This window comes from Neptunomonas sp. (assembly GCF_016744175.1).
GTDB lineage: Bacteria > Pseudomonadota > Gammaproteobacteria > Pseudomonadales > Balneatricaceae > Neptunomonas.
Window position 1 is genome coordinate 1 of sequence record NZ_JADGEV010000031.1, and the last position, 47,233, is coordinate 47,233.

The following is a 47,233-nucleotide window of genomic DNA, read 5'->3' on the forward strand; positions in this document are numbered from 1 at the left end:
TGCGGTAGATGTCGATCTCTCTAAATTCTTTGATCGGGTTAATCACGATCTTCTCATGACGCTACTCGGCCGTAAGGTTAAGGATAAGCGTTTACTCAGGTTGATTAGCCGATACCTTCTAGCTGGGTTTATCGATAACCAGCTCTTTAGTGAGAGTCGAGAAGGCGTTCCTCAGGGAGGTCCATTATCTCCACTGTTAGCTAACATTATTCTCGACCCACTCGACAAGGCGCTTGAAAAACGCGGACATAAGTTCGCCCGCTATGCAGATGATTTTACGATCTTAGTGAAAAGTCATCGAGCTGGTGAACGCGTGCTCCACAGCATCAGCAACTACCTGCAAGACCGCTTAAAACTAGTCGTTAACTCGACCAAAAGTCGTGTCGTTAAAATCACTGAAAGCAAATTCCTAGGATTTACCTTCCGGGCAGGACGCATTCAATGGCACCCGAAAACGCTGCAGAAGTTCAAACAACAAGTTCGGCGCTTAACCAACCGTAACTGGGGTGTATCGATGAAATATCAGCTCTTTAAAACCAGTCCGTTTATTCGAGGCTGGATTTATTACTTTGGTATCGCTAATTGCTATCAACTCTGCGTTGATCTGGATAACTGGATCAGGCGCAGAGTCAGAATGGCTTATTGGCGGCAGTGGCGAAAGCCGCGCACCAAAGTCAGGAACCTGATGAAACTCGGGGTTCACGTTCAAGCGGCGGTAGGTTGCGGCTTAACCAGCAAAGGACCATGGCGCAGCTCGAAAACTCCAGGAATACAGCAGGCATTATCAAATGCTTATCTGAAATCTCAGGGGCTCTATGCTTTACGTGATGGTTGGATCAAGCTTCACTATCCTAAGTGAAACGCCCTGTGCGGTCCCGCATGCAGGGTGTTGTGGGGACTGAGGTTTAGAGACCCTCGGCTACCCGATTACAACTCAACTTCTCAGCCTACAAATAAATTTATAAATTCCGCTTGCTCCGAGTGCTAAATACAGACCCAGAGAAAATTGTATTGCAGTAAATATAAAATGAATATACGTTTCTGATATTTGAGGAGTATCACTATACCCCAAGCTATTTTGTTGATACAAATATAAAATATTGTACGCTAAATCAGGTATAGCAATTGTTAACAAATATATTCCGAGAAGTATTAGGCCAGATATTGTGATAGCACTTTGGTTGAAATCAATATCTTCAGTTTTAGCCGATGTTTTTTGGAGGAATTTCTTTGCGCAAAGGATCGGAAACTTTATAAAAAATATCCCGACAGCATAAATAAATATAAGGGGTAGCCATACTGTTATTTTGTAGATGATGGGATTTACGCCTAAATCAATATTACTGTATTGATAAATAAAACTGATACCCTCACCCGTTTTGCCAATGGCGAAAATAATGCAAGCAATCCCTAAAAGCCTTAACCCAACACCCAATAGTTCTATATCTTTCACGATTCTTCCTTTGATTTGTAACGCTTTTGTAATGGGCCGCGTTGCTGCGAAGCAGCGCATTTAGCGGTCCAGCCCGAAGGGCGAATATTAACAAACTTGTTAGAGTTCGGCTTCATGATGAAGCTTGAGTAATTGGCCAAATTTTCAGACCTAGACACACTAAGCCTCCAACCATTATTCCCTGTAAACAGGCTATTACTGGCACTAGAGGAATCGCTATCCAAATATTTGATGGTACCTGTGGTGAGAATAGTGCTATCAGAATCAGCAAAGGAGTAAATAAAACTGTTACTCCGACAGACCACCCTTTCCATACAGCTTTGAACATTACATATTCCTTTGAATGCTATTGAACTCTAACGCTCAAAGCAGAGGCGCGCTTTAGCGCGTCCACTTCTGACTTTGCTTGTTATGTGTTTTGTTCAATTGATGTCCAAGGTTCAAAGGTTGTACCACATTCTAGACATAATTTTGCACGCCAAGTCTTTAATTGATTATCGCATTTTAGGCAATTTCTTTTTGCTTCATTGCAAGTTCTGTATAAGCCATGCTCCGCCCAAGATATTGCTACTTCTTTTGGAATGCCCTTGTTCGTAACTAAAGAGTCTATGAAAGAATGCATATCGCTAGTTTTAACCTGCCTTAGATCTTCTAGTGATAGATCTCGCTTATAAACACTTTGCCCGCATCTGTCGCAGATTATCTTGGGCATTTCATCGGTCATGGTCATGGTCATACCAACGCCCCGCTAAGGGGAAATTTATAGTTTGCTAAAATGTTGAACGGAGTGAAAACAGCAAACTGTAAATTTTCCCTCTTGAGCGCCTTGTTATGTACCTAATGCACCCAGACACCTTTTACTGCTGAATTAACAAAGACAGAGACAGGTAAAGGAGTAAACTTGTCCGGTTTACTGTTAAAACCATCAGCAAATGCCTTTATTGCGTGAAATAGAATTGTAAATGGATTAAATCCTTCGGAGCCAAAATAAACACACTCTATATTTGATATATCTACATCAAACTTTTCAGAAAATTCTAGCAATAAATCTGCTCCGTCATCACCGTCGACGCCAAGCTCATCGTTAACCAAAGTATCTAAAGAGATTTTATCTAAGCTCACACCGGTAAACTCCGATATAAATGCGAACACTTGACTTTTCATAGGTACATAACGCCCAACATAAAGGGCCGGAGCGCAGCGACGGTCCAAGCCCGAAGGGCTATCTTTGATGTTTTTGTTAAGTTTATTCATCGAATTCAAAACCACAGCCCAAGCAAGAATTGCTTACCCAGGATTTGATTATGATAGGGACCCTGCCAATTTCAATTATCGAAAAGAGGCCTTGTCCGCATTTAGGGCATCTAGGAGTAAACGTTGTTAGGTATATCCACCAGAAAGCTAGACCTCCAACACCGATAATTGGTTTTAACGGGATTTCATAAAAATAAGATGGGACTATGTTGAACAGTATTACCCATACCGTGCCAATACCAAATAGTCCGGAATAGACAACTATATATGCCCAAGATTTTGATACTGAGTGTTCCTTACTCAACTCATTCTCCGATATATAGTGAAACTTAACGCCGCGCTCTGCGGCAAATTTGGAGCGCAGCGGAAAATTTTTCCGACAGCAGCGCCTTGTTATAACTCTCTTGACACATCGTGTAATGGTACTTATAGTGTCCTTCATTTGCAAGGTAACTCTACATGCGCCAAATAGAATTCTCCGTTAACTCTTCCGTTGATTATTACGAAAGCTTTCGAAAACTATATTACCACCTCTATTCAAATAGCTCTGCAAGTAGAGCTGAAAGAATTATTAGTGATATTTCAAAGTTACTACTTGTAACTTTGGGGGCAAGCAGCCCATCAGATAAAAAAGTAATTTCCGACTTTCTAGCAGGTAGCAATACCGCTAATGAATCATTATTGCCTCTCATTAGGAAAAAATATGATGATGTTTTTGATGAAAACGATCGATTTGGAGTAGATGACACTTCACTTAGAATGGGACTTGAGTCCATAAATGAGCTTGACTTGAAAAATGCACCTTCTCATTTGTTAGGTGATGCATTTCAGGCATTAATTGGCCCAAACCTAAGGGGTGACAAAGGCCAATTCTTTACCCCAAAAAGCGTTGTACGGTGCATGATTGAAATACTTGCTCCAGAATCTAAGTCAACGGTAGTTGACCCTGCTTGTGGTACAGGTGGCTTTTTAACCGAAGTGGCTGCATATTGGGATAAAAATAAGAGTGAGCATGGAAAGGTAATTGCGATTGATAAAGACAAAGATCTTTTCATACTTACATCGGCATTATTGAAGATATCTAATCCTAAAAAGGCACGTGCAGTTAACCAAAATTCTTTAGATATATCCTTATTAAAATGCCTTCCAAAATCATCTTCTCCGTTTAATGCCGACTATGTAATAACTAACCCTCCATTTGGCTCTAAGATACCTGTAAAAAATCAAGAGATTCTTACTCAATACGAGCTTGGGTATGTTTGGGAGTTTTCTAAAGAAGAACAGTACTGGGTTAAAACTAGCACGATTCGAACTACACAGGACCCACAAACTCTTTTCATAGAACTGTGTGTGGAATTGCTCAGTGATGGCGGAAAAATGGGTATAGTGTTGCCTGAGGGAATATTCGGAAATAAGACATGTGGATATATCTGGGACTACCTTAGAGCAAAGGGAAATATCATTGGCTTGATTGATTGCCCTAGAACCACCTTTCAACCAGGTACCGATACCAAAACTAATATTTTATTTTTTGAAAAATCTACAAAAATAAATAATGAACAAACAAAAATCGCAGTTGCTATTAACTGTGGCCATGATAGAAGAGGAAGAAACATTACAAGCGAGGGCATCGCGCATGCTGATGATTTTCAAAATATCGCTAGTGATTGGTTTTCTAAAAAGCATGAATTTTGTTTTGATGCGAGTATAACCAACCCTTACTACCTTGTTCCTCGTTACTATGATGAAAAGACTAACTACCTTTTAGAAGATGATGCCAATAGGCTGGGCGCTACAGTAATTTCATTTGGTGAAATGATAGATAAGGGCTGGTTAACCATTAAAAAAGGTCATGAAGTTGGTTCTGATGCATATGGTACTGGCGAAGTACCTTTTGTTAGAACTTCGGATATTAGTAATTTTGAAATATCAATCGACCCAACTAAAGCAGTTAGCGAGGAAATATATAAGAAGTTTTCAAAAGACCAAAACCTTAAGGCAGGAAATATTCTCATGGTTGTAGATGGTCGGTATAGAATTGGTCGATCCGCAATCCTTCATAGCTATAACGCAAAGTGTATAGCGCAAAGTCATTTAAAAATAATTTCCGTGAATGAAGAGCTTTCACCTATAAGCTCCTTTGAGTTGTTATATCTTCTTACTATGAAAAGTGTTCAAAGAGACATTAGAAGCTTGGTGTTCATCCAGTCAACATTAGGTTCTATTGGATCAAGAATCAAAGAAATTAAGATACCAGTTCCTAAAAAGAAAGATAAAGCTTTCAAGGATAAGGTAGATAATTTTCGTATCTCATTGGAGCAAAGAGCTAAGCTTTTAAGCTCTTTGCTTGAGCTTGAGAGCCAGAATGTAGAGCTTTAGTTGTTAGAGTCATTGACTCTAACCAAAATCCCTTCTATCCATTCATAGAACTCTTCAAGAGTTTTATTGCCTTGGGCAATATTGCAATCCCTGTGTGCAAACCCAACGTTCTCATCTGAGTGAGTTCTTGGGTTACTATGCGCAGTTTCGATCTCCGCCTTACCGCGTTGAGCCACCTCAAAGAGCGAAAAGCTTAACGGCTCTCTGCATACAATGCATGTTGTGCTATTTTCAGTAAATGCCCCAAACCTTTCCTCTAAATAGTTTTTTATTTCATCAGGGCAAGCAGGCGCATCAGGCATTTGATAGACCAGTGATGCCAATTTTCCTGCAACTAACATACATTCTTGATAATTTGCAGATTTCTCTCTTAACTTGGCAACCACTCCGGGCTTCATTAAGCTCATATCCAAACCGAATTGCAGCAACTCTTCATCACTCAATAACATAACCCAGCGAAGTATTCGGTTAGGGCCAGCATCTTTGCTTTTCCATGCTGCGCCAGTAGTCATAGTAGAGTCGCGGACAACTTTGTCCGCAACTCTTTTGTGTGTTGCTTTTAGGTGCGTAAGATACGGGTATTCAGAGCAGCGCCCAGTGTGATTTAGCTCACGATGACAATATTTTTCAGATACACCCTTATATTTTGAGGTGTTAGAAATTTCTTTTTTGCATAACTCCATTACATTTACATCCTATCTAAGCATAGTAATAATTCACTTGAGCTACACTTTAAGGCTTTAGCAATGGTTGAAATATTTTGAAGGGATACGTTACGTTCACCGCGCTCAATGCTTCCGATATAAGTACGGTGAAGATCGCAAAGATAAGCTAACTCCTCCTGCGATAAACCTAGGTTTGTTCTTCTGAGTCTAATTTCGTTGCCGAATGCTTCAAGGATATCCATTAAAATGGCCTAAATGTGTTTAAGCCAAAATATTGGGTTGATGACTTTAAGTCTACAGACTATAAGTAGCGCAACGTTTGAGGAGAGTTATAACGCTTTTGTAATGGGCCGCGTTGCTGCGAAGCAGCGTATTTAGCGGTCCAGCCCGAAGGGCGATTATTAACAAACTTGTTATAAGCCATTTTTAGAACCGTGCGTAAACAGTAAAAGCTTTGGGGCATATCCCGTAATTGTTACATGACCAGAGATATAGCCCATTGAAAAAATAACTGCCGTGAAAACCCAAATAAAATGGTCATACGGCTCTGTAAAAGCAATAAAGATGATCATTGGGACAAGCAAAAGTGACAATACAAAAATAAAGCCTGATAGCACTCTGAATGGAGTTCTAACTTTAGCTAATTGTTCCCTCGATATATTCATACTTTCCTTGGCATATAACGCTTGTGGCACGGGCGACCGCGCAGCGGTTGTCCTAGCCAGCTTTGCTGGCGGATGTGCCCACCCTTGTTATAGGGCAGTATCAAAGACAAAAGTCGTTTGCACATGAAACAATAAACCCCACATAAAATAAGATGATAAACATTACTGGCAAGTAAATAACCACCCACAATAAGCTGCCTCGATTAAGTGATCTTGCGAAGAGATAGGAGCCTAGTGCCAGCGATAAAAATAAAACCCCATAGTCATACATGGCAGTTGGCCTAAGGCCTTCAAACAAAAAGGGTATTTCAAACGCTACTCCAACAAGCAAGATTGGGAGCAAATAAGAAATCAACATCCTGTTGGTTTGGCTTAATTCCATGCTATTCAAGTGACCTATAACGCCTTTATAACCGGCCGCAGTGTAGGCGCGAAGCGCCGTAACGGAGGTCCAGCCCTTTAGGGCGATGGTTGATAAACTGGTTATACTTTGAGGTCCTGTTCGTACTCAGCTATGTAATGTTCAATTTCATAAGCAGTACCAGTTTCAGTAATTTGTCCTGTATTTCTGTTTACTATGTAAGGAGCATTACCACCAAGCATAAATCTAAAATCACCAGTTTCTACATACTCTTTGGTTTGGTAGAAAAACACCCAACCCCAACTTTTTTCAATGGTTTCATCTTCTAAAATCATTAAGTTCAGAGATTCATCTTTACTTAGTTCTTTGAGCACCAATGATTTAGCTTCGTCTATATTCATAATTCATATTTTACGTATAACATTTGTATATATGGGGGTCCGTGTATCTACCCGCACTGTCATTAATTAAAAACGGATGTAATCGTTTGAAAAGGAAGGAAAATCTTTAGAAATATAGATGCCTCTTCCGTGGCAAACCGCGCATGCGTGTGAACAATTGATATACGGGGGTCCGTGTATCTACCCATGCCAGACATCCATCTGTCTGATTTACTTATATTTTTAACTCAACCACTGAAGCAATACAAGCATTTGTGCCGTTCTAATTTATGTAAACAAGCATAAATATTGCCAACCTATAAATACACTGTATAAACGCTCATAAAACCAAGCATATTTATGGACAAGAATGCCCGTCTGCTTTTGTGAGTAACGTTGTTAGTGTCTTATGGTTGGTAACTGAGCGTAAATTATCATTCAGCAATAATAAGAAAAGCGATATTGGCTTTGGCTGTACTTGCGCAAGTGTTGTAAATGTACTTGAGGCAGGGGCAGTTGTGAGTGCCTCGTACTATCTACACGAGGCATCCACAATACAATTATCCACCCGTCATATTCATAAAGCGGACTATCTGCACATCCCCATCCGATGTAAATCGGTGCTCTTCGGGTTTATGCCCAATAGCATTACGGATAGCGTCTTTTAGTCGCTCTGTATCTCCAGGGTAACGGCGAAGTATCGCTTTCAGGTCAACTGAGTGTTCATTACCCAAGCATAAGAGCAGCAAACCTTCTGCGGTTACTCGTACACGATTGCAGTCTCCACAAAAGTTATTACTGTGTGGCGATATAAAACCTATACGGCTATCACTATCACCCATTCGCCAGTATTTAGCCGGGCCACCGCTATTCTCGGTCGTTGGCAGCAGAGGGTACTGCTCGGTGATGAGTGCTTTTACCTGCTCACTACTAAAATAGGTTTCAGCTCGGTCATGCTCTGCAATCACACCTAAAGGCATCTCTTCTATAAAGCTAAGATCTATTTTCTTCTCTCTAGCGAATTGAACGAGATCAACTACTTCATCGTCGTTACGGCCTTGTAACACCACCGCATTAAGCTTAATACCCTTAAAACCAACACGACATGCAGCATCAATTCCATCAATCACCTGATGCAAATTACCGATACGTGTCAGTGCTTTAAAGCGTGTCTCTTGTAAGCTGTCCAAACTAATATTAATGCGCGTTAGCCCTGCATCTTTAAGTTGTTGAGCATAACGAGGCAACTGCGATCCATTAGTGGTTAAACAAAAATCCTTTAAACCCGGTAATGCACCCACGTCTTTAAACAGTTTTATAACATCTCTGCGTACCAGCGGCTCACCACCGGTAAAACGGATTTTGCTAATGCCCAGCTCAGTAAAAGCCTTCGCAATCGTGTGGATCTCTTCCAATGACAAGACTTGCTCACGTGGCAAGAAAGTCATGTTTTCACTCATACAGTACACACAGCGAAAATCACAGCGATCTGTAACTGACATGCGAAGATAAGTTATTTCTCGCCCAAATTTATCTATCAGCTGCTCACTCGCCATGTTTCACCTTCATCTTTACAGTAAGTCACTAAAAGGCTGGATCAATACGCGATCTCCCGCCTCAATTTGGCTATATTGTTCTTTGATCTCTATCAGACAATTTGCTTGTACCATAGAGGTTAAAATCCCGGAGCCTTGTGCGCCCGTCGTTTGTACCACCAGCTCACCTTGATCATTAATACGGTATACGCCACGGCTATAATCGATACGACCTTCGCGAGACTTAATCGTTTCTTGTGCAATCGCCGTCATTTTATGTGGCTGCCAATCAGGCTGCCCCATCATTTTTCGTAATGTGGGCTGCACAAATTGCAGAAAAGTCACCATAACGGCTACAGGGTTCCCTGGTAAACCAAAGAACGGAGTACTACCTAACGACCCAAACGCTAAAGGCCTGCCTGGTCGCATAGCCACTCGCCAAAAAGCAATTTCACCTACCGCCTCTAGTGCCTGCTTTATATAATCTGCTCGCCCCATAGAGACACCACCCGAAGAGATAACCATATCCGCTTGTGTGGCAGCTCTACTCAATACCTGCTCCATAGAGGCTTGTGAGTCTTCAATAATACCTAAATCAATAACACGACAACCCATACGCTGCAATAAACCAGTCAACGTAAAGCGATTGGTATCATAGATACAGTTTTCTGGTAGTGGCTGCCCCTGAGCGACGACTTCATCACCTGTTGAGAATATAGCTACACTGAGTTGCTCAAAAACGGCAACTTGCTGCTTACCCAATGATGCTAACAAACCTTGCTCTTGCGGACGAATCAAACAGCCCGCCGATAATGCCACAGAGCCTGCCTTTATATCTTCACCTTTTTGTCGTACATGCTGACCAATGTTAACCGTATCGGAAAATGTAATCAGATCGCCATCTCGTTGAACGGCTTCTCGAATAACGATGGAGTCGGCGCCGTCTGGTAATGCAGCGCCGGTCATTATCTCAACCGCTTCGCCTTGTGCCAAAGTGCCATTAAAAGCATTACCCGCAAAAACCTGCCCAACAACCTTCAGTGTTTGTGATGCCTGATGAGCAAATTGCCCTGCACAAACAGCATAACCATCCATTGCCGAGTTTGTATGCTGAGGCACATTAAAAGAAGAGACTTGATCTTGTGCCAACACTCGGTTCTGCGCTTGAGAAAGTGCGACCATTTCAATCTGGGTTGGCTGAGTTATTTTAGCCAAAATACGCTCAACACTCTCTGCAACTGATAGCATTCCACCAGGGTTTGCTATTGGATCAAAACAGTTCGTAGAGCGGCTCATAGTTTACCTCCAACAACAGCACAGTCAAAAGAGCCATCCTTTATAGCATCAACCTTAGCAGCCGTCTCTTTGTTCGCCTCTTCTTTAGCACCCTTTTCATTTAGGTATGACAGAATAAAAGCAACAATGCCCTCAGTATTATTCAAATCTAATAACGGTAGATCACGTGCAAGCTGGATAGTTTCATCACTGGCCACAGCAATAATGTTTTCATCATCACCATGCAACTGAGGCTTATTCACTTCTCGTCGGTATAACTCAATTTTAGGGAATGCTGCTTTTTTAAAACCTTCAACCATCACGAGGTCTAATTTTGAATGCTCTAACTTATTAAGCATGCTTGAGAGTGATGGCATAGTACCCTGCTGCTCTTCAGACATTAAGGCCCATCGCTTTGCAGAACAAATCAACATCTGGTCAGCGCCCGCATGACGTAACTCATAACTGTCCTTTCCAGGATGGTCCACGTCAAACTGATGATGAGCGTGCTTTATAACACCCACCCGAATACCCCGTGCTTTTAACTCAGGGAGCAACCGCTTAAGTAATGTTGTTTTGCCTGTTCCGCTCCACGCAGCCAGCCCAAGTAATTTAGGTACCTGTTGCAACTGTGCTATATCATCTTTACGGTTAACGTTAACAAAAGCATCGGGGTAATCAGAAAAATCTACTTCAACCATACGTTGTTGCACGTACCAACGATCAATCTTTCTCTCGCCTTTTGCCAAAACAACACGAACGCTTTCTAGCATGTTACATCTTATTAACGCCACCACCGGTTGCAGACGCTTACCATCATGCGCCACTGCAATATCTGCATCAGCTTGCTCTGCATTAGCAAGCAGGCGTGCCACTAATTCTTGTGGTAGAAACGGGCCATCACAGGGAACAAACAACACCCACTCAGTGGTGGCATGATGCAAACCAGTAGCAATACCCATCAAGGGGCCTTCGAAACCACCTTCAAGATCGGTGACAACCGGCAAGCCCAAAGTGCCATAGGCATCCAAACTGCGATTGGCATTAATAAGGCAACGCGATACTTGTGGTAATATCCTATCCAGCACATGGTGAATAAGCGGCTTTCCATTGAGGTCTGCCCAACCTTTATCAACACCCCCCATTCGTCTTGCCATACCTCCTGCCAATACAACGGCAGTAACCTGCTCAGTGCTGCGCATAACGTTTCACCTCAATAAGTGGCTCTATTTCATGCAAAGTCCCATGCTCCAAATGAAGATGACGGCTACACAGCTCAGTCACTGAGTTACTTTGGTGGCTCGACACCATAATGGTCGTCCCCTGCTCCAACAGCTGCCTCACTAGCTCAGCGACGGTACTAACCGAGTGGCGATCTAAATTGGCTGTGGGTTCATCAAGAAACAACAAGCGCGGCGCTAAAATCCAAGCACGAGCCAAGGCAAGACGCTGCCTCTCACCACCGGATAACGAATACGCTGGCTGTTCTGCAAGATGCTCTAAGCGTGCCCATTCTAATGCCTGCTGCACCTTACTGTTAATATCATGTCGGTTCCCTTTACGTAGCTTTAAACCATAGGCCACATTATCAACGACTTTACTCATGAAAACATAAGGTGTTTGGTGCAGATAAATAACTTCAGGATGAAGACGGTCTGACCACCAGCGACGATGGCTTGGCGTTATTGAAACGTCTCCACTGCAAGGTTTTTCAAGCCCTGCCATAATTTTCATCAAGGTGGTTTTACCTACACCATTTTCACCTTTTAAGTGTAGGCTTTGGCCTTCTTGAACTTGAAGCTGCTCGATGTGAAATAACTCACGAGTGCCAAAGCGCTTCACTAGATTGCGTACTTTTAATTCAAGTCCCACGCTATTGCCCTCATCAAATCATCAACAACACACAACAGCTCTTGTAACGCCATTAGATTAACTGCCCTTTACCGCGAACCGAAGCCAACGTGAAATTCAACACAAGCGCCAGCATCAGTAGCACTAACCCAAGAGCCACCCCTTGTGAGAATTCGCCCTTACTGGTTTCCAGTGCAATTGCCGTTGGTATATTACGGGTATAACCCAAGATATTTCCGCCGACCATCATTGAGCAGCCCACCTCAGATATGATACGACTAAACCCAGCTAACATTGCAGCCAGTAGCGCAAACCGAGCTTCACACGAAATGGTTAATGCTGCCCGCCCACAATGAGCACCCAGCGTGCGAGCGGTTTCCCATGCACGACGATCAATTCCCTGAAACGCTGCATGACTCATACAAACCAACACAGGAAAGCAAAGCAAAACTTGCCCTATCACCATCGCAGGTTGGCTAAATAACAGATGTAATTCTCCAAAAGGGCCACTTCGGGATAACAGTAAATAAAGCGTCAATCCCACTACCACAGTAGGAATAGCCATCAGCGCGTTAAACAGTGCAATAACCACCCAGCGGCCCGGAAAGTCCACCATTGCCAGTAAAAAACCCACCAAAATCGCAGGCACTGCAGATATCAAAATAGCGGTGATTGATACACAAAAAGACACCCATATGATGCTCCATAGCTCAGTGTTACCACTAAATAGCAGCTTAATGGCATCAATACAGGTATCTAGTAAGCTCATCTCCATTAGTAATCACTGCTCGCTATTACAAGAGACATTATATTTATCATTACTGAGCCGTCACAATTTGTTGAGCGGAGCCATGAAACAACACCTCGCCATTAATACGAAAGTCATTAACCATCTGCTGCCCTTGTGCAGAAACCAACCACTGCGCTAATGCGCGTGCGCCATCCGTATTAAGCCCTTTGTAGCGCGCAGGATTAACTAACATAACCTGGTACGGATTAAATAGGCGCTTATCTCCCGCAATCATCAGTTCAAGATTCAACCGAGCTTGGTAAGCCAACCATGTACCACGATCTGTCATGGTATAACCTTGCAGCTCATCTGAAACCTGCAAGACCTTCCCCATGCCTTGGCCTATTTGTTTATAGCCATCAAAGGTAGGGGCTGTTCCTGACGCCTTCCAAAGTGCTAATTCTTTCTTATGCGTACCGGAATCATCACCTCGTGAAATAAACTGTGATTTACTTGCAGCAATGGAGCGTAAAGCATGCTCTACATCCATGCCTCCTTTGATTTTTGCCGGATCATTGACAGGGCCAACCACTACAAAATCGTTATACATCACACTTTTTGCTTCGATACCGTATCCCTGATCGATAAAAGATTTTTCGGCAGCAGGTGCGTGTGTCATTACCAGATCTACATCGCCGTCTCGTCCCATGCGTAGAGCCTTGCCCGTCCCAACGGCAATCACATGTACTTTAGCGCCGTACTCTTGCTCAAACACAGGTAATAATTTATCTAATAATCCAGAATTGTAGGTACTGGTAGTGGTGGCTAAGCGAATAATATTTTCTGCAGCATTTGCCCCTAACGAGACACTAAATAGCAACATTGTTGATAACAAACATGAGATCCATTTTTTCATTATTGTTTACTCTTTATTAAAATTTTTATTTAGCTAACTAGCTTTAGAGCAATTTAAATGCCAACCCAATACAGCGCATAGCCAACGCAACAAAGTCATTTAAAACCCGGCTATCGCGGTATTTTGGGGTGCTATTTTCAGTTTTTTTGTTTGATTAAAACAAAATCGAGACAATAGTCTTAACTGCAAAAGCGATTCATATGGGTCATAATGACCAACCAAGAAATCTAGCGGGTCAATTTGACCCTTCCAAGAAAGCTTTTGATCGCAGCAGTACCCATAGAGGTCATGCAGAGAGACTTAAATGAAATTGGATTCTGATAAACACAACCAAACCCCTATCGCTGTTTCTGTATTGGTTGTCGATGACGAGCCAGGGATGTGCAGCTTTCTTAATAAAGCACTCAAGAAAAAATTTGCTTTAGTTGAAACCGCAGGGAGCATTGAGGAAGCCGAAGAGCTACGTAAACGTTGCCACTTTGACTTACTCATTGTTGATATAAAATTGCCTGGGCGCTCCGGGATGGAATGGAGCGAGGCAATGGAGCAAACAAAACGAAGCAGCGATATTATTTTCATGACTGCCTTCGCTGACCTTGAAACCGTTATCAAGGCCCTTCGCGCGGGAGCCAGCGACTTTATTCTCAAACCTTTCCGGTTAGAACAGATGATGAACGCGGTAGAGCGCTGCCTTGAACGCCGTGCCATGGCCCGAACCAACTTTGTGCTACAGCGCGATGTTGAAAAAGCCTTTCCAATCACTAATATGATGGGCAATAGTCCTTCTATACGCCAAGTTCAAGAAGTCATCCATCGCGTAGCGCCAACACCCTCTGCTGTTATGATCGAAGGTGAATCCGGTACAGGGAAAGAGCTCGCCGCAAGAATGCTGCACCAGTTTAGCAACCGTAACGGCGCGTTTGTACCCATTAACTGTGGAGCCATATCGCCAGAATTATTGGAAGCCGAACTCTTTGGGCACACCAAAGGCTCCTTTACCGGCGCCCTAAAAGCACGAGAAGGCCTATTTAGCTTTGCCAATGGCGGTACGTTATTTCTTGATGAAGTGGGTGAAATGCCCTTATTAATGCAAGCAAAATTACTGCGAGCCTTAGAAGAAAAAGCGGTCCGTCCTGTTGGTAGCGAGCAAGAAATCAGTATTGATGTCCGCATTATTGCGGCAACCAACCGCCAACTAAAAGACGAAGTGGCTTCTGGCCGCTTTCGCGAAGACCTGTATTATAGACTCAACGTACTAAGCATTACCCTACCCCCACTAAGGGACCGCCGCGAAGATATTCCTGAGTTAATCCATCATTTCTCTAATACGCTATCACTGGAGCTAGGCCTTGCCGCCATTCCGTTTAGCCATGACGATCTAAACGAAATGCAGCACTATCATTGGCCAGGTAATATCCGCGAGCTTAAAAATCTCATTGAGCGTTGTATTCTTTTAGGAAAACTGCCAGCCGAATATTTCCGTGAACAAAACGACAATAACTCCAAAACAGCAGGCAATTTTGCTGGGTGGACAATGGACGCTGTAGAAAAGCAACACATCCTATTAACACTCGAGCAGCATAACAGCAACAAATCCTCTGCGGCTCGCGCACTGGGTGTTTCAAGAAAGACTCTAGACCGTAAACTAACTAGCTGGGCAACCGAAGAGCAAGTAGCAACCGAGTACGAGACGGCCATATGATCTCAGCCCTGTGGCAAAAAATTAATAGCTCACTGCGCAACAAGCTATTATTACTAACCTTGGCACCTCTCATACTAACAGCCATTGGCTTTGTCATTATGGCTGCCTACTGGGCCAGCAGCTATACCAATCAACAGTTATATATGAAAGTCAGAGCAGACCTTTCGGTAGCCAAAGGTACGCTGGATATAATGCAACAAGAGCAACTTAATACTCTCACACAGTTGGCGGGTAGTTATGAGTTTCGCACCAATCTTCAACTAGATAACCAACGCGCTATTCAAGTTCAAATGCTTGAAACGCGTAAAGGTCGCCAACTGGATTTTTTGCGCTTTCTCTCTACCGACCTCATTGCGGATATTAAAGACCCCGCATTAGCGCCGTTACTACCCCGTCTATATCGCGGAGAGCCGTTAAAAGGCCTCACTGTGCTTGATAAAAAAATGCTCGACCTCATAAGCCTTGATCTTGAAAAACAAGCTCAAATATCTTTAACCGACACACCTAGAGCCATTCCCACGAATCGTTTGACCGAAGAAAAAGCCATGGTTATCAGAACTTTACTGCCGGTTAATGATGAATTCGGTGAGCTTATTGGCATACTCGACTCGGGTAGCATTCTTAACAACACCACACGTGCCGTAGATACTATACGCGATCTGGTTTATGGAGCTGGCACTCTTCCAGAAGGCGGTATTGGTACGGTTACACTCTTTCTTGATGATGTTCGCATTAGCACCAATGTGCCGCAACACCAGCCTTTTTCTGATAACTCGTCTTCTGCCCTTAATGACAACTCGCGCCATAAAAAGCAAATGTCTCTGCAGGAGCGAGCTATTGGTACGCGCGTATCTGCTGAGGTACATAACTATGTCATGATACGAGGCCTCACTTGGATTAACAGCGCCTTTGTCGTTAATGACTGGTATATATCGGCGTACCAACCTCTTATAGATTTAACCGGCCAGCGTATCGGCATGATCTACACCGGCTTTACCGAAGCACCGTTCAGCAGGATTTATTATAAGACACTGTTTGAGTCGGGTAGTCTGATTGGGCTGATCATGCTGATATCAGGGTTTGTAATACTGCAGCGTACTCGTGTACTTATCAGCCCTTTGGCACGTATCCATTCAGTAGTAACGGCTGTACGTGATGATGGCTCTATTCACCCAAGAATAGGCAAACTAGACACCTCCGACGAATTAGTTGATTTAGCCCATCAATTTGATGCCATGCTAGACCTACTTGAAAGCCGTGAGCAGGAAATATTACAAGCCCACGATCAGCTTGAGATTACCGTCGAAAAACGTACCAGTTCGCTGCGCAACCGAACAGAAGCACTCAAACAACATATACGTTTACTCAAAACCACACGAAAAAAATTATTAGATAATGAAAAACTGGCAGTATTAGGCGAGCTTACCGCTGGCATTGCCCATGAAATAAACAACCCAGCAGCAGTTATACTCGGCAATATGGATTTATTGGTGGCAGAGCTAGGAGATGCCGTTGAACCTGCCCAAGAAGAAGTAGATATGGTCATTCGTCAGGTATACCGCATCCGCTCACTGATCAATAACTTACTTCAGTACAGCCGTCCAGACCACTACGTTGACAGTTACGAAAGCCACCAGATAAACCAAGTCATTGATGACACGTTGCTTTTAGTCTCTCATGCCCTAGAAAAACAGCAGGTCAGTATAAAGAAAAGCTACAATGCCAATAGCTTAGTACAAGTTAATTATCAGCAAATACAGCAAGTATTAGTTAACTTAATTCTTAACGCTTCTCACTCTCTAACTGAACCCGGCAGTGTCCAATTACACACGTCTGACTGGATTGAGAGCGAGGACATTACTGGCGAGGATACCGGAAAAGAGAATGAGCAAGGCAAGATTAAAGGGGTTATTATTCGCGTAATAGACAAAGGGCTGGGGATTAGCGAAGAAAACCTACAGCACATCTTTGACCCCTTCTTCACTACGAAAAAGAGCGGCACAGGTCTTGGGTTATCCGTAAGCTACGGAATTGTCCGTCGCCATGGTGGAGATATCAAAGTATCCTCGGTTGTTGGCGAAGGCACTGTATTTTCAGTGTACCTATTACGTAAAGCCAACATCTCTGAAGACAGTGAACTCGAGGGTATACTTGAAGGGCTGACTGCAGCTGAACGTACCAATCGCCGCTTACTCGTTGACGAACAATCCTGATGGCGCATGTAGAACTTTTGCCAACGTCTTGGCTCCTATTTTTTTACTTACTCACCTTCCGAACTCCAGACCAATCGACCGCTTCGGCTAAGATCATATCCCTGTAAACGATGCGCTAACATAACGCCTTCAGGGCCTTGTAAAAACTCAAATAGTTGTTGCAATAACTTTCTAAAATACACACTTCGAGGCACCACAAGATCAAAACTTTCTTCACACACAGGAATAAATCCTAATCCAAACTCCTTAGCTGCACTCAGTGTGCCCGGCCCTATATCTGCTTCTCCCCGTGCAATCATAGAAACCATCTCACGCTCTGAATATGCAGTATTAGTTACCGCCAACCGATCAAAAGGATACGAATGAGTCATCAACCATTCCTTTAAAAAACGCTGCGAACCTGCGCCTTTTTGTCGTATCGCCCAACGCGTATTATGGTCTAGTGCGGTTGTTGGGTCTTCAAACCGAGATTGATCTTGAGCACGAACAATTAACCCCTGACTACGGCAAAATAAATGCACCAGTATCCAATTCTTAGATGAGTTGTATTGCTGAATTAATGCTGGATGACGCACTTCACTTTCTTCGGCTCGTCCCCAATGAATCACACAGGCATCAGCATGTCCTTGTGCCAACAGCTCAAGCCCCATCGTTGTCCCTGTTACTGTATAGCTAAACAGCGCCTGAGCTCTGAGTTGCTGCGTAAGACGAATTGCCGCAGCCTGCAACAACGGATCATCGCTCCCCCCTAAAATGAGACGATCTGTCATCAAACCTCCATGACAGCTATCCAATAACCAGCGGTCTACCAACACTTTAGGAAATAACCACTTACCTGTTAACTTTGTTGCAGGTATTTTCCCTTCAGCGGCCATTACATAGATTTTTTTCTCATTTAGGTGCAGGTATTCCGTCAACTGACGAACATTTAGAAAGGTGGGGGGTAACTCGCTCACGATACAGCTTCCATTGCTTGAATTTTAGATTCCGGCATCGCATCTAACAACAGTGAATCCTCACCGCTAAATAATAAAAAATGCTTACCCTTAGCACGTGCCAACATGGTAATGCCGAGCTCCTGAGCTAATTCTAATCCCATTTGAGTCACACCTGAGCGCGATAGCAAAACAGGAATACCCATCTGCGCCACTTTTATTACCATCTCAGACGTCAAGCGCCCCGTGGTATAGAAGATTTTATTCTCTTCACTAATCCCATCGAGCCACATTCTTCCTGCTAGCGTATCGACAGCGTTATGACGACCAACATCTTCAACAAAGGCCACCACCTCTTCACCTTCACAGATAGCGCAACCATGCACTGCACCTGCATTTTTATAGGTTTCATTATGACGATTAAGGTTATTAAGGAGTGCGTAAACAGTACTTTGCTTTATGTGAGCCTTAGGGAGTGATACTTCAGCAATTTTCTCCATGAGGCTTCCAAACATAGTCCCCTGCCCACAACCAGTTGTTACGGTACGCTGCTGTAACTTGTCTTCTAGTCCGGGCGGCTCACCACTAGTGACCACAACCGCGGCTTCCACATCCCAATCAACCTGCACAGCCTGGACTTCTTCCAAGGCAAGAATAAACCCCTGATTACGTAAATAGCCTAGCACCAGAGCTTCTGGATCACCGCCTAATGTCATCAGGGTGACAATTTCACGCTTGTTCAGGTAGATAGTTAAAGGACGCTCACACGCTATTTCGACAACACGAAACTGCCCCTTTTCATCCAGCGCCTTAACCGACTCTGTTAAATGAGTTGCTGCCTTACTCAGAACCAGCTTCATGTTTTGACTGCTCATTAGCATCCCCGTTAGTTTTTATCCGTTATGACTAACTTAGCAATATTTGTTCCTGCTAAGGCGATGGCAGCTAACAGTCAAGCATCCTCCCAAAACACCCGTCAATAGAGACAGATTGTTACTTTACTTACTGAATTGTAACTTTCTCTATAGGCCAAAATGTCCCACACACTCACTTAACTGCCCCTTTTTTACCACTCAAGCCCAGACTGAAAACGATTAGATTCCTTATAGACCTTTTTTGTATATAAGCCACTTCGGGCGGGAAGCAATGCTTTAGCAGGCTCCTAACACCGCTATTAGCACTTACTGGCCCATCCCTTGCTAAGGCTTTTAATACACTTACAAAAGGAGCCGGATGATGTCCGCCACCAAAAGTACTGATCGTTGGCCCATGCAAATAGCCCTACAGCATGAAACTGTGCTGACTCGCGGCTGGGAAACCGAACGTTGGAGCATTAAAGAGCTAGTACCAAAATCGGATGAGCAAGAAAGCTACATCAATATAGATTTAGAGCTTCATAAAGATGAGCGAACCGCCTACCGCTTTAATCTAAACTCAACATCACCTCACCTTTTCGTACTCTGTGATGAAGATGAAACAGACGGCGCATTAACCCCCATACATATTACCGCCAGCCAAGATGAAGCCGCATCATTTATGGATGGTGAACATCAAGTATTAGAAACACCCATGCCTGCCGCCGTGCAATGTTGGTTAGACAGCTACCTAGGAATACATGGAGAACTAATAGACGAAGGCAAGAAAAAGAAAAAAAGAGGAAAGGGGCGCAGCAGTGAACGATAAAACTTTTATCTCTCGCTGGTCTCGCCTCAAGTCAGAGCGAGCAGCACAAGCATTAGAAACTAAATCTAACAAGCCTGAAGGCACATTCGTCGCAACACATAACGAGCGACAAGACAGTACTCTTCCAGATACAACCATTGAAACATCATTAATTGAAACCGGTATCGAGCTGCATGAAAGCAACACTTGCGAAGGCAGTCCTGATGAAAAATATTCCGACACAAACCTAGATTTAGCTGAAACGCCACCCCTAACCGATGAGGACATGCCTCCTCTGGAAAGCCTAAATGAAGAATCTAATTTCAATCAATTTTTCTCATCAGGAGTCAGTGACGAATTACGAAATTTAGCACTACGTCGGTTGTTTAACTTACCGCAATTCAATATCCGAGATGGCCTTAATGACTATGACGAAGACTTCAGCAAAATGCCTGCATTGGCACAAGAAGTCGCCGCCAAAATGCGTAGTTGGCTACATGAAAAACAAGATGAACTTACAACAGAGCTCACATCACAGCCTAAGAAAGAACTAACAGAAGAGCTCTCATTAGAAGAAAAAGAAGAAGCGAAAACACCGACACCTAACTCATTGACTAATAAAGATATCGAGTTACTTGCGGATGAAGATGATGACTTGGGCGATGCGGACCTCGAAGGGTAACGCGCCGATTTGACTCACACGCCATAGGACAGGCAGACAATATGTCCCACACTTAAGCAATTCGACACAAGGCGCTCTGATCTACACCCATTTTAAGACGCTTTTTTCAGATTTTTCTGGTTTCGCTTTTGCTTTATTTATATCAGTGATTTCAATCTGTTCGGGTGAGTACAGATTGGCACCCCTAACAACATGAATAATAAACAGCTGTCGATACCAAAGACAGACTGCCCGTAACCGCTAAAGGTTGCACATGTTGTCAGTGGTCAGGTGAGGTATTAAATGACAAACGAGCAACCCCTGAATAGTATGACACAGCTAACTGCACGCCAAACTGCGCAAGCACGTGTCACGCCGCCACACAACTTAGCGCCTGCCACGGTGAGTTTCAGCACCCAAGGGCACCTGCTAATTACTGGCTCCGAAGATATGATCCGTCTTGCAGCTGAACAGCTCCAAGACATGGCCAGCATTACTCTACTGTGTACCCAAGCAATACAGAATACCGACAGTGCGCATGTAGAGCTGGCACTCACTGCAGCGGCAAACTTACCCGCCTATCAAACTAAAATCGAAGCGATCAAAGGATTTTTAGGCCAGTTTCAAGTCATTGTTCAACATGAAGCACAGTCGATTGAACTCGCTAAACTCACTCAAAACCGCGCTACCTTTGATTTAGTCCTTAATCTTGGTAAAGAGTCATTATTTGCTGACGCTGAACTGGCACCTGCAGGATACTTTCATGTGTCACCTAATGCAGATAACTTCAGCGAAGTCATACAGCAACTGCCTAACTACATCGGTGAGTTTGAAAAACCACGATATTTTCAGATTAATAACGACATTTGCGCGCATTCAAATCGTGGGCAAATAGGATGTACTCGCTGCTTAGACGTATGTCCAGCCAATGCCATTAGTTCAATAAAAGACATAATCAATATTGACCCACACATTTGCCACGGTGCAGGCGGGTGTACAACAGCATGCCCAACAGGTGCGATTACCTACACACTCCCACAACCGGCCCGCTTACTGGACTATATTCAAAAACTGTTACTGACTTACCAAGAAGCTGGCGGCACTCAACCTGCCCTATTACTGCATGATCATGAGCAAGGGCAACAAATAGTCTCTGAACTACTACCACAGCTACCTGGCAACCTAATACCGATTGAGCTGGAAGAGATTACCGCCGCAGGCCAAGAAATATGGCTTGCTGCATTAGCCTCAGGTATCAGCCATATATTGCTATTAGATACACCCGCTGTGCCCGAATCCATCCGTTCACTGCTTAAACGTGAAGTCAAACTCACGCAAACCATGCTGGCCGGTTTGGGTTATCAGCCATCTCAAATCCAAGTAATTAATCGTGAACAGCTGGGCACAGGCTTGCCCGAGCAACTGAACAACTTATTTACTCAACAAACAGTGTCAACGGCCATACACACCTCACATGAAAACAAGCGTGACACACTGTTTGCAGCACTGGATCATCTGACTGAACACGCACCCAATACTTTACCCGAACACCTCACCCTGCCGGCGGGTTCTCCTTTTGGTCAAGTCACCATCGACTCTTCAAGCTGCACATTATGCTTGTCCTGTGTTGCGGTCTGCCCGACGCAGGCCCTAACCAGTGGAGGAGAAAAGCCGGCACTTAATTTTACAGAGCAAAATTGTGTTCAGTGCAATCTATGCGAACGTGCCTGTCCCGAAGATGCCATCGCCTTAGAGTCACGCCTGCTGCTATTGGATACACGCAAACAAGCTATAGAGATCCATGTCGATGAAGCCTTTGAGTGCATTGCATGCAGCAAGCCTTTTGCACCAAGACGTACCGTCGAGAAAATGCTCACCAAGCTTAGTGAACACCGTATGTTTCAAGGGGATGCCATTAATAGGTTGAAAATGTGCGAAGACTGCCGAGTTAAAGATATTTATGTCGACCTGACACAGCACCCAGAAAAGCAACTTGAACTGTAAGCACGAGGAGTTAAATACCATGAACATGATTAACGCGACTCCTGCTATGCAGGAAACTGACCAATTAAGAGCTGATATCTACGCCTTACTCGCAACACTATTACGCCAAGCACCTAACGGAAAACTACTTGAGTGGCTTGAAAGCTTAGAGCCTGACCAAGACGAAGACACTCCAATGGCACGTGCTTGGAGCACCTTAGCACTGGCCGCTAAGCACAGCAGATCTCAACAGCTTGATGACGAGTTTCATCATCTTTTCATTGGCGTTGGCCGAGGAGAACTGATGCCCTTTGCTTGCTGGTACTTAACCGGCTCGTTAATGGAGAAACCTCTCGTTTTACTGCGTGAAGACTTAAACCGGCTGGGCTTTGAACGACAACCCAACGTTAAAGAGCCAGAAGATCACATTGCAGCACTGTGCGAAGTAATGAGCCTTCTCATCAGTGATGGCCACGGCTATGCAACCCAACACCAGTTTTGGCAGCAACATTTACAAAGCTGGACAACTACGTTTTTTACAGATTTGCAGAATGCGGATAACGCAGTGTTTTACACCGCTGCCGGCTTGTTAGGCGCCGCTTTTATGCAACAGGAAGATAACTGGTTCCTGCAGTTATCTCCTGCCGCACGTGAGAGCGGACAACAATAAAAACAGGATGCTTAACTACATAAGCGACTTACAGAGCGGAGAAAAATTATGAGCCAGCAAGAAAAGCCTGATACAGGGCGTCGCGGGTTTCTGAAAACAATGGGGCTAGCAGGAACAGCTGTAGGCGCTGTTGCTGTTGCCGGCACCGTCAATGCAGAAGTAGCCACAGAAACAGAAGAAGAAACTAAAAGTTCGGGTTACCAGGAAACTGAGCATGTTCGTAGTTATTACGACACGTTACGTAACTGATACAACGAACAGGTGAGGATCTGAGAACATGAGACTAACAAAAAAATCTGATCAGCCGTCCGCTACTTCCCAGACATCTGGGCTGGGCTTAAGTCGTCGGCGCTTCTTACAAAATTCTGGTATTGCAGCCGGTGGTGTAGCAACAGCAGGCATGATGGCACCCGGCATGATGCAACAAGCACAAGCTGCCACTGCACCCAGAGGTGCACCAACGGAAGTTAAGCGTACAATTTGTACGCATTGTTCGGTTGGTTGCGGTGTGTATGCTGAAGTCCAAAATGGTATTTGGACAGGCCAGGAACCCGCTTTTGACCACCCTTTTAATCTAGGTGCACACTGCGCCAAAGGTGCTGCCGTAAGAGAACATGGCCACGGAGATCGTCGTCTAAAATACCCAATGAAGTTGGTTGATGGCCAGTGGAAAAAACTCTCATGGGAGCAAGCTATCGATGAAGTCGGCGACAAAATGCTACAAGTTCGCCAAGAATCTGGTCCCGATTCTGTTTACTGGTTAGGCTCTGCAAAATTTAGTAATGAACAAGCTTATTTGTTCCGTAAATATGCTGCGTTTTGGGGCACAAATAACGTCGATCACCAAGCACGTATTTGCCACTCAACAACCGTAGCCGGTGTTGCAAACACTTGGGGTTATGGAGCGATGACAAATTCGTTCAATGACATCCATTTTTCTAAATCCATTATTCTTATTGGCTCTAACCCTGCAGAAGCTCACCCCGTAGCAATGCAGCATATTTTACGAGCAAAAGAACGCAACAAAGCACATATTATCTGTGTTGATCCACGCTTCACTCGTACTGCTGCTCATGCCAATGAATATATTCGTATTCGTCCGGGCTCAGATGTTGCCTTTGTATGGGGCCTATTATGGCATATCTTTGAAAACGGCTGGGAAGATGATCAGTTCATCCAACAACGTGTTTATGGCATGGGCGAAGTACGCGAAGAAGTCAGCAAATGGACACCCGATGAAGTTGAAAACGTTACCGGTGTTACAGGCGAGCAAATGCGCCGTGCGGCAAAAGAGCTTGCTGAAAACCGTCCAGGTACAGTTATCTGGTGTATGGGTGGTACCCAGCACACCACAGGTAACAACAACACCCGTGCTTACTGCATCCTGATGCTAGCGCTAGGTAATATGGGTAAATCGGGTGGCGGAACTAATATTTTCCGCGGCCATGACAACGTCCAGGGAGCTACCGATTTAGGCATTCTGTCGCACACATTGCCAGGCTACTATGGTTTATCCGATGGCGCGTGGAAGCACTGGTCTAAAGTTTGGGGAGTGGATCTAGATTGGGTCCAAAACCGATTCGACCAAAAAGTTTATCGCAAACTGAAGCCTATCAATAACAAAGGTATCCCTGTTTCTCGTTGGATAGATGGTGTACTTGAAGATAAAGCGCAGATCGACCAAAAGGATAATCTACGTGTCATGGTATGTTGGGGCCACGCCGTCAACTCTCAAACCCGTGGCGTAGAAATGAAAAAAGCCATTGAGAAGCTTGATACGCTCGTTATTGTTGACCCTTATCCAACACATGCAGCCGTTATGTCCGATCGAAAAAATGGCGTATACCTGCTACCAGCCTGTACTCAGTTTGAAACATATGGTTCGGTTACTGCATCAAACCGATCAATCCAATGGCGAGACAAGGTCATTGACCCTCTGTTTCAATCTAAACCTGATCACGAAATCATGAACCTGTTTGCTAACAAGCTTGGTTTTGGTAAAGAGCTCTTCAAAAATATCGAGATTAAGGACGGCGAGCCGCTCATAGAAGACATTACCCGAGAAATAAACAAAGGTATGTGGACTATCGGTTACACCGGACAAAGTCCAGAGCGTTTGAAGTTGCACCAGAAAAATTGGCACACATTCAACTACGATACGCTAAAAGGTGAAGGCGGCCCTATATCAGGTGAATACTACGGTATGCCGTGGCCATGCTGGGGGACTGCAGAACAAGGACACCCAGGCACACCCATTTTGTACGACACAAGTAAGCCTGTCGCTGAAGGCGGACTGACCTTCCGTGCACGCTTTGGTGTAGAGCGTGAAGGCGAAAACCTACTGGCTGAGAACTCTTTCTCGAAAGACTCAGATATCAGAGATGGCTATCCTGAGTTTAGCGATAAACTGCTGAAAAAACTTGGCTGGTGGGACGATTTAACTGCAGATGAAAAAGCCCAAGCTGAAGGTAAAAACTGGAAAACCGATCTATCAGGTGGTATTCAACGAGTCGCTATCAAACATGGCTGCTCACCTTTCGGTAATGCTAAAGCACGTGCCGTGGTATGGACCTTCCCTGATAAAGTGCCACTTCATCGTGAGCCACTTTATACTCCACGACGTGACTTAGTCAGCAAATACCCAACATGGGACGACGCAGAATCACTGTACCGCCTACCAACGCTGTATAAATCGATTCAGGACAAAGATCTCTCTAAAGAGTATCCCATTATTCTCACATCAGGCCGCTTAGTTGAGTACGAAGGCGGTGGTGAAGAGACCCGCTCTAACCCTTGGTTAGCGGAGCTTCAACAAGAAATGTTTGTCGAGGTGAATCCGGTGGATGCTAACAATATCGGTTTCAGAGATGGTGACGATGTATGGGTTGAAGGTGCGGAAGGCGGCAAAGTTCGCGTTAAAGCACTCGTAACTCGCCGTGTTGATGAAGGTGTGGTGTTTATGCCATTCCACTTCGGTGGCCACTTCCAGGGTAAAGACCTCACTGATAAATACCCTAAAGGTGCAGCTCCTTATGTTACCGGTGAGGCAGCTAACACAGCTACCACATACGGTTACGACCCAGTCACTCAGATGCAGGAATCGAAAGTTACCCTGTGTCGTATCAATAAAGCTACCGCATAAGGGGTAACAGATCATGGCTAAAATGAAATTCCTCTGTGACTCTAAGCGCTGCATCGAGTGCAACGGCTGTGTCACAGCTTGTAAAAATGAGAACAACGTTGAATGGGGTATCCAGCGTCGCCGCGTAGTCACTATTAATGACGGCGAACCCGGCGAAACCTCCATTTCGGTTGCGTGCATGCATTGCACGGACGCACCTTGTATGGCGGTCTGCCCTACTGACGTGTTCTATCAAACTGAAGACGGGATAGTGCTACACAATAAAGATGGCTGTATCGGCTGTGGTTATTGCTTATTTGCCTGCCCATTTGGTGCACCACAATTTCCAAGCGATGCTGCTTTTGGTGAGCGTGGAAAAATGGACAAGTGTACTTTCTGTGCAGGTGGGCCTGAAGAGGACAACAGTCCAGAAGAGAAAGCAAAATACGGCTCCAACCGTATCGCTGAAGGTAAGCTGCCCATGTGTGCTGAAATGTGCTCTACCAAAGCACTGCTGGCAGGTGATGCCGCTGAAGTGTCTGATATCTTCCGCGAGCGTGTGGTCTACCGAGGCCACAATGATGGCGCTTGGGCACAAGCAACACCTCAGAACGAAACAGACCTAGCTTATGATGCAACACAACCTAAAGCCTAAGTCTTAGCTCTTAACCCTTAACGCGCCGGAAAAGTCCGGCGCCTTATTTTTAGGGGGATCTATGATTCCACATAAATGGCCCCGTTTCACACTGCCATTTCATACCTTACTGCTGCCCTTGCTCGCACTGACGTTGGCATTCACGCTGTTATTCTCTGGAATAACACAAGCGTCTAACTCTTCTGAAGCCAGACCTGCTGAAAGAAAAGTAGCTAGCTTTGCTGGCCCTGAGTACTGGAGAGCCATACAACAAGGCGATTCCGGGCGCACACAATCACAAGCCACAGAAGCCAACCAACTCATCAATGTGCAAGGTGAAGAGTGGCGTCTATGGCGCAACCAATGGGTAACGCCAGCAGGTGCCTATGCCATGGGCGGAACACTTGCCGTGCTGCTTTTGTTTTACATATTGGTTGGCCAAAACAAGCTCGACTCCCCTCGTACGGGTAGCACAGTTGAGCGCTGGAAGCGCTTTGATCGCGCTTTGCACTGGACAGTTGCCACGCTGTTTATCATCTTGGCAATTTCAGGCTTAACATTATTGTATGGAAAATTTTTCCTACGAGCGGCATTAGGTGATTCACTCTGGGGTAACTACGCTATAGCCTGCAAGTTAGCTCACAACTACTTAGGGCCACTGTTTGTACTGGCATTGTTAGTTATGATCATCAAATGGATGAAACATAACTTCTTTAACAGCACAGATATCAAATGGTTTATGCAAGGCGGCGGTATGGTTGGCAAAGCCCACCCTAGCGCGGGCTACATGAACGGTGGTGAAAAAGCATGGTTTTGGGTGCTAACAATAGCCGGTCTTGTTGTTTGTATTAGCGGCTTAGTGATGGATTTCCCAAACTTTGGCCAATACCGTGAAACAATGCAACTTGCGAACCTGATTCATGGTTCAGTATCCCTATTACTGATAGCCGCTTCGTTCGGGCATATTTATATCGGTACTGCAGGTACAGAAGGCGCGCTAGAAGGCATGAAAAGTGGCCATGTTGATGAAGCTTGGGCTAAGCAGCATCATGACCTTTGGTATAACGAAGTGAAAAACGGTGAAAGCGATAAGTAGTAACGCCTAGCTCTTCGCTCACCCTGTAACAGCTATTGTAAGAATCGGACCTGTATAGACTTATAAGAAGCATATGCAGGTCTGGTTTAATACAAATAGACAATAGCCCGCAAGCATATACCTTCGACATTAACACTTGACGTAATCACTAATCCCTCCCATTCATTATGTGTCAGTATTTTTTACAAATAAAACAAATGTATGAATAATTAACATTCCCGAATTCATACCTATCTGTTTTTAGAAAGGTTTATAAATCCCCGGCATAAAAAGTGCACTTCTACATTTTGGTATTGGAAGAAGACTGCAGGGATTTGGTCATCAGTATATATCTAAGTCTCTGTCCTGAAATAATCTACTCATATATGAGATGGAGAAAATCATGACGTGGAGCAATAAAAGCCAATTAGCAATGTTATTAGGTTTCACCCTAATAACGAGTTTACCTGTATCAGCTGCTATCATCGAGACTGGTGATATTATTCCTGACGGAGATGTTCAACTCGAGTCTGATATAAATTATTATGTTGGTAGGACTGGAGTCGGAGAGCTGGTCGTAGAAAATGGTGGACAACTCATAATTCAAACCATCCCCCCACGAGACCCTATCACCAATGAAATTATCAGAGACAGCGCCGGAGACCCAATCCATAGCGACCCCTTTCTTGTTGCCGGAAGGCGGCTCGGCAGTCAAGGTACGATCACTGTTGATGGCGCAGGTAGCCGTATAAGTGCAATAAGTAATGCCGGAACGGGTGGGTCCATTCAAGTAGGCAGAAACGGTTTAGGCACCATGACAGTATCCAACGACGCTCAGGTTTCATTAACCGATCAAGCACTAATCGATGGCGTCCCTGAGCTAGTAACATCCTCAAATACCATAATGGTTGGTCGCGATAAATTCGGGCAAGGTCAACTTAATGTCGATAATGGTAATGTCTCAGTAGAGGGTACTGGAGCTTCCATTCACATAGGTAGACATGGAGGCAACGGTAGTGCACTCATCTCTAATCAAGGAAGCGTAAGCATTCTTGATAAAGCGCCTCTAGGGCATAATGATGGTGCTAGCTTAAATCTAGGCCTAATAAGAGATGAATCAAACCGAGCATCCCTCGATTATAATTCAGATCCAAACTTAACCTCGACAGGTTCATTACGAATCACCTCAGGCTCTTTAAACATTGACTCCCTAAATAGTTTTTCTACTCTTCGTGTAGGCCGAGTGCAACCTGACAAGCTTAACGGAACCGGCACCATCAATGGTCAAGCTACAGGCGTTTTAGATATTTCAGGGAATGATGCTGTAGTTAATATTCAATCAGGTTACCAAGCTAAGTTAATTGTTACTGACGGCCCAAATGTCGATGGTAGAGCCACTCTTTCTGATGAAGCAACCATCAACATTACAGCCACCACTGACTCAGCTAGAACTGATTCTGGACGTGCTGATTTAGAAATAGGACGATCGATGGAAGCAGGCGCTGTAAACAATAGTACCGCTAGCATGACGATATCAAGCGGTAGCAAGGTAAATGTTCACGGTGAAACACGAGGTAGAGCATTTGTTGGGATTGCCTTTCCCAGCAAACCTGAAGGCGCCACGTCCGTATTAACGATTGATGGAGTAGGCTCTTCTCTCAAGGTCAGTAGCGATACATTCGTTGCTAGCGAAAACCCTGCCGCATCAAAAGCTGGCAACCTCGTTTCTGATGCAAAGGTTTTTATCGGATCTCCAACAACTTTTGGTGGAGGAAATGCTAACGCAACAGTTAATATCCAAAATGGAGGCATGCTTACAGCTGCTGAGGTATGGGTAGGAAACGGAGGAGAGATTAAGGGAAGTGGTGGTAAGATCACTGCCGATTTAATTAATGATGGTGGCATCATCGGTCCTGGTTTTTCTCCCGGTATTTTATCTATTGACGGTGATTACACCCAAACAGCATCTGGCCGTTTAGTGATGGAGGTCTTCGGTGCTTCTGCTGGGAGTTATGACATCCTAAATGTTTCTGGCGATATGCACTTTATAGATGCCATCGTAGAAATAGTTTTCACTGATGCCTTTCTTGCTGACATATTACTAGATTTCTCGGTAATGCCTGTTTTTGAAGATATGTTTGTGGCAGGTGGAGATATATTTGGACTGGATTCAGATAGCTTTATCGCCCACTCGACTAGCGGAAGAATGCTCAATGTTGACTTTGCAAATAGTCAATGGATTGACATAACAGCATCCTCAGTTCCAGAACCTAGCACCTTTTTACTACTGCTTGCTGGAATAATAACACTGCTATATCGACGCAAACAGTTATCACTTTAGATATATTCTTTTGGACTCAGTTTCAAAACTAAGCAACTAACAAGATCAAACCTAAACATATAATGCCTTTACTATATACAATAAAGGCATTCTTTTTTCTAAAGCAGCATCATGACCTTTGGTATAACGAAGTGAAAAACGGTGAAAGCGATAAGTAGTAACGCCTAGCTCTTCGCTCACCCTGTAACAGCTATTGTAAGAATCGGACTTGCATAGACTTTCAATAAGTTTATGCAAGTCTGAATCGATCATATATCAAATACATCTATACGCTGCTTGCTCCATACACCAAGAGGCTAAACGCAGAACTGCACACATAAATAAACGTTTTATCTTGTGACCTTTTTTCTATTGAAAATTCACATAAAACGTAGACAGACCAGTACCAACACCGCCAAGAATGCCGTCTCAGCCAACATCAACACAATCGGTTTCCAGCCCATTGCAGCCAACTCTTTAAAGGAAGACTTCATCCCCAACCCTACCATTGCCACCACCAAACACCAGCGCGACAGCTCAACCATAGTGGTCGCTACTTCAGGAACCAAAAAGCCGCCACTGTTAATTGATACGATAATAATAAACGCAACCAAAAAGCCTGGAAGTGGAAAGCCCGTTGGGGTGTTACCTGTATCGGTAACACCCCAACGGGATGCAACCAAAGAGATAATTAATACAACGGGCACCAGCATCGATACTCGCAACAGCTTGGTAAACGTAGCCACATCACCAATCTCATCCGACATCATATAACCCGCACCAACCACCTGTGCTACATCATGTATGGTCGCACCAAGGAACACGCCACTAGCAGCCGTATCAAGGTCAAACTCGGTAACGATAAGCGGATAGGCAATCATCGCAACAGTACTAAGCGCTGTGACACAGATAACCGTAAAAATCAGGTTCTTTTCTGAGTCTTTGTCCTGTGGCAACACCGCCGCTACCGCTAATGCTGCCGAAGCACCACAGATACCCACAGATGAACCGGTTAAGATACTTTGTGAGCGCCCGAGTTTTAACCAGCTGCCAAGGAGAACCCCAAAAAAAATGGTCGCAGGAACAACAAGCAATACGATTACAATCGGTGTAACACCTAAACTCATAAGCTGTTCAACCGTAATTCTGGCTCCCAACAGCGCTATACCAACACGCAAAACTGTTTTGGCTGAGAACTTAATACCGATAGCACACTGCCCCTCGGTAGACAGATAGTTAAGCGCCATCCCCATGAGCAACGAGTACAAAATTACCGGACCACCGTAATGTTCTGATACAAAACTTGCGGCCATAGCAACAACAACACAAAGCGCAAAGCCCGGTATCAGTTGTTGAAATTTATCACGCCACTGCATAACAAGGCTTTGCTGTTGGTTTATCGAGTTAAACATGAAATTTTGTTCCAAACTGTGTGGCCATCCGTTTAACCAGTGCGCCTACTGTTATTTAAATGCTTTAATATCAACAACATTAAACAGCGGCTCTGGTAATGCAAAGGACCAACTAACCCAGATTGATACAACCAACTCAATAATAATTGGCATGAGTCAGGCAAAACCAATTCCCAATTAAGAACCATTCATTGAAGGATTATCATATCAGCACCTGAAGAGATCATTTTCGATTCACATCTGGGTTTTTCTAACCTATACCCCTGAGAAAAACATCAATACACTTTCTACAATAATAAAAAACACTATGTCATCATTGACGACATACCTGACAACACATGAAAATGTAATGGAAAAACTCAAGCAATATCACGTCCTTAGAAAACATAGACATCCACAATAACTGCATTATCAGACAGTCATAATCCACATAAAAAAAACCTATCTTACTTAACCTAAAGTTGTCTAAATCCGCTCAAAAAATCGTTTGTCGCCTTCCCTATTATTACGGCACCATCAGTCATATAGACACTGAGAAATTTTGTAGAATAAGGATAAAAAATAATGCGATTCGAAAATAAAATTGCCGTTATTACCGGTGGTGCAGGTGGTGTTGGCCGTACGTTAGTGAGGCTTTTTGCTAGCGAAGGTGCACGCATCATGATTGCTGATATGAATGAAACGGGCTGTCGGGACGTCGCTGAAGAGGCTCGTGCAATAGGAGCCGACATCGCCTTTTTTGCTGGCAACCTACGTGAAAAGGATTATTGCGAGCAGCTGATCGAGGCTACCATCGAGACCTTTGGTGGAATCGACATTTTACTTAACAATGCTGGCGTCATTCCAAGGGGCACTATTGAAGAAACCACTGATGACATGTGGTCTCTGGCGATGGACGTTAACCTTAATGCCGTCTTTTTCCTGTGCCGTGCAGCCATCCCACATATGGAAAAACGCGGTGGTGGAGCAATCGTTAATACCTCATCTGTCTGGGGCACTCACCCAGGGCCTGCGCACGTTGCTTATTGCACAAGTAAGGGCGCCGTTGCAGCACTGACTAAAAATTTGGGACGTGACTGTGCGCCTATGAAAATACGCGTTAATGCGGTCTGCCCGCATGAGATCAATACACCGATGATTAGAAGTGGATTTGAGCGTCGCGGTCTTGATCCAGATAAGGCCGTGGAAGAACTTAACAAAACAGTACCGCTTGGGCGTATTGCAGAGCCTGAAGATATCGCTGATGTAATCGCTTTTCTCGCTTCAGATCAGTCGCGTTATATCGCTGGTGAAACCATAGAAGTCACCGGTGCAAAACCGGTATCAGGGTGAGGATTGATAATGAATCTACAAGATAAGCTAGCCATTGTCACAGGCGGAGGCCGTGGTATCGGCCGTGGTATAACCGAAAGACTGCTGGCCGCAGGAGCACGGGTATTAATAGCCCAGCGCCAACCTCTTGATAAAGTTCTACAAAGTCACGCCAAGGTTTTTTATATTCAATCAGACCTGAGCGAGATCGAAGCGCCCTATCAGATCGCATCAGTTGCTGCAAAGCTTGGGGGCACCGACATTCTTGTTAACAATGCCGGTTTTATGTTCGAGCAACATATAGAGGATATGGACGAAGAAAATTGGGATCGTATGATGATCGTCAATATGCGGGCACCGGTGTTTCTTGCTAAAGCGGTGCTGAGTCAGATGCGCGCCAAAGGTAATGCTAGCATCATCAATATTGGCTCTATCGAAGGCATCGGTGCTAACCCTTATCATGTTGCTTATTGTGGTTCAAAAGCTGGCGTTCACGGTTTCACTCGCGCCTTGGCCATTGATCTGGGTAAAGATGGCATCCGCTGTAACTCCATTGCCCCTGGCTGGATTAACTCAGACCTGAGTAATGATTACATTAATGCCCAAGATGATCCGCAGCAAGCCAAGCAAGACCTACGCGCGATGCACCCTGTCGGTCGAACCGGTGAGCCTTCTGATATCGGCAGCATGGTCGCTTTTTTAGTGTCTGAGGAAGCAGGATTTATCACCGGCCAAAATTTTGTTATCGATGGCGGCAGAACAGCCAAATTACCTCTACCTTTTTGACCTGTACAGACAACAAACCGGTAATGAGCATTACCGGTTTTTCTAACGAACGAGCCATATATATTATTAAAATGAGCTATCACACTCTAAAAATAGCCGTTTGCTCCAGCAGCCAAGCGCGTAATAACTTCATCTCAGGCTTTTGTGCTAGATCTTTACGACAGACAAAATAATGTTTTCGTCCCGGTGCTGAATAACGTTCTGTTACCGGCTGAATAAGCCGCCCATCATCCAACATATCCTGTACCAGATGCTGCCAACCAAGGCCAACCCCTACATCCTGCAATACCGCATCCAATAGCATCGGAAAATGGCTAAAAGAGACCTCAGCGCTCACATCAGCACAGTCCAAGCCTTGCTGATCTAACCAAAATGACCAATCCACTGCAGACCACCATTTCGCATTCCAAAACTTAGCATCCAGCTCAAGTAACGGTAGTTGCATCAACCCTTCTATAGAGTTGGCTGTTGGGTTAGCCTCAAGAAATGCCGGCGTACAGACAGGAAATACATCCTCCGAAAACAGAAAATCAGACTGGTAAGCGCTGTTATCCTCCAATCCAAGCGTAATACCCGCATCAAACTTGTCTGCCATCGCTGGGTTTTCTTCCACGCTGATCAGATGTAGATGGATCTGTGAGTGCACCCTACGTAACTGATTAAGACGTGGCACCAGCCACAGCCGTGAAAATGAACTGGTGGCATACAAGTTAATATTGCTTAGGCGAGGGCCTGATTGTATTTCGCAACTTATAGCCGCTATATCTGCTAGCGAGCGATGCACTGTCTGAAACAGCTTATTACCCTGCTCTGTTAGATCGACTCTTCGATGACTACGCACAAACAGCTCAACATCTAATTGCGTTTCCAACTGCTTAACTTGTCGGCTTACCGCAGCCTGACTAACACACAACTCATCTGCTGCTTGTTTAAAACTGCAATACCGTGCCGCCACTTCAAAAGTGCGCAGCGCAGTCAATGACGGTAGGCCTCTTAACTTCTGTTGCATGAGCTTCTGTTGCATAAGTTACTCGAAAAACAGCGCACTTCATTAATAAAAAAACAGGGCCGCAGCCCTGTATAAAGTAGTCGTTAATCCTTCTAGCCAAAACTAAACAAACTAGTAATCTATCTCTATATCGCCAGTCACATTCGTACAGCAAGATAAGACATACCCTTGCTCGATCTCTTCCTCGCTAATGCCGCCATTTTGAGCCATTTCAAAATCACCGGAAATGACTTTTACTCGACAGGCTCCACAGATACCTACACCACATGCCTTAGCGATATTTACCCCAGCCTCATTGGCCGCCTCATTTAGATTAGTACCCAGCGCTACCGCAACCGACTGGCCCGCTTCGGTAAAGCTAACGTGTACCATCTCTTTAGGCTGTAAGTTTTCAACCTCAGCTGCATCAGCATGCTTTTCTGCCAAAGCAACATCTGCAACGGGAGTCTCGCCAAAAGATTCTTCATGGTAGCGATCCATATCAAACCCGACACCCTGCAGCATCAACTTAACCGCTTTCATATAGGGAGCTGGACCGCAACAAAACACTTCACGCGTCATAAAGTCAGGGGCGATCAAACTCAGCATGTGGTAGTTAAGATAACCACGATAACCATTCCATGCTTGCCCAATCCCTGTCGATTCACAAATCAGATGCATCTGGAAATTGTCGACTCGGCTCGACATATATTCCAGCTCACGTGAATAAATTATATCCCTAGGACTGCGGGCACTATGGGCAAAAACAATGTCTACTTCAGAGTCGGTATCAAACCACCAACGTGCCATTGACATCACGGGAGTAATTCCTACACCACCGGACAATAAGAGTATTTTCTCTGAGGGGAAATCCATACAGTTAAACTGCCCTACTGGGCCATGAACCGCGATCTGATCACCCGATTTAAGGTTATCATGCAGCCAGTTGGATACCTTGCCGCCAGACACTCGCTTTACGGTAATTGAAAAGCTATATGGGATCGAAGGCGAGCTAGCAATAGTGTATGAGCGCATCACTCGCTCACCATCAATTTCTAGTTCTAATGTAACAAACTGCCCCGGTTTGAAGAAAAACAATACCGGCTGATTCATGCCAAAGGTAAAAGTAGTTACATCATGCGTTTCTGCAATGACTTTGACACAACGCACCTCATGACGACCGTTTGACCATGTTTGTGTCATCATTGGGTTCATGAAATCGGAGGTATTAAATTCGCTCATTGGCCTCTCCTGGCAGCCTTAACAATCTGCCTAATTTATTTTTAATCGCTGTTTTTATAAAAGTTACTTTTACTAACTTCAATGTTTGTAATAGCCAGAATAGTTGAAAAATGCAAAATCACAGTTCGATTCCAGCCTGCCACTCTTTCCATTTCATGGTCATATTCGCACCCAGTGAAAGAAAAGGCTCAGGCGGTAGTTTTGAAGGTGCCTGGTGCTCTAAAAATTCACTCAATAACTCCGACTTACCTAATACGGCTTGTTCTGCTGCCATCATCCCAGACAGAGTACCTTTAACAGTGCCCAAGCCATTCTGGCAAGCCGCAGACCAAATACGCTGCTCTACCTCACCAAAAGCCGGCATCGAGTTCCAAGATAAACAAAGCCTGCCACCCCAGCGATGCTCAATATCAACATCTTTCAGCATAGGAAAACGACGAGCGAAAGACCGCTCTTGAAGCTTGGCCGCATTGCGCAAATTACGTTCGGTTACTTCCATGTTCTGATTAAGCGTTGCATGATTACGGACCACAACACGGTGTCCGCTTCCCATATAATCGGAACTGCGCCGTACAGTTGTCCCCATCGGGTCTGCCGGTAACACACCCCAATCACTCACACCTTTCAGTTGCTTTATTTCTGTGCTGCTCAAAGCACGAGTCATCGACGCATAAGTAAAGACATGCAGCAATTGTCGCGGAAAAAAACCGAACGACTGAATATGTCCATTAACTGCCAAAATCACATTCTTCGCTTTAACTGAGCCGCTAGGCGTGTTCAGTCGGTGCACTTCACCGGTTTCTATTCCGATAACCGGGCTTTTCTCAAAGAAAATAACCTTACTACTTAAACCTTGTGCGGCCTTACGTACAAAAGCAGCTGGTTGGATCATTACTGCACCAGGTGTAAATAAACCTTGGTGATAAAATTCAATACCCGTCCAGTTTTTCATCTCTCCAGCATTCATCAACTGATATGTTTCACCCAGAGACTCAAGGTGCTTGCGGTAGCTTTCTATATGCTGCCCACCTCGGCTTGATCCAGCAGCCGTAACTTTGCCGCAAGGATTAAATACTTCAGGGGCCATCCCGTATTCTTCTGCCATATCACGAGCAAAATCAATGGCTGCTCGATTCAAACGAATTTGTTGTAAATCATGCTCATGTGCACCCGCATAGGTTTCAGAATTCAGATCATGGGGAAGATCGATCATAAAACCTGAATTGCGCCCTGCTGGACCTTCTGCCAAATGGTTTGCTTCAAGCAAAACAATCGACTCATCGCCTACCAGTTGGCTTAACCGACGAGCTGCTGCAAGGCCAGTAAAGCCACCACCGACAACAACCCAGTCTGCAGTAATATCATCGTTAAGTTGAGGATACCCAGATGCTGCAGGTAATATGCTATTCCAAGCAGCAGGCCCTGGGTCCTTAGGCAAGCGCTTTACTTGAATATTTTTACTCATAAATCGGTTCCTGTCTGAACCGCATAAGCACTTTCGTCGGCGCCTATGCGGATTCAATACTGATGATTACTCAGTCAACGCAACCGTCAATGGCATCATCACTCAGGTCGACCCAAATTGTTTTCAGCTCGGTATACTGATCATGGGCATGGATAGAGTTATCACGACCACCAAAGCCAGACTGCTTATACCCGCCAAACGGTGTTGTAATGTCTCCTTCACCAAAACAATTAACGGTTACCGTACCGGCCTTAATCGCTTGAGCAGCGCGCAGGGCTTTTTTCCCGTTCGCAGTAAAGACCGATGCTGCCAATCCATAGTCCGTATCATTGGCAACTTGTATCGCTTCGTCATAGCTAGCAACTGTGATCACCGACAATACCGGACCAAAAATCTCTTCTTGTGCGAGTTTGTCTTTACTACTGACGCCATCAAATACAGTGGGTTGGATAAAAATGCCATCCATTGTTTCGCCACCCAGCACGACTTCATGGCCTGCTAACTTTCCTGCATCAAGGTAACTACTGACTTTAGAAAAGTGCCCAACATCAATCATCGCACCTAGCTGCTTAGTTGGGTCCAGTGGATCACCTGTATTCCAATCACGGGAATGAGCTTTGATGCGTTCCAGTAGCTGTTCTTTAACACCTGCTTGGACGATCAGGCGAGAGCCTGCAGAACAGTTTTCACCCATATTCCAGAAGGCTGCCGCACAGACTTGCTCAGCAACTTTATCGAGATCTTCAGCATCATCCAGTACGATACATGGGTTCTTACCCCCCAACTCCAGTACGACTTTCTTGAGATTAGAGTCCGCGGCATAACGCAGAAAACGACGTCCAGTAACGGTGGAACCTGTAAACGTCACCATATCCACATCCATATGCATACCTAAAGGCTCACCCACGTCTGCGCCACCACCGGTGATCACGTTGAGTACACCTTTGGGTAGGCCTGCTTCAGCAGCCAGTTCAGCAATACGCAAAGCCGTGAGTGAGGTTTGCTCGGCAGGTTTAACCACCATTGAGCAACCCGCCGCCAGCGCTGGAGCAATTTTCCATGCCAACATGAGCAGAGGGAAATTCCAAGGCAGTACAGCACCCACAACACCGATGGGTTCACGTACGATCATCGCGATGGCATCAGAGCCGACCGGTGCCGTTTGATCATAAATTTTATCCGCTGCTTCAGCATGCCAGGTCAGCGTATTAATAAACTCAGGGATATCGATGCCTTCACAATCGGCAATCGGTTTACCTGAATCTAAACTTTCCAAAACAGCCAGTTCACGACTGTTCTCTTTAACCAACTTGCAGAGTTTAATAAGCACTTCTTTACGTGCCACCGGATGAAGTTTACTCCAGCGGCCATCCTCAAAGGCTTCACGCGCTTTGCTGACAGCGAAATCAACATCGTCAGCATTGCAGGCGGCAACATTGGCAAGTAATTCACCGGTCGCCGGGTTGGTCGTTTCAAATGTATTACCCGATAGCGCCGGGCGAAAACCACCATTGATAAAGCTCATTGCAGGCGGGTTCAGCTGTGCAGCAATCGCTTTGTATTCTTCCAGAGTTAACAGATCTGACATGTGTTATTCCCCCGCCTGTGTGCTGGCAACTTCAGCTTTTGCTTTGCTGATGTTGGCTTTGATAGTCTTTACAAATGTGTCTTCTGGCGTTTCAGCGGCGATACCGGCAATGGTTGTTTTCAGTGTTTTGACTACCTGGGCCATTGCTTGTTTTTCATCTTTGTTCAGGCCACGTAATGGCTTACGCACTTGACCGGACACACGGCCATCCAGTGTTACGCCATGCTTAACGCTCTGGATAAACTTGCCGCCCTGCTCTAATACCCGCATGAGTGGCATCATGGCTGACATAATGCGACGCCCCTTGTTGAAGTCGTTTTCAACCACGCAGGCGTTATACAGTGCCAGATGCTCTGTCGGCAGGAAGTTAGAGCCCGCACACACCCAACTTTTAGCGCCCCAGGCGAAAAACTCCAACGCCTGGTCATCCATACCGCAGGCAACTTGAATGTGCGGATAGTCACGCGCCAGCATGTGTAAGCGGTTAATATCACCGGAGCTTTCTTTAATACCGCAGAAATTGTTAGAGCGGCCCACACGGTCGAGGAACTCCTCCTCCATATTGACGCCCATACGATCCGGGTAGTTGTACAACATGATGGGCAGGTCAGCAGCACGATCCACGGCCAGCGCATGCAGCGCCAACTCACGTTGTGTTGGCAACGAATAAGGCGGGGTTGCCACCAAAATCACATCCGCCTGATACTTAGCAGCATCTTCCGCCAGTTTTAACGACGCATCTGGATTGATCGAACCGGTACCAAAGATAATCTGCAGACTATCGCCACAGATCTCACGAGCGACTTTTAACAGATCAACTCGTTCTTCATGCGTTTCGACATAGTATTCACCGGTGGTACCGCCAATCATCAAGCCGTGAACACCCGACGCCTGCAAGTACTGAACATGAGCTGTGTAAGCATCATAGTCGATGGAGTAATCTTCCTTAAACGGAGTGATTACTGGAGTATAAATTCCTTCGAAGTGCATTTAACTCACCTTCGTTATCATTGTTATTGATGGTCGTTTTAAGAGACTAGAAAATCTTAGAGAGACTCATCTGGTTTATAAAACAGCTTGGTAAAATGGTAACGAGGGGGGGCAGGACTCCACAATCAACCTTTTATTCGCAGAAAACATAACTTCAGGTTATGAGAGCAAGATCATGCGACAGGAGACAGCAGCCAAATCTATAGGCTAGCAGAGTAAAAACCAGAGCTTAAAGATGAGGTTTAAGAAGATGAATAGAGGCAAGCTTATCTGCTACGCCGATTGAATAACCGTTTAATCGGTTAAATGTGTTTTTTTCTGAATGCCAGAGGCTATCAGCAAGCATTCTGAGATTCGTTTTAATACCTGTTTATCAACCGATGAGGAGTAAATCATATTCATTTTAAGGACTAAGTTACTGTTTAGAATATTCGCAGGTAACATTCTACTTTTATCAGGAATCAGCAATGATTCCGGTAACAGAGATATGGCAAAGCCTGCATGAACAGCTATTGCAACGTTCTCAAGAACCGGACTACCAAACACTTGCTTGTATGGAATATTGGCTCTTTTTAGCCCCGCCAAGCATAGATCACGGACAATACAGTTATCTTCATGTATCGCGACCGGCATCTCTTCTTTCTCTTCTAATCTGGCACAGGCCGGTGCAGACCATATTAAGCGCTCACTCCATAGTAACATCTCATCCGGGTATTCGCTCTCGCCTGCAACAATGGCTATATCCAGCTCCCCCGCATCCAGTTTCTTTCTCAGGTTTCGACTACGGTCACAGACTATCTTAGCTTCAAGATTGGGGAGTTCTTGTGTGAGAACTGGCATGAAAAAATTAAGAAAATCCTGAGCATAGTCCGTTGGAATACCAAAACTAAGCTGACCTGAAAGGTCCTTTTCAGCGAGGGCAGACAAGGCTGCATTATTAAGTTTAAGAAATTGCTCGCTATAACTAAGGAGTGTTTTTCCCGCTTCTGTTAATCGAATACCTTGGTTACTGCGTTCCATCAAACTAGTGCCTAACTGCTCTTCCAAACGTTTCATCTGCATGCTGACCGCCGCATGTGAACGGTAAATAGCTTTAGCTGCTTTTTTGAGTTCTCCAGTACGAACAACCATGACAAATGTACGTAACAACTCAAGATCAAGTATCGGATCCATAGCCCACCCTTCTTAGGTAATTAGCAAGTAAGTAAATTAAATCTATCCTTAGTTATTCAATAAATCTGAATTACTTATTAATAATTTATCATTTGCCTGAAGTATGCATTTTTTTTAGGGTAGTAGGCAACTATCCAATGCAACGACCCGATACGTGCCTTTAAATGATCACACATCAGGGTCTCATTATTCATACGAGCGGTCATCGCTCATTAAAGACATGGTAAGTAATATGACAACTCATAAAATTCCGGATCAAATGACAGGCGTGGTACTAACAGGACACGGTGGGCTTGAAAAACTGCTATACCGCACTGACCTACCAGTACCAAAGCCTGGAAAGGAAGAAGTGCTGATCAGAGTAGGCGCCAGCGCGGTAAATAATACTGACATCAATACCCGTATAGGCTGGTACTCAAAAGGCGTAACGGGACAAACTAATGCAGGGGCCGCACAAGGGTTTGAAACAGCAGATGATGATGACGCAAGCTGGTCTGGTATTCCACTTGAGTTTCCAAGGGTACAAGGAGCTGATTGTTGTGGCGAGATTGTCGCTGTAGGCGAGCTGGTAAGCTCTGATCGAATTGGTGAAAGAGTACTGGTACGTAACCTTCAATCAGCAACCTCACAAGGTGAGTTCAGCTGTATCACCTATGGATCTGAATGTGATGGCGGTTTTGCTCAATATACCAAAACCCCAGCAAGCGAAGCATTTGCAGTACAAAGCTCATTGACTGACGCTGAACTCGCATCATTTCCATGCGCCTACTCTACTGCCGAGAACATGATCGACAGAGTCGGCGTTAAAGCCAATGAAACTGTACTGATTACGGGGGCATCGGGCGGTGTTGGCTCAGCGGCCGTACAACTGGCAAAACGGCGCCATGCTAAAGTCATTGCGATCTGTGGCGCAGAAAAGGTAGAACAGCTTAAAGAACTGGGTGCCGACATAGTTATTCCGCGAGGTGAAAGCATGGTGGATGTTCTGGGGCATCACTCAGTAGACATCGTGATTGATCTCGTCGCCGGAGACCAGTGGCCGGAACTACTCGACCTGTTGCGCAGAGGTGGCCGCTATACGGTAGCAGGCGCAATTGCAGGCCCGATAGTTGAGTTAGATGTGAGAACGCTATACCTCAAAGATTTAAGCTTTTTTGGTTGTACTTACCAGCCCAGATCAGTTTTTGAGAATTTGATCCAATACATTGAACGTGGTGAATTAAAACCTCTCGTTGCACATGAATATCCACTGCAACACATCACAATCGCTCAGCAGGACTTTATGGCTAAGAAATTTATTGGCAAACTGGTCTTACTACCGCCTGAGGAGAATATGCATGAAAATCGTTGAGATCTCTGTTTTTCATCGGCCATTACCCATAAAGGGTGCACCTTACCGAATGGCTCTTCAGGAGTTAACAGCACTTGATTCAACTATCGTTCGGATAACCACTGATAGCGGTGTCATTGGCTATGGTGAGTTCTGTCCACTTGGGCCCGCCTACCAACCACAGCATACGCTGGGAGGCCGCGCTGCGCTGCAAGAGATCTGCCCCCACTTAATCGGTATGAACCCTCTATTGATTGACCGTGTGTATGATGTAATGAATCAAGCTCTGTGCGGTAGTCTCTATGCAAAATCAGCCATTGATATGGCTCTCTGGGATATAGCGGGTAAAACTTATGGGGCGCGCATTTGTGACTTACTGGGCGGAGCGATTCGGGAAAAGGTACCTTCCTATTATGCTATCGGACTGACCTCACCGGATGAAGCAGCAGAGATTGCCAAAGAAAAACAAGCGCAAGGCTTTGCTCGGCTTCAACTCAAAGTTGGCGGCAGAGAGCTTCAAGAAGACATCGCAGCAGTACACAAGGTTTCAGAAGCGTTAAAAACAGGTACCACGCTGGCTGTTGATGCTAATCGTGGGTTAGTACCGCGTGATGCTATTAACTTGTCTCTGGCATGTAAAGAACTCGCCTTTATCATGGAGCAGCCCTGTCATACATACGAACAATGCCTAGCGGTTCGCCAACGCATCGCTCACCCGCTCTACCTGGATGAAGTGATTGAAGACCTAAACATACTGTTACGGGCAATTTCAGACAACGCCGCCGATGGTTTTGGTATGAAACAAAGCAGAGTCGGCGGCATCAGTAAAATGAGAACTATCCGTGATGTGTGTGCCGTTGCAGGCTTACCCATAACATCGGATGACAGCTGGGGTGGCGATCTGGTCGCTTCAGCCTGCCTGCAGGTTGGTGCAACCATACAGCCTCAACTATGCGACGGAGTCTGGATTGCTGCACCCTATATCGACGGTCATTATGATCCGAGCAATGGCCTTTCGGTGAAACAGGGACAACTGAGTTTGCCGAGCGGGCTTGGCCTTGGAATAGAGCCACACATCAGCACCACCGAGACTGCAGTGATGAATTTTGGTTAATTAAAAATGATAGTATTGGCCTAGTAAGTGACAGCTAGAAGGCGAGTAAATAAGAAAAAAGTTTATTTGCTTTTAGCTATTCGCTTCTAGCTGAACGACAGAGGTCTGCTCATCAGCAATACAGCCAAGGAACCACGTCTTAAAGGTACGAAACGCCTCATTATCTTGGCGACTTTCAGAATAAGTAAGGTAATGCGACTTCTCCCGATAAACCGCCTCAGCTTCGCCAATACGTATCAACCAGCCTTGCTCAATCATCGGCGATACCAGCTGATGCCAGCCTAGACAAACCCCCTGTTGGTTAAGCACCATCTGAATCAGCATATTGTAATCATTAGCATTGAACACATGTCGCTCCCCTCCAGGGCCGATGTCAACATCAATCCCTTGGGAGCTAAACCACACACCCCAATCTACATGCTCCGCAATCTGAGAACGGCCATAAGGGCTAAGGTTAAGCAGAGTGTGATTCTGCAACACGTCTAGATCGACAATCTCAGGGTTTTGCTCCAAATAAAGCGGTGAACATACTGGATAAATAAGATCATAAAAGAGCGGAATGGAATGATACCCTTCTCTTGGGTCACTCACCTTATTAATGAAAATATCGGGGTGCACCCCCGGTTCCATCTTCAGGAAGTTATTAGTCGTTACAACGCTAACGTCGATATCTGGGTTGGCAGCAAAAAAACCAGGTAAGCGCGCAGAGAGCCAAAAAGCCGAAAACGCTGGCGAACAGCAAATGGTTAGCTCTTGCTTGCGCTTATCACTGTTCTGAATCCGCTGTGCAGCCTGCGCTATATTTACGAAAGAGAGATAGGCAGCATCATAGAAGATGGTACCCGCCTCGGTTAGCTCAACTGCGCGGCCGGCACGTTTAAATAATGACACCCCTAACGAAGCTTCAAGCTCCCTAATTTGTCGGCTAATGGCTGCTTGAGTAACACAAAGGGCTTCTGCTGCACGGGTAAAATTTTGATACTTTGCCGCAGCAACAAAAGACTTCACCGCCCGTAGTGAAGGCATTTTTACCAAAATTTGATCAGGCTCTACATGTTTAACCATAACTTCAGGTATTCAATTCTCTAAATAAAAAGTCGCTTTACCAGTTTTCACCTCACCCATACACTAAATTTCAAATATGGGTAGGCCTACATTTTGTAAGTTATACCCTTACATGTTGCATCAGCGTCACTGACAACGACACAACAATGACTAACAACGGCAACAGGTATTTGGGTTACACACTGTCATGTGAGAAAACACTATAGTGTCAATATACCTGCTCAGACCAATATAAGCATAACAATAACAGCGACTACAGCAGCGTAGCGTTATGGGAGCACCACACAATGACCAGCAAAACTAAAACTCTGGAGCTGATCAATCAGCGGAAACCGCGCCACGCCCTAACACGGGAAATTTATCGCGACGAAGATGTGTACCAACAAGATTTGGAACAGATCTGGCACAAAGAGTGGATTTTTGCCGGCCATACTATCGAGATAGCAAAAGCCGGCCAATACATGACCATTCAAGTGGGCGATTACCCAGTAGTGATCGTTCGCGATGACGCCGGTAACGTCAGAGCATTTCATAACGCTTGTCGACATCGTGGTTCACGCGTTTGCTCAGAATCTAAAGGAAAAACAGCCAAACTGGTATGCCCGTACCACAAATGGACTTTTGGTTTGGACGGTAAACTGCTGTTCGCTGGCAACATGGGTGAAAAATTCAACAACGATGATCATGGTCTGATGCCAGTACATTGTGAGATAGTGAATAGCTATATTTACATATGTGTCGCTGATCAGGCACCAGATTTTGAGCAGTTCCGCAAAGACGTGAGCCCATTTATTGCCCCGCATAACCTTGAAAACAGCAAAGTAGCACACGAAGCTAATTTAGTAGAAGACGGCAACTGGAAACTGGTTTTTGAAAACAACCGTGAATGCTACCACTGTGACGCTAATCACCCGGAGCTACTTAACTCATTTGTCGAGAACCTATCCGTTGCTGGCGTTGGCGGTGATGATGATCCAGAACTGGTAGCGCACTGGGATAAATGTGAAGCGGCAGGGTTACCGAGCCGTCTCGTAATGGACACAAATGGCCAATACCGTATGACACGTATTCCACTGTCGGCTAAAGCGGTCAGTTACACAATGAACGGACAACCTGCCGTAAACGGGCGACTTGATGATACCGATGCTGAAGATATCGGTGCGCTGCTCTACTTTCATTACCCATCTACTTGGAACCATTTTCTCGGTGACTTTGCCCTGAGCTTTCGCGTATTACCTCTCAATTCAGGGCAAACACTGGTAACAACCAAGTGGCTAGTGCCCAAAGATGCGGTCGAAGGTGTTGATTATGATCTCGACAACCTCACAAAGGTCTGGCTAGCAACGAATAATCAAGACAAGAGGCTAGTTGAGGAAACATTTCGTGGGGTCAGTTCGCCCTCTTACATTCCGGGTCCATTTTCTGATATCGCTGAGAACGGTGTGTGTCAGTTTGTCGACTGGTACTGCGATACGATGAAGCAAAAGTTAAGCGACTAAACCTCTCTTACATTAAGCCTCTGTTTGCCCTGCATTCAGAGGCTTTTTTATTGCAGCTAATTTTATGAGTGACTCACACCAACATCCGTTTATGAAAAAACTCCAGCTAACGTCATCACATTAACAATAACCGGAAGTTATGGTTTTTACGTTAAATATGTCGTTGGACGCTTTCAGGCAAAGACCTTAACTTAATAGGCATACTGACAGTCATGAGAAAGCTTATATTGTTGTGATATGGCACTACTGTCACCGCGATAGACTTCAATAATAATCATAAAAATGCAGAGGGTAGCATGACAGACAGCACAGATATTCTGTCGATTAAAAACGTCTACAAAGTATTCGGCGAGCAGCCGGAAACAGCAATGAAGATGTTACGAAACGGCGCAAATAAAGATGAAATCTTTGAAAAGACCGGTCAGACCGTTGGTGTGTTTGATGCCAGTTTTTCAGTTAAAAAAGGTGAAATTTTTGTCATCATGGGGCTATCCGGCTCAGGAAAATCCACTATGGTTCGCCTGCTTAACCGCCTGATCGAGCCAACCGCTGGTAGCATCGAACTCAATGGAAAAGACATTACCGTACTCGGTGATGCTGAACTTCTAGACGTTCGCCGTAAAGAGATGAGCATGGTATTCCAATCTTTTGCTTTAATGCCACATATGTCGGTTATTGAAAATGCAGCATTTGGCTTAGAAGTATCGGGCGTCGAAAAGAAAGAGCGTAACCTGAGGGCCCAGGAGGCGCTACTACAAGTAGGCCTAGGAGAGCACGGCGACAGCTATCCTCATCAATTGTCTGGTGGTATGCAGCAACGCGTCGGGCTT

General features: G+C 44.9%; 42 protein-coding genes. 19 read left to right on the top strand and 23 right to left on the bottom strand.

Features of this window, described 5'->3' with window-relative positions; genetic code table 11:
* Positions 1-859, top strand: an 859-nt coding sequence (locus QZZ55_RS13775) for a reverse transcriptase domain-containing protein (RefSeq protein ID WP_293267913.1), incomplete at its 5' end; no start/stop codon positions are given.
* A 75-nt stretch (positions 860-934) separates the two neighbouring features.
* Here the strand turns inward: QZZ55_RS13775 and QZZ55_RS13780 are convergent.
* From QZZ55_RS13780 to QZZ55_RS13790, 3 genes are all read right to left on the bottom strand, one after another.
* Positions 935-1,453, bottom strand: a complete 519-nt coding sequence (locus QZZ55_RS13780; protein WP_293267914.1) for a hypothetical protein — start codon at positions 1,451-1,453, stop codon at positions 935-937.
* A gap of 112 nt (positions 1,454-1,565) precedes the next feature.
* Entirely contained in the window at positions 1,566-1,781 is a 216-nt protein-coding gene (locus tag QZZ55_RS13785) for a hypothetical protein (RefSeq protein WP_293267915.1), read from the bottom strand.
* A gap of 509 nt (positions 1,782-2,290) precedes the next feature.
* Positions 2,291-2,707 (bottom strand): DUF1493 family protein, encoded by a 417-nt coding sequence (locus QZZ55_RS13790; RefSeq protein WP_293267916.1) that lies wholly within the window; start codon positions 2,705-2,707, stop codon positions 2,291-2,293.
* A gap of 459 nt (positions 2,708-3,166) precedes the next feature.
* Between QZZ55_RS13790 and QZZ55_RS13795 the strand changes: the two genes are divergently transcribed.
* The gene (locus QZZ55_RS13795; protein ID WP_293267917.1) at positions 3,167-5,086 is read left to right on the top strand and encodes an N-6 DNA methylase; all 1,920 of its coding nucleotides are present in this window, start codon (positions 3,167-3,169) and stop codon (positions 5,084-5,086) included.
* On the opposite strand, the gene QZZ55_RS13800 is transcribed toward QZZ55_RS13795, so the two are convergent.
* From QZZ55_RS13800 to QZZ55_RS13845, 10 genes are all read right to left on the bottom strand, one after another.
* On the bottom strand, positions 5,083-5,769 hold the full coding sequence (locus QZZ55_RS13800; protein WP_293267918.1) for a hypothetical protein: 687 nt from the start codon (positions 5,767-5,769) through the stop codon (positions 5,083-5,085). The genes QZZ55_RS13795 and QZZ55_RS13800 overlap by 4 nt on opposite strands.
* A gap of 5 nt (positions 5,770-5,774) precedes the next feature.
* Positions 5,775-5,993 carry a helix-turn-helix transcriptional regulator gene (locus tag QZZ55_RS13805; protein WP_293267919.1) on the bottom strand — a complete coding sequence of 73 codons (219 nt, stop codon included), beginning with the start codon at positions 5,991-5,993 and terminating at the stop codon, positions 5,775-5,777.
* Between the two features lie 59 nt (positions 5,994-6,052).
* Positions 6,053-6,175: a hypothetical protein gene (locus tag QZZ55_RS13810; protein ID WP_293267920.1), complete on the bottom strand. Its 123-nt coding sequence runs from the start codon at positions 6,173-6,175 to the stop codon at positions 6,053-6,055.
* Positions 6,176-6,899: 724 nt separating this feature from the next.
* Positions 6,900-7,178 carry a YrhB domain-containing protein gene (locus QZZ55_RS13815; RefSeq protein WP_293267921.1) on the bottom strand — a complete coding sequence of 93 codons (279 nt, stop codon included), beginning with the start codon at positions 7,176-7,178 and terminating at the stop codon, positions 6,900-6,902.
* A 539-nt stretch (positions 7,179-7,717) separates the two neighbouring features.
* Entirely contained in the window at positions 7,718-8,713 is a 996-nt protein-coding gene (gene moaA, locus QZZ55_RS13820) for a GTP 3',8-cyclase MoaA (protein ID WP_293267922.1), read from the bottom strand.
* Between the two features lie 15 nt (positions 8,714-8,728).
* Entirely contained in the window at positions 8,729-9,988 is a 1,260-nt protein-coding gene (locus QZZ55_RS13825) for a bifunctional molybdopterin-guanine dinucleotide biosynthesis adaptor protein MobB/molybdopterin molybdotransferase MoeA (protein WP_293267923.1), read from the bottom strand.
* Positions 9,985-11,169 carry a molybdenum cofactor guanylyltransferase MobA gene (gene mobA / locus QZZ55_RS13830; protein WP_293267924.1) on the bottom strand — a complete coding sequence of 395 codons (1,185 nt, stop codon included), beginning with the start codon at positions 11,167-11,169 and terminating at the stop codon, positions 9,985-9,987. Before mobA ends, QZZ55_RS13825 begins: the two co-directional genes overlap by 4 nt.
* Complete coding sequence (locus QZZ55_RS13835) at positions 11,156-11,839, bottom strand: ABC transporter ATP-binding protein (RefSeq protein ID WP_293267925.1); 684 nt, start codon at positions 11,837-11,839, stop codon at positions 11,156-11,158. The genes mobA and QZZ55_RS13835 overlap by 14 nt, the downstream gene beginning before the upstream one ends.
* Before the next feature lie 52 nt (positions 11,840-11,891).
* Positions 11,892-12,593 carry an ABC transporter permease gene (locus QZZ55_RS13840; RefSeq protein ID WP_293267926.1) on the bottom strand — a complete coding sequence of 234 codons (702 nt, stop codon included), beginning with the start codon at positions 12,591-12,593 and terminating at the stop codon, positions 11,892-11,894.
* A 43-nt stretch (positions 12,594-12,636) separates the two neighbouring features.
* Complete coding sequence (locus QZZ55_RS13845; RefSeq protein WP_293267927.1) at positions 12,637-13,464, bottom strand: substrate-binding domain-containing protein; 828 nt, start codon at positions 13,462-13,464, stop codon at positions 12,637-12,639.
* A gap of 304 nt (positions 13,465-13,768) precedes the next feature.
* Between QZZ55_RS13845 and QZZ55_RS13850 the strand changes: the two genes are divergently transcribed.
* Positions 13,769-15,166, top strand: coding sequence for a sigma-54 dependent transcriptional regulator (locus tag QZZ55_RS13850; protein WP_293267928.1), 1,398 nt, complete (start codon positions 13,769-13,771; stop codon positions 15,164-15,166).
* Positions 15,163-17,379: a cache domain-containing protein gene (locus QZZ55_RS13855; protein WP_293267929.1), complete on the top strand. Its 2,217-nt coding sequence runs from the start codon at positions 15,163-15,165 to the stop codon at positions 17,377-17,379. The genes QZZ55_RS13850 and QZZ55_RS13855 overlap by 4 nt, the downstream gene beginning before the upstream one ends.
* Before the next feature lie 47 nt (positions 17,380-17,426).
* Here the strand turns inward: QZZ55_RS13855 and QZZ55_RS13860 are convergent, their stop codons facing one another.
* Both QZZ55_RS13860 and fdhD read right to left on the bottom strand, forming a co-directional pair.
* Positions 17,427-18,335 (bottom strand): helix-turn-helix transcriptional regulator, encoded by a 909-nt coding sequence (locus tag QZZ55_RS13860; protein WP_293267930.1) that lies wholly within the window; start codon positions 18,333-18,335, stop codon positions 17,427-17,429.
* Complete coding sequence (gene fdhD / locus QZZ55_RS13865; RefSeq protein ID WP_293267931.1) at positions 18,332-19,189, bottom strand: formate dehydrogenase accessory sulfurtransferase FdhD; 858 nt, start codon at positions 19,187-19,189, stop codon at positions 18,332-18,334. Before fdhD ends, QZZ55_RS13860 begins: the two co-directional genes overlap by 4 nt.
* A gap of 358 nt (positions 19,190-19,547) precedes the next feature.
* Between fdhD and QZZ55_RS13870 the strand changes: the two genes are divergently transcribed.
* The 9 genes from QZZ55_RS13870 (at position 19,548) to QZZ55_RS13910 (ending at position 30,461) form a co-directional block, all read left to right on the top strand.
* Positions 19,548-19,997: a DUF3305 domain-containing protein gene (locus tag QZZ55_RS13870; RefSeq protein ID WP_293267932.1), complete on the top strand. Its 450-nt coding sequence runs from the start codon at positions 19,548-19,550 to the stop codon at positions 19,995-19,997.
* Positions 19,987-20,658 carry a DUF3306 domain-containing protein gene (locus QZZ55_RS13875; RefSeq protein ID WP_293267933.1) on the top strand — a complete coding sequence of 224 codons (672 nt, stop codon included), beginning with the start codon at positions 19,987-19,989 and terminating at the stop codon, positions 20,656-20,658. Before QZZ55_RS13870 ends, QZZ55_RS13875 begins: the two co-directional genes overlap by 11 nt.
* A 282-nt stretch (positions 20,659-20,940) precedes the next feature.
* Complete coding sequence (locus tag QZZ55_RS13880; protein WP_293267934.1) at positions 20,941-22,641, top strand: 4Fe-4S binding protein; 1,701 nt, start codon at positions 20,941-20,943, stop codon at positions 22,639-22,641.
* Positions 22,642-22,660: 19 nt separating this feature from the next.
* Positions 22,661-23,290, top strand: coding sequence for a molecular chaperone TorD family protein (locus QZZ55_RS13885; protein WP_293267935.1), 630 nt, complete (start codon positions 22,661-22,663; stop codon positions 23,288-23,290).
* Positions 23,291-23,338: 48 nt separating this feature from the next.
* A complete protein-coding gene (locus tag QZZ55_RS13890) occupies positions 23,339-23,539 on the top strand; it encodes a twin-arginine translocation pathway signal (RefSeq protein WP_293267936.1) in 201 nt (66 codons plus the stop codon).
* A gap of 28 nt (positions 23,540-23,567) precedes the next feature.
* Positions 23,568-26,432: a formate dehydrogenase subunit alpha gene (locus QZZ55_RS13895; RefSeq protein WP_293267937.1), complete on the top strand. Its 2,865-nt coding sequence runs from the start codon at positions 23,568-23,570 to the stop codon at positions 26,430-26,432.
* 13 nt (positions 26,433-26,445) lie between these two features.
* Positions 26,446-27,066: a formate dehydrogenase FDH3 subunit beta gene (gene fdh3B / locus QZZ55_RS13900; protein ID WP_293267938.1), complete on the top strand. Its 621-nt coding sequence runs from the start codon at positions 26,446-26,448 to the stop codon at positions 27,064-27,066.
* 61 nt (positions 27,067-27,127) lie between these two features.
* Complete coding sequence (locus tag QZZ55_RS13905) at positions 27,128-28,141, top strand: formate dehydrogenase subunit gamma (protein ID WP_293267939.1); 1,014 nt, start codon at positions 27,128-27,130, stop codon at positions 28,139-28,141.
* A gap of 382 nt (positions 28,142-28,523) precedes the next feature.
* The gene (locus QZZ55_RS13910; protein ID WP_293267940.1) at positions 28,524-30,461 is read left to right on the top strand and encodes a PEP-CTERM sorting domain-containing protein; all 1,938 of its coding nucleotides are present in this window, start codon (positions 28,524-28,526) and stop codon (positions 30,459-30,461) included.
* Positions 30,462-30,820: 359 nt separating this feature from the next.
* Here the strand turns inward: QZZ55_RS13910 and QZZ55_RS13915 are convergent, their stop codons facing one another.
* Positions 30,821-31,852: a putative sulfate exporter family transporter gene (locus QZZ55_RS13915; protein WP_293267941.1), complete on the bottom strand. Its 1,032-nt coding sequence runs from the start codon at positions 31,850-31,852 to the stop codon at positions 30,821-30,823.
* Between the two features lie 564 nt (positions 31,853-32,416).
* On the opposite strand from QZZ55_RS13915, the gene QZZ55_RS13920 reads away from it, so the two are divergent.
* Positions 32,417-33,184, top strand: a complete 768-nt coding sequence (locus QZZ55_RS13920) for an SDR family NAD(P)-dependent oxidoreductase (RefSeq protein ID WP_293267942.1) — start codon at positions 32,417-32,419, stop codon at positions 33,182-33,184.
* A gap of 9 nt (positions 33,185-33,193) precedes the next feature.
* A complete protein-coding gene (locus QZZ55_RS13925; protein WP_293267943.1) occupies positions 33,194-33,949 on the top strand; it encodes an SDR family oxidoreductase in 756 nt (251 codons plus the stop codon).
* A 79-nt stretch (positions 33,950-34,028) separates the two neighbouring features.
* Here QZZ55_RS13925 and QZZ55_RS13930 read toward each other — a convergent pair whose 3' ends face one another.
* From QZZ55_RS13930 to QZZ55_RS13955, 6 genes are all read right to left on the bottom strand, one after another.
* Positions 34,029-34,973 carry a LysR substrate-binding domain-containing protein gene (locus QZZ55_RS13930; protein ID WP_293267944.1) on the bottom strand — a complete coding sequence of 315 codons (945 nt, stop codon included), beginning with the start codon at positions 34,971-34,973 and terminating at the stop codon, positions 34,029-34,031.
* A gap of 96 nt (positions 34,974-35,069) precedes the next feature.
* Positions 35,070-36,179, bottom strand: a complete 1,110-nt coding sequence (locus QZZ55_RS13935) for a hybrid-cluster NAD(P)-dependent oxidoreductase (protein WP_293267945.1) — start codon at positions 36,177-36,179, stop codon at positions 35,070-35,072.
* Positions 36,180-36,297: 118 nt separating this feature from the next.
* Complete coding sequence (locus QZZ55_RS13940) at positions 36,298-37,644, bottom strand: FAD-binding oxidoreductase (RefSeq protein WP_293267946.1); 1,347 nt, start codon at positions 37,642-37,644, stop codon at positions 36,298-36,300.
* Positions 37,645-37,714: 70 nt separating this feature from the next.
* Positions 37,715-39,232 carry an aldehyde dehydrogenase gene (locus QZZ55_RS13945; protein ID WP_293267947.1) on the bottom strand — a complete coding sequence of 506 codons (1,518 nt, stop codon included), beginning with the start codon at positions 39,230-39,232 and terminating at the stop codon, positions 37,715-37,717.
* A 3-nt stretch (positions 39,233-39,235) separates the two neighbouring features.
* Positions 39,236-40,222 (bottom strand): dihydrodipicolinate synthase family protein, encoded by a 987-nt coding sequence (locus tag QZZ55_RS13950; RefSeq protein WP_293267948.1) that lies wholly within the window; start codon positions 40,220-40,222, stop codon positions 39,236-39,238.
* A gap of 294 nt (positions 40,223-40,516) precedes the next feature.
* A complete protein-coding gene (locus QZZ55_RS13955; RefSeq protein WP_293267949.1) occupies positions 40,517-41,395 on the bottom strand; it encodes a LysR family transcriptional regulator in 879 nt (292 codons plus the stop codon).
* A 232-nt stretch (positions 41,396-41,627) separates the two neighbouring features.
* Between QZZ55_RS13955 and QZZ55_RS13960 the strand changes: the two genes are divergently transcribed.
* Complete coding sequence (locus QZZ55_RS13960; protein ID WP_293267950.1) at positions 41,628-42,746, top strand: alcohol dehydrogenase family protein; 1,119 nt, start codon at positions 41,628-41,630, stop codon at positions 42,744-42,746.
* Positions 42,733-43,839, top strand: coding sequence for an enolase C-terminal domain-like protein (locus QZZ55_RS13965; protein WP_293267951.1), 1,107 nt, complete (start codon positions 42,733-42,735; stop codon positions 43,837-43,839). The genes QZZ55_RS13960 and QZZ55_RS13965 overlap by 14 nt, the downstream gene beginning before the upstream one ends.
* A 72-nt stretch (positions 43,840-43,911) precedes the next feature.
* On the opposite strand, the gene QZZ55_RS13970 is transcribed toward QZZ55_RS13965, so the two are convergent.
* Positions 43,912-44,904, bottom strand: a complete 993-nt coding sequence (locus tag QZZ55_RS13970; RefSeq protein WP_293267952.1) for a LysR substrate-binding domain-containing protein — start codon at positions 44,902-44,904, stop codon at positions 43,912-43,914.
* Positions 44,905-45,191: 287 nt separating this feature from the next.
* Between QZZ55_RS13970 and QZZ55_RS13975 the strand changes: the two genes are divergently transcribed.
* On the top strand, positions 45,192-46,403 hold the full coding sequence (locus tag QZZ55_RS13975) for an aromatic ring-hydroxylating dioxygenase subunit alpha (RefSeq protein WP_293267953.1): 1,212 nt from the start codon (positions 45,192-45,194) through the stop codon (positions 46,401-46,403).
* Between the two features lie 296 nt (positions 46,404-46,699).
* A partial coding sequence (locus tag QZZ55_RS13980) for an ATP-binding cassette domain-containing protein (RefSeq protein ID WP_293267954.1) occupies positions 46,700-47,233 on the top strand: 534 nt, incomplete at its 3' end.

Bases quoted from the DNA above. Each gene is read 5' to 3' on its own strand.
- QZZ55_RS13950 (WP_293267948.1), bottom strand. From the start codon at position 40,222: ATGCACTTCGAAGGAATTTATACTCCAGTAATCACTCCGTTTAAGGAA.
- QZZ55_RS13910 (WP_293267940.1), top strand. From the start codon at position 28,524: ATGACGTGGAGCAATAAAAGCCAATTAGCAATGTTATTAGGTTTCACC.
- QZZ55_RS13785 (WP_293267915.1), bottom strand. From the start codon at position 1,781: ATGTTCAAAGCTGTATGGAAAGGGTGGTCTGTCGGAGTAACAGTTTTA.
- QZZ55_RS13895 (WP_293267937.1), top strand. From the start codon at position 23,568: ATGAGACTAACAAAAAAATCTGATCAGCCGTCCGCTACTTCCCAGACA.
- QZZ55_RS13825 (WP_293267923.1), bottom strand. From the start codon at position 9,988: ATGAGCCGCTCTACGAACTGTTTTGATCCAATAGCAAACCCTGGTGGA.
- QZZ55_RS13915 (WP_293267941.1), bottom strand. From the start codon at position 31,852: ATGTTTAACTCGATAAACCAACAGCAAAGCCTTGTTATGCAGTGGCGT.
- QZZ55_RS13810 (WP_293267920.1), bottom strand. From the start codon at position 6,175: ATGGCTTATAACAAGTTTGTTAATAATCGCCCTTCGGGCTGGACCGCT.
- QZZ55_RS13790 (WP_293267916.1), bottom strand. From the start codon at position 2,707: ATGAATAAACTTAACAAAAACATCAAAGATAGCCCTTCGGGCTTGGAC.
- QZZ55_RS13815 (WP_293267921.1), bottom strand. From the start codon at position 7,178: ATGAATATAGACGAAGCTAAATCATTGGTGCTCAAAGAACTAAGTAAA.
- QZZ55_RS13805 (WP_293267919.1), bottom strand. From the start codon at position 5,993: ATGGATATCCTTGAAGCATTCGGCAACGAAATTAGACTCAGAAGAACA.
- QZZ55_RS13955 (WP_293267949.1), bottom strand. From the start codon at position 41,395: ATGGATCCGATACTTGATCTTGAGTTGTTACGTACATTTGTCATGGTT.
- QZZ55_RS13965 (WP_293267951.1), top strand. From the start codon at position 42,733: ATGAAAATCGTTGAGATCTCTGTTTTTCATCGGCCATTACCCATAAAG.
- QZZ55_RS13840 (WP_293267926.1), bottom strand. From the start codon at position 12,593: ATGGAGATGAGCTTACTAGATACCTGTATTGATGCCATTAAGCTGCTA.
- QZZ55_RS13850 (WP_293267928.1), top strand. From the start codon at position 13,769: ATGAAATTGGATTCTGATAAACACAACCAAACCCCTATCGCTGTTTCT.
- QZZ55_RS13890 (WP_293267936.1), top strand. From the start codon at position 23,339: ATGAGCCAGCAAGAAAAGCCTGATACAGGGCGTCGCGGGTTTCTGAAA.
- QZZ55_RS13855 (WP_293267929.1), top strand. From the start codon at position 15,163: ATGATCTCAGCCCTGTGGCAAAAAATTAATAGCTCACTGCGCAACAAG.
- QZZ55_RS13940 (WP_293267946.1), bottom strand. From the start codon at position 37,644: ATGAGTAAAAATATTCAAGTAAAGCGCTTGCCTAAGGACCCAGGGCCT.
- QZZ55_RS13880 (WP_293267934.1), top strand. From the start codon at position 20,941: ATGACAAACGAGCAACCCCTGAATAGTATGACACAGCTAACTGCACGC.
- QZZ55_RS13845 (WP_293267927.1), bottom strand. From the start codon at position 13,464: ATGAAAAAATGGATCTCATGTTTGTTATCAACAATGTTGCTATTTAGT.
- QZZ55_RS13885 (WP_293267935.1), top strand. From the start codon at position 22,661: ATGAACATGATTAACGCGACTCCTGCTATGCAGGAAACTGACCAATTA.
- QZZ55_RS13935 (WP_293267945.1), bottom strand. From the start codon at position 36,179: ATGAGCGAATTTAATACCTCCGATTTCATGAACCCAATGATGACACAA.
- QZZ55_RS13970 (WP_293267952.1), bottom strand. From the start codon at position 44,904: ATGGTTAAACATGTAGAGCCTGATCAAATTTTGGTAAAAATGCCTTCA.
- QZZ55_RS13925 (WP_293267943.1), top strand. From the start codon at position 33,194: ATGAATCTACAAGATAAGCTAGCCATTGTCACAGGCGGAGGCCGTGGT.
- QZZ55_RS13870 (WP_293267932.1), top strand. From the start codon at position 19,548: ATGATGTCCGCCACCAAAAGTACTGATCGTTGGCCCATGCAAATAGCC.
- fdhD (WP_293267931.1), bottom strand. From the start codon at position 19,189: ATGAGCAGTCAAAACATGAAGCTGGTTCTGAGTAAGGCAGCAACTCAT.
- QZZ55_RS13945 (WP_293267947.1), bottom strand. From the start codon at position 39,232: ATGTCAGATCTGTTAACTCTGGAAGAATACAAAGCGATTGCTGCACAG.
- QZZ55_RS13930 (WP_293267944.1), bottom strand. From the start codon at position 34,973: ATGCAACAGAAGCTCATGCAACAGAAGTTAAGAGGCCTACCGTCATTG.
- QZZ55_RS13905 (WP_293267939.1), top strand. From the start codon at position 27,128: ATGATTCCACATAAATGGCCCCGTTTCACACTGCCATTTCATACCTTA.
- fdh3B (WP_293267938.1), top strand. From the start codon at position 26,446: ATGGCTAAAATGAAATTCCTCTGTGACTCTAAGCGCTGCATCGAGTGC.
- QZZ55_RS13920 (WP_293267942.1), top strand. From the start codon at position 32,417: ATGCGATTCGAAAATAAAATTGCCGTTATTACCGGTGGTGCAGGTGGT.
- QZZ55_RS13960 (WP_293267950.1), top strand. From the start codon at position 41,628: ATGACAACTCATAAAATTCCGGATCAAATGACAGGCGTGGTACTAACA.
- QZZ55_RS13800 (WP_293267918.1), bottom strand. From the start codon at position 5,769: ATGGAGTTATGCAAAAAAGAAATTTCTAACACCTCAAAATATAAGGGT.
- QZZ55_RS13975 (WP_293267953.1), top strand. From the start codon at position 45,192: ATGACCAGCAAAACTAAAACTCTGGAGCTGATCAATCAGCGGAAACCG.
- QZZ55_RS13795 (WP_293267917.1), top strand. From the start codon at position 3,167: ATGCGCCAAATAGAATTCTCCGTTAACTCTTCCGTTGATTATTACGAA.
- moaA (WP_293267922.1), bottom strand. From the start codon at position 8,713: ATGGCGAGTGAGCAGCTGATAGATAAATTTGGGCGAGAAATAACTTAT.
- mobA (WP_293267924.1), bottom strand. From the start codon at position 11,169: ATGCGCAGCACTGAGCAGGTTACTGCCGTTGTATTGGCAGGAGGTATG.